The sequence below is a fragment of the Ruegeria sp. CDSB113 genome (assembly GCF_059611045.1).
The window spans coordinates 57672-115342 of sequence record NZ_JBXWOU010000003.1 but is presented as its reverse complement, the minus strand read 5'-3'; the positions used below and the strand labels follow the sequence as shown (position 1 = coordinate 115342).

Genomic DNA, 57671 nt, shown 5'->3' with positions numbered 1-57671 from the left:
GCCTTGGCAATATCGAAAGCATCCTGACCCTCGCGAACCGGGACGGGTTTCAAGCCAACATCACCTATATCCCCAAGGAATTTCAAAGAAAGCCGCAGGAACCCTTCGACCCCGAATACATGACCGAACTGTTTGCGATCGGTTATTGGGCCGGACAGCATAAGGAAGGGTGGATCTATGATGCGCAGCAGTGGCAGTGACGAGGACTTAAGGCCCAGCCAATTACTGAAGCAGACAATCAACAAGATGTTTGAACAAAGCGCAAATAACTGCAAGATAACGGGGCAATTCATGAGCAGACCGCATAGATGGTAACGCCACGCCGCCTTTTCCCCTCAATCTCATCACTCCGCGCCCTTGAAGCGCTGGACCGTTTAGGCTCGGCTTCTGCGGTCGCTGATGAGCTTGCCCTGACCCAAAGTGCCGTCAGCCGGCAATTACAAACACTGGAAGCCCAATTGGGTGTCGATCTGATCCGCCGGGATCGCAAACGCCTGCTGCTGACCCCGGTTGCGCAGGAATATGTAGCCGAGGTCCGGCAAGGTCTGAACCAGATCGCTCAGGCCTCGTTAAAGCTGCACGTGGCTCCTATTGGTGGCACCTTGAACCTTGCGATTTTGCCGACGTTCGGAATGCGGTGGCTGGTGCCCAGATTGCCGGAATTTGCCCGTATGCACCCGGAAATAACCATCAACATGTCGACCCGCCTGCGTCCGTTCAGTTTCACCTCTGAACCCTTCGACGCGGCGCTGCATTTTGGTGAACCCGATTGGCCCGCCACGGATCGGCTGCTGCTGCGTGTGGAAAGTGTATTGCCGGTTTGCGCGCCATCCCTGCTGCCCAAAGGCGCGCCGTCATCACCGCGAGATCTGCTGAAACTACCATTGCTGCACATCCAGACCCGGCCCCATGCCTGGCAAGAATGGTTCAATCATATGGGGACAAGCCATCCCGACGCGTTGCCCGGAACGATTTACGATCAATACACAACGATCAATCAAGCGGCGGTTCACGGTCTTGGCGTTGCGTTGTTGCCCAATTATTTGATCGAACAGGACCTCGCGACAGGCAAACTGATCGCAGCCTTCCCGGACGCGGTTGAGATGATGGGCGCCTACTATCTTGTTTGGCCTAATACCAAGTCGGACGACCCGTCGCTGCGCAGCTTTCGTCACTGGCTATCTACGCAGGCACAAACCGAAGAGGGTCTGCCCCGCTGACGGTGTCGAATGCGATCCGACCTGGCAATCACAAAGTTTTCGTCAGCAATGAAGCCGCCCGTTTCAATTCCATGCGCCAATTGGTCGGCGCATCAAGTGCGGCCAGTGAATCAAGGGACAGGAAGATCGTTGAAATGCCATGCGCCGCGGCCCTCACCCGTTCTGGCGTGGCGTCGGGCGACACGCGAGCAAGGAATTTCTCAAGAACCGCCACAAAACGTGCCAGAACTTCCAGCAACGGCTCCGCAAGCTCGGGATGGTCCCCGACTGATGCGGACAACCCCTGCCACGCAGCAGCAAGCCGTGGGTCGATCTCTTCATCTTCGGCAAATAGGGTTTCCAAGAGCTGATCGCCTGTTTCGATCTGCGTAAGATGACAGTCCAGCTCCAATGTCAGCTCGTTGAACGCGTCTGCGACATGCTGATTTAGCGCTGCAATCATCTGGTCACGATTGCCAAGGTAATGCCGCAACAATGGTCGCTTCACGCCAGCCTCGGCCGCGACACGCTCTTGGGTGGCGCCATCAAGCCCGTACCGGGCCACGCAGGTCATATAGGCATCAAGGATTTCTTCTGACCGTTGCGTTTTTAAGCTCGGGCGCGGCATGGCGTTTCCAGTCCCTTCATCAGGCTCACGACAAGAGCCCAAGAAATCTTGATGAACCGCTGTTTTTGCGGTCAATTTCTTCACATTCGTCGAAATTAGTGAACGATCACTTTGCATTGACATATGACGCATTTAAGGTTATCTGTCAACATTGACAATAATGAAAACTTAGCAGCCATTTGTGAGATCATTCATGCAACAGCCGAACCAAATGCCAGAGGTCGCCACCCAGGAATTGCCACCCGAAGCCTATACATCAGAAGAATGGCTGGCACAGGAAAACAAAAAGTTGTTTTCGCGCAGCTGGGTGTTCGCTGGCGTCGAGTCAAAGGTTGCTAATGCGGGCGATTACATGACGGCCAAGGCAGGGCACTTTACCCTGGTCGTAGTCCGCGGAAACGACGGCGAACTGCGTGCATTCCACAACATTTGCCGCCATCGCGGAACCGAACTGCTGGACCACGGCTGCGGAAATGCGGGCAAGACGATCGTGTGCCCCTATCACTCGTGGACTTTTGGCCTGGATGGCGCGCTGCGTGGTATCCCTGACCAGCAAGCCTGTTTCCCGGACATCAACAAAAAAGAAAACGGCCTGCACAGGGCTTCGGTTGCGGTGTTCAAGGGCATTGTCTTTGTCAATCCCGAATCCGATCAGGACTTGTCAGAATGGCTCAGCGGATTGGAAGATGTCGTCTGGCCGCACGACATCACCAGCCCTGAGCTGATATCTTACGGTGAACCTGTAACCTATGAAATGCAGTGCAACTGGAAAGTGTTCTTCGAGAACGCGATCGACGGATACCATCTGGCCTATCTGCACAAGAACACACTGGGCGGCCCAACTCAGGACAAGAACATCTGGGACCCTTATGGCGACAATCAGGTTTGGTACTCGACTGAGAACGAAACCGTGCGTTCGCGTGTTCCGAATTTCGTGTCAACGCGCATGGACAAATGGAACGCGAAGAAAATCCCGCATGCCGAGAAAGAAGGCTATGGCGGCGTCTACATGTTGTTCCCGACAACCCTGATCGTGGCAAGCCCGTGGTCCTTCTCGATATCCGTGATGGAGCCTGTAAGCGCCGGTGTGACACGGTTGCATGCTTATGTCTGGGCCGCAAAATCATGGATGTCGAGCCGCGGTTCCGTCAAGGATATTCCCGGCTATGACAAAGTATCCGGCATGATCAAAAGCTCGCACTGGAAAGTGCATCCGCTGGAAACGCAGGACTTCCAGACTGAAGATGTGTATGTCGTCGAGAAAATGCAGCGTGCGATGATGTCGCCCAAATACGTGGTTGGCAAAATGGCCGCTGGTCCGGGGGCTGAATCTCCGCTGACCTACTTTCAGAGATCGGTTCTGCGCCACATGGAGGCGTAGATACACAAGGCAAGCGACGGAGATTTTTCTAAGTCGCTTGCCCAACCAGATGGCCTGCTTCATTTGAGGTGGGCCATTGAAACGACGAGGCTTGACCGCATTTCAACGATCAAGCCTCACACTGTTTTTCGACCTTTCATTTCCTGACCAAGAGCATTCGGTCAGGAAGGGCGCTCAGGCCGCGCCGCTTTGATCGTCGCGACTGCAAATCTCGATGATTTCGCGTTTTTGAATTTTACCTGTCGGGCCTTTGGGCAATGCATCCCAAATCTCGATATCTTTCGGGATCTTGAAGTTGGCAATCTTACCCCGGCAGTACTCACGCAGTTCCGCGCCGCTGACAGCGGTGTCAGAGTTCAGAGTGACAACGGCATGAATCCGATCCCCCCATTTCGGATCGGGCAGACCAAACACACTGACTTCGTCGATTGCATCATGCTCAGCCAGACAGTTTTCGACCTCAACCGGGAACACGTTATATCCGCCGGACTTGATGCGGAACTTTGCCCGGTCCTTGAGATGTACGTAACCCTCGGCATCGATCACAGCAATATCCCCGGTATGCAGCCAACCATCACGGACGGTTTCCGAATACTCCACCGCTTGGTTCCAATAGCCCGGAATCACATAGGGCGAGTGTATCAGCAGCTCGCCCGCCTCACCGTTTGGAACGTCATTGCCCCGCTCATCCACCACACGCACGTCCACGTAATAAAGTGCTCGACCCGCGCTTTCCAGACAGTTGTGCCCGTCTTTCAAAGCGCGTTCATGATCCGTTGCGGTCAGCATCATGCCCATGCCCATCAGCTCGGTCGTGCCAAACATCTGCAAGAACTTGCACCCGAAAGCCTTGAGAGCATCGCGCACTGTCGCGGGTGGAATTGGCGCAGACCCATACCCCAATTGCCGGATCGACGAGCAATTGTATTGCGTAATCAGGCCGGAAGACAGCAGGTCGTTCAGCATTGTCGGCACCAGAACGCAGATCGTCGCCTGCTCACGGTCAATAAGCTTAAGCGCCGTTTCAGCATTCCACTCGCCGACAATAGCGCATTTGGTGCCGTGGAACATGTTACGCAACAGGTGAATGATCGGAACGCCCGATGCCGGCATCGCGTGCAACCAGACATCGTCCGGACCCGCTCCTTCCGTCAGAGCGATTACACCCATCGACTCGATCATCAACGCGTGAGGATAGATCGCACCTTTCGGCAAACCGGTTGAACCGGTTGTGTAGCAGATCATCAATTGCTCATGCGATGTATGGGTGAAGGCCCCGCGATCAGATGCTGCTGCGATAAAGGTTTCATAATCCTGCTCCAGCGCATGCTGGGCACCGACACCCACCAGCACCGGTTGACGCTTGCTGAAGGTCAACGCCTCTTGGGCAATTGCAACTTTCGTGTCCTGCACGATCAGAACATCCAAGCCCGCGTCGTCAATCAGCGCGCCGATTTCGCGCGGGGCGAGGCGATAGTTCAGACCCACGCGAATTGCACCCGCCTTGGCGCAAGCGCCGATGGTTTCTGCGACCTCGATGCAGTCGGGTAGGATCACGCCGACCCTGTCACCCTTGCGGACATCCAGCGACCGCAACGCATGCGCCAGCGCATCCGTTCGCTGACCCAACTCGCGCCAACTGCGACGGCGGTCCAGTTCCACATAAGCATCTTGATCCCCAAAGCGGTCTGCGTTTCGGTCGATCAGCTGTCCAAGCGTCGGCATTGGTGTCTCCTCCCGGGCATCATCACGGCAAATTTTTAGTTACGTGATGGTCGTTTTTAGTGGCGGTTTTTGGTGGTGTAAGGCGTGCGGATTCAGGTGAAAATTCACTTTAACCCTACATCAGCCTTCCAGCGGTGTGAGTTTGTGAAATCCCTTGCGCCCATAAATAAGCGCCGATTTTTCCGGGTTCAGGTGAACTTCTTTCACCATACCGAAGAACACCGCATGTGTCTTCGTGTTGGCCCAGTTGTCGACCACGCATTCAAAGGACACGACGGACTCTTTCAAAACAGGCAGACCCAGATCTCCTTTGATCCATGTCCCGGCTGCTTGGAACTGTTGTTCCTTGTCCATTTTCGACGAAAAGGCACCGACAACCTCGGTCATGTCATCAGGTATGAGGTTTACGGCAAACTTTCGGCTGTCCATCACGACCCCATATGTTCGCGCTGTTCGGTTGATGCATACCAGCAAAGCTGGCGGATCGGCAGTTAACGAACATACCGCCGTCGCGGCCATCCCGGCGCGCGAATCTTCGAATTCTGATGTGATTATGGTCGTTGAGGCCGCCAGCAACTGCATGCCGGTCTTGAACCTGTCTTCTGTGGTCAGGGTCATACTGCGCTCTTGCTAATTAGTGAACGATCACTTACCTTCCATAACGCCGGACAAATGTCAACGCAGACTTCGCAGCCCGGCGGGAAAGAAACGAAACCCGACCCTTGTGACCAAGGGACCAGAACGGGCACACAGACCAACAGGACGACGGTTGCACACCGAAAAACCAACCGCAGGAGACGCGTATTGAACCAGCATAGCCCCAACCCCGCCGAGAGCCTCGCGACGCTTTTGGAGACCCAAAAAGCCCACCAGGCAGAGCATGGCGCGCCAAACGCGGCTGAACGCAAGGATCGCATCGCGCGGCTAATCGACCTGGTATTGGATAATCGCGATGCCCTGATTGACGCAATCTCGGCTGATTTTGGCAACCGGTCACAACACGAGACGATCGCGGCCGACATCGCTGGCACGGTGAAACAGTTAAAATTCGCGCGGGACAACCTTGATCGCTGGATGCGCCCTGAGAAGGCAAAAGTCGAGTTTCCCCTGGGATTGCTGGGCGCGCGCGGTCGCATCCATTATCAACCCCTGGGTGTCATTGGGATTGTTAGCCCCTGGAACTTTCCGATCTATCTGGCTATTGGCCCAATGGCCGAAGCCTTTGCGGCAGGCAACTCGGTCATGCTGAAGCCGTCAGAGTTCACATCCCGCACATCCGACCTTTTGAAATCGCTGATAGAAGCAAACTTCGCCCCTCACGAAGCCGTGGTTGTAACCGGTGGCGTCGACGTCGCACAGGCGTTCACCGCCCTGCCTTTTGACCACCTGCTGTTTACCGGTGCCAGCACCATTGGCCCGCACGTCCTTCGTGCAGCAGCTGAACATATGGTGCCCACAACACTGGAACTTGGCGGCAAGAACCCAGCCATCATCGCCCCCAGCGCAGATATGAACCTTGCGGTCGCCCGGATCGCCGCGGGCAAAGGATTCAATGCGGGTCAGGTTTGCCTGGCACCGGACTATGTCTTGGTCCCACGCGCAAAGATGGAAGAATTCGCCACCCAGCTTGCGGCAAAACTTGCCGAGGCCTTCCCGACCCTGTCCGGCAACCCGGATGTCACCCATATCGTGACCGACCGCCAATTCGACCGGCTCAAGGGCCTTGTGGAGCAGGCACGCTCGGCAGGGGCGCGAGTCGTTCAGGTCAATCCCGCCAACGAAGATCTCTCAGCAACAAATGAGAAAATTCTGCCTCCGACATTGATCGTCGACGCCGATCCGGCGCTGGACGTCATGCAGGATGAAATCTTTGGGCCGATCCTGCCCATCCTGCCTTACGACTCGTTGGATCAGGCCATTAGCTTTGCCAACACCCGTCCGCGCCCTCTGGCGGCTTACGTATTTGCCAAGGACGCGGGCGAGCAGGAGCAGGTGATGGAAAGCACCATTTCCGGCGGAGCGTGCATCAACGAGACCATCATGCATTCGACCCAGAACACCCTACCCTTTGGCGGCGTCGGAAATAGTGGCATGGGCGCTTATCACGGCCTGCACGGCTTCAAACGATTCAGCCACGCAAAGGCTATTTTCAAGCAGATCAACATGGACGGCGTCTTCAAGGCTCTTCGCCCGCCCTATGGCGAGAAGTTCTTTAAGACAATGGCACCGTTCCTGAAAAAATAATCTGGTGCACCAACAAAAGAAGGGAACTCCGCATATACGGGGCTCCCTTCAATCTTTTTGCGGCATAGCTGACAACACGGCTAGCTATAGCGAAATGCCTGCAGCGATGCCTCAGACCTCCAGCCATTCCTTCCGGATTTCGTCATTTTCGCGCAATGCCTGCGGGGTGCCTTCGTAAACCATGTGCCCGTGACCCATGACGTAAACCCGGTTGGTCACACGCAAAGCGATGGTCAGCTTTTGCTCGACCAACAGGATCGAGACGCCACGTTCGGCAATTTGCAGCAGCATATCCCCCACTTGCTCAACAATCTTCGGGGCCAGACCTTCGGTCGGCTCGTCGATCATGATGAAATCGGGGTTGCCCATCAAGGCGCGGCAGATCGTCAGCATTTGCTTTTCGCCGCCCGACATAACCGAGGCCTCCACATCCGCACGATTGCGCAGGTTGGGAAACATCTCGAACATATCCTCGATACACCAGCGGCCATCGCCGTCCTTTTGGCCAGGTTTCAGCCCCAATATCAGGTTTTGGCGCGTTGTGAGACCGGGAAAGATATCCCGGTTTTCAGGCACGTAGCCAATCCCGGCCTTGGCAATCTCAAAGCTCTTGCGGCCAGCGATCTCCTGGCCGCGGAACTTGATCGACCCATGTGGCGCGACCTCGCCCATGATCGCCTTGCAGGTGGTTGATCGCCCAACCCCGTTGCGCCCCAGCAGCGAGACGATTTCGCCCTCGCCCACTTCAAGGTTCACCCCCTGAAGAATGTGACTTTTTCCGTAATATGCGTGCAAGTCTGTGACCTGAAGCATTACACCGCCTCCTCTTCCAAACTTGCGCCCAGATAGGCTTCTTTCACTTTCGCCGATGCGCGCACTACGTCCGGCGTGTCGGATTCGATCACTTCGCCATATACAAGGACCGAGATCTTGTCCGCCAAATCGAAAATCACGCCCATGTCGTGCTCGACAATCAATAGCGTCTTATCCTCGGTCACGTTACGAATCAGGTCGACGATCAGGTCGGTTTCCGAATGGCTCATCCCGGCGCAGGGTTCGTCCAGCAGAATGATATCGGCCCCACCTGCGATCGTGATCCCGATCTCAAGCGCGCGCTGCTCGGCGTAAGCCAGCGTGCCCGCCAGTTCATTCCGGCGCGAGGTCAGATTGATCTGCGCCAGAATTTCTTCGGCCTTTTCAGTCACGTCCTGCTGCCGACCAATCATGTGCCAAAACGAATAGCGATACCCCATTGTCCACAACAACCCGCAACGAATGTTTTCAAACACGGTCATGTTGGGAAATATGTTGGTGATCTGGAAAGATCGGCTGAGGCCACGGCGGTTGATCTCGAAGGGCTTCAATCCGGTAACATCTTCGCCGTGCAGAAACACCCCGCCCGAGGTCGGCGCGAACCGCCCGGTGATCAGGTTGAACAGGGTCGATTTCCCGGCCCCGTTTGGCCCAATGACCGCGTGGCGTTCACCCCTGGCGATCTGCAGGTTCACACCCTGAATGATCTTGGCCAGACCAAAGCTTTTCTCGAGGTTTCTTAGCTCGATAGCAGGAGCGCTCATGCCCGATCCTCCGCATGGTTGGCATTGTCCCAGGCTTCACGGATTTCTGGCAAAACGCGGGACACAAGGAATAGAGAGATCGCGGCGATGATTGTTGCAAACGCGACGGCCTGATAGCCACCACTGTCAAAGGCAATGCCATAGAGGTGCATCTCGTGATCGCCACCGTATCCGTGGCGCTTGTGGAAGAGAATTTCCAAAATGGCGGCCAGGGACAAGACACTTGTGATCGCGGGGATTGCCACTTTGAGATACGGCTTGATCAGCAATTTAAGTTTACCCAGGGCAAGTGGACGTCGATGCATCGCGATCAACCCGGCAAATCCCGACGGGAAGAACATCACACAGGCCACGAACAATATGCCCAGATACAGCGCCCACAATTCGGTATGCAGGCCAAGAACCGTTTGAAGCAGGGTGAACACGACCGCCCCGATGATCGGTCCGACAAAGAAGCCTGCACCACCAATGAAGGTGATCAGCAGGATTGAGCCTGACGTTGCAAGGTTCAAGTTTTCCTCAGTCAGAATTTCAAAGTTGATCGCGAACAATGACCCGGCGACGCCGGCAAAGAAGCCCGAGGCGCAGAAGGAAATCCAGCGAACGTTGCGCTGGGAATACCCCAGAAACTCGGCGCGTTCTTCGTTGTCGCGTACCGCGTTGGCGATCCTCCCGATCGGCGTACGCGAGAACAGATACATCAGCAGTGCTGCCACCAAAAGCCACACGACCGTAAGGTAATAGACCTCTTGCTGTGTAAGGAATTCATATCCGAACACTGGCGGTCCCATGGTCCGGTCGCCCGAGATGCCTTCTTCGCCGCCAAAGAACACGACGATGATGACGGAACAGGCGGCAATCAGCTCTCCAACACCAAGCGAGATCATAGCGAATACAGTGCCTGCCCGACGGGTCGAAAAACTACCGATCAGGAAGGCGAAGACCATGCCGAACAAGCCTCCGACAATCGGCAGAAACGGCAATGGCAACCATAGCCCGTCCTCAACCATGTTCATCACGTGCATGGCGAAGAACCCACCAAGACCCATATAGACCGCATGACCAAAGGACAGCATACCGCCCTGCCCCAGCAACATGTTGTAACTCAGCGCGAAGACGATGGTGATTGCCATCTGGTTCATGATCGTCAGCGCCGAACTGGATTGGAACACAAATGGCAGGCACAACAGGAACAAAGCGGCAAAAGCCCAGGGCATCACGTTTGATAGCGATATCAGCCGCGTAGTGCCCGCAGTTAAAGGCGTCTTACTAGCGATACTCATGATTCACGGTTCCCCATAAGACCTTGCGGGCGCAGAACAAGAACGATGATCATCAACAGGTAAGGCAAGATCGGGCCAAGCTGAGGCAGCGTCAGTGTCCAAAGGTCCTGCAGCGGATGATCCCAGATCATCTCTGGCTTGGTAAAGCCGATCGCGGTCAGCACCTGTTCAGCCGTTACGTCATAGGCGGTGGCAAAGGTCTGAAGCCAGCCGATAATCAGGGATGCAACCAAGGCGCCCCAAAGGGAACCCAGACCACCGATCACAATGGTCACAAAAACGATCGAACCCAGCTGCAAGGCCATACCAGGGAAAACGCCCAGAACCGGACCAGCGATGACGCCGGCCAGCCCGGCCATCGCGGTTCCTACGCCAAACACGCACATAAAGACCAACGGTACGTTATGACCCAGGTTCTGCACGGTTTCGGGATAGCTGAGCGCGGCCTGAATGGTCATGCCAATACGGGTTTTGGTCAGAATGTATAGCAGTGTCAGGAAGATCCCCATTGCAACGGCGATCATGAAAACCTTGTAGGCAGGGAAAGCATTTCCGGCGATGGCGAAAGCTGCAAAATCCAGCGCGGCAGGTTCCGAGAAGGGAAGCTGGCTTTTGCCCCAGAAGAACTGAATCGTTTCTTCAATCAGCAGCGCAAGCCCAAAGGTAAAGATCAGTTCCGGCACATGCCCGTATTTGTGAACTCGCCTTAACCCGTATCGCTCGATCAGAGCTCCGATCAAACCGACAATCAATGGCGCGACAAGCAAGCCGACCCAGAACCCGGTGACGAGGCTGATCTGATAGGCGAAATAAGCACCCAGCATGTAAAAACTGGCATGAGCAAAGTTCAGAACGCCCATCATGGAAAAGATCAGTGTCAGACCGCTGCATAGCATGAACAGCAACAAACCAGTCACAAATCCATCCAACACGTTCACGAGGAACAGCGCCATTACGTGTCTCCCTGCATTTTATTGAGTGGTAGCCTGGCGGCCCGCCCGGATTTCGGACGGACCACCAGAGTGGTTAGAGGGTTATGGGCGCTTCATCTCGCATGTGGTGGCCGAGTCATTGGACGCCAGTTCGACAACCGTTTCTGCAACCATACCACGGCCAGAATTGTCATAGTCGAATGCAGCCTCGGGTGTCTGCCCTTGCACCGTCACTGTTTGGATCGTCTGGTGATCGCTTTCGCGCATCAATGTCTTGCCTGTGACAATGCTGTCGTACTCCATGCCTTCCAGCGCGTAGGCGATCGCCTTGATATCCGTGGCATTGCCAACTTCGTTGATCGCGGCTGCAAGCATCGGTGCAACATTCGCCATCTGAGGCTGACCGAAGTCCAGATCCGGGAAGCTTACATAGAAAGCTTCGATGAACTCTTGCGCTTCGGGTGTCGGGGCGGGGTTTACCTGACCTGCGCCAACCAGCTTGACGATACCGTCGCCTTCTTCACCAAAGGCCGCGGTGATGCCCGAGGTCGCGCCATAGTAGGTGTAGATCGGCTTGTCGAAACCGGCACCCATGACCGCCTTGCCCAGACCGACCATATCGCCGCCCCAGTTACCGGTGATCACGGCATCTGCGCCCGAACCAACAATCTTGCGCGCGTAAGGCGTGAAGTCTTTGACTTTGCCGATCGGATGCAACTCGTTCCCGACAATCTCAATATCGGGGCGCTTTTCCTGAAGGAACCGCTGCGCTGCCGCAGCAACAGCCTTACCGAACGAATAGTCCTGACCGATCACATAGACTTTTTTGATATCCGGATTGGCCGCAATATCATCGGTCAGCGCGTCCATTTTGATGTCAGCATTTGCATCAAAGCGGAAATGCCAGAACTGGCACTTGTCATTGGTCAACGCCGGGTCAACGGCCGAGTGGTTGAGGAAGATAACCGGATCATCAGGATTGCGACGATTGTGCTTGGCAACGGCTTCGGTCAGCGCGTTCGCCACACCGGATGATGCGCCCTGAGCGATGATGCGAATGCCCTGATCCATGGCAACCTGCAACTGGATGAGCGATTCCTTTGCGCTGATCTTATTGTCGAAAGGCACCATCTCGAATTCGGCATTCCCATCCAACAGCGCGCCAGGTTCGTTCACCAGCTCTTTGACGCTGTGGCGATAGATCGCCAGGCCTTGTGTGCCCGTCGTCGCAAATGGCCCGGATAGCGGATCAATGAAAGCGATTCGTACTTTTTCCTGTGCCGCAGCGACCCCTGCAACAAGACCAGCAACAAGTGCGGTCGCCATCATCAAATTGAACTTGTTCATTTCTTCCTCCCTATTGACACCAGGCGGTAGGTTTCAGCCCGTTGTAAGATCCACACATGGGTGAGTGATCGATCACTATATTCATGGTTGTTTGTTAGTGTGTCAACGAATTACTGACGGAATTTGGAACTTCTGGACGTTCGGGAAACAAATTCGGCAATGCGTCGTCACATCGCCCAATTTTATCGCGACTAGAGTGGCTGCTCCTCAATTAGCTTTGAAAATAAGAGGAAAGATCAATCAACTGAATATCCGTGACCCAATCCTCCGCCGGCGCTCCAGATAAACAAGAACCAGCCCAAACAAATCGTTGACATTTTTTTTGTTCGCGTAATATCATTTGTGTACTAACGAGAAATTTCTCATCAGGATATACACTTTGCGGTATCTCTCTCCCAACACGCTCGATGATGCATTTGATTTGCTGACCAGCAATGATCTGACGGTTGTCGCTGGCGGCACTGACTTTTTCCCATCCCGACAGCGTCATGAGCTGCACACCGACATATTGGACGTCACCCGCATCAATGGTCTTTCGGGCATCAATCTTGTGGATGGCCGTTGGAAAATCGGGGCCGCAACAAGCTGGACAGACATTGCCCGGGCCGATCTGCCCGTCGCATTTAGCGGTCTGCAAATGGCTGCGCGGGAAGTCGGTAGCCTGCAGATCCAAAACAGCGGCACGATTGCCGGGAACCTGTGCAATGCCTCGCCTGCCGCTGACGGCGTGCCGCCGCTGCTGACGCTGGAGGCCAGCGTTGAGCTTGGCTCGGCCCGAGGCTTTCGCGAGGTTCCGCTGTCAGAGTTCATCACTGGCGTGCGCAAAACGGCGCTGTCCGACGATGAGATTGTGACCGCGATCTACCTGCCCGATCCGCCCAAAGGGACTGTTGGACATTTCGAAAAACTCGGCGCGCGGCGATACCTTGTGATCTCGATCACGATGACTTCTGTCATCATCGGCCTGGATGAAAACCGCCAGATCAACTATGCGCGCGTCGCTGTGGGGGCCGCATCCGCCGTGGCACAAAGGCTGGAAAAGCTCGAAGCCGATTTGATCGGACAATCCCTTGAAACGGTTGAAGTTTCATCCGAGCATTTAGCACCGCTCAGCCCCATTGATGACGTCCGTGGGGACGCCGCCTTCCGACTGGACGCGGTGGCAGAGCAATGTGTCCGGGCAATCGCAGAGGCGGGACAACACCATGGATAAACGCGCTGATGAATTCACGACCGAATTCACTCTGAATGGCCACCCCGTCAGTGCGGTTCCGCGCGTGGGTGAGCGCCTGTCGGAAATGCTGCGCGAGCGGTTGGCAGCACGCGACGTCAAGATCGGATGCAATGCCGGCGACTGCGGTGCTTGCACCGTTCTGGTCGATGGTGATCCGGTTTGCGCCTGTCTGGTTCCGGCGCAACAGGCTGCTGGGCGGTCCGTGGAAACGGTGTCCGGGCTGACGCAGGATGACCAGATTGCCAAACGTCTGGCAGACAGCTTTCAGAACCACGGTGCGGCGCAGTGCGGAATTTGCACACCCGGCATGATGACCGCCGCCGTCGCTTTGCTGCGCGAGACACCTGAGCCAAACAATGAGCAGGTCCAGGATGCCCTAGGCGGCGTTTTGTGCCGCTGCACCGGGTATCGCAAGATTATCGACGCGGTTGTTGCCGCTGGTGCGCCTGCTTTGCCCGAAGCAACACTGGGACACGCGGGCGACGCCATCTGGCGCGTGGATGGACACAACAAGGTCACAGGCGCAGAGCTGTTTGGCGATGATGTTGCCCCGGCAGGTACGTTGGAAATCCATGTCATCCGCTCCCCTTACCACCGTGCCGGATTTACACTTGGCGATATTGACGCCTGGGCCAATAAGACCCCTGGGATCGAAGCAGTCCTGACCGCGGCCGACATTTCCGGGCGCAACAACTTTGGCGTTATTCCCGACTTTGCCGACCAACCGGTCTTTGCGGAAACCGAGGCTCGGTTCCGTGGCGAGGCTGTCGCCGCCATCATTGGCCTGCCCGAGGTTCTGGCAACCTTCGACCCAGCAGATTTTCCGGTAACGTGGGAAGAAAGACCCGCCGCGCTGGACTCACTGGACGCCATGACGCCCCAAGCCGCGCAGCTGCACCCAGATCGTGACGGCAATGTTATGTGTGCCGGTTTCGTGAAATGCGGAACCCCAGAAACCGCGTTGGCCAACGCAGATGTTGTGGTCGAAGGCCATTTCCGCTCGGGCTTTGTCGAACACGGGTATATCGAGCCTGAGGCTGGGTTCGCCGAGATCGTGAACGGGCGGGTCGAAATCCATGCCTGCACGCAAGCTCCGGTGATGGACCTGGACGCGTTGGAGATCATTCTGGGGATGCCGCGCGATCAGATCCGTATTGCCCCGACCGGGGTTGGCGGCGGGTTCGGCTCAAAACTCGATATTTCGGTTCAGCCTTACCTGGCACTTGCCGCGCTCAAAACCGGTAAGCCGGTGCGTCTGACCTATTCCCGGACCGAGTCCATGCAGTCCACCACCAAACGCCACCCTTCCGACCTGCGGGTCAAGATCGGGGCAACCAAAGACGGTCGTATCAGTGGGATGACTTTTGACGGGCTGTTCAACACAGGCGCCTATGCCAGCTGGGGTCCGACCGTAGCCAACCGGGTGCCCGTGCATGCCTCAGGCCCCTACAAAATCACAGACTACCGCGCCGAAGCCAAAGGCATCCATACGCATTGCCCGCCATCGGGCGCATTCCGCGGCTTTGGCGTTCCGCAATCGGCCATCGCGCAGGAATGCCTGTTCGACGAGTTGGCGGACAAGCTGGGCATCGACGCTCTTGATTTCCGCATCAACAATGCGCTGGAAAACGGTGTACCCACCGTTTGCGGACAGATCTTCGATCAGGGCGTCGGCATTCGCGCCTGCCTCGAAGCGCTGCGTCCCGCGTGGGCCAAAGAAAATACAGCAGTTCAGGCATTCAACGCACAAAACAATACCTTGAAGCGCGGCGTTGGACTGGCGGCAGGCTGGTACGGGTGCGGCAACACTTCGTTGCCCAACCCGTCGACGATCAAATCGGGCATCCGGTCAGATGGCAGTTTGGTCCTGCACCAAGGGGCGATGGATATCGGCCAAGGGGCAAACACCGTGATCACGCAGATCTTTGCTACGGCGCTTGGAGTTCCGGTTGCGCAGATCGAAATCATCGGGGCCGATACGGATGTCACGCCGGATGCCGGCAAAACCTCGGCCTCGCGTCAGACCTATGTCTCTGGCAGCGCTTCTCGTCTGTCGGGTGAAGCGATGCGGGCGCAAATTCTGTCCCGCGTGAACGCCGGGCCTGACGCCGTGATCACCCTGAGCGCAGGTGTGATTGTGGTGGACGACAACGGGCAACAACACTTAATCGACCTGACCGTGCTGGAGCCTGACGCCGAAGGTTACGTCCTGCACGCCGAAGAAACCTATGACCCGCCCACAAAACCCTTGGACGAAAACGGTCAGGGGATACCTTATGCTCAGTTTGGTTATGCTGCGCATCTGGCGGTTGTCGAGGTAGACACAAAGCTCGGCACGGTGAAACCGATCAAATTCGTGGCCGCCCATGACGTCGGCAAAGCGATTAACCCAATGCTGGTCGAGGGTCAGGTACAGGGCGGTATTGCGCAGGGTCTGGGCATGGCGCTGATGGAAGAGTACCTGCCCGGACGCACCGAAAACCTGCATGACTATCTGGTCCCAACCATTGGTGACATCCCTCCGATTGAAACCCTGATCATCGAGGAAGAGGATGCCCACGGTCCCTATGGCGCCAAAGGGCTGGGAGAGCACGTGCTGATCCCGACGGCCCCGGCCCTATTCAACGCAATCAAACGCGCCTGCGGCGTTCGGCTGACTCAAGGTCCCGCCACACCAGCAAAAATGCGCGCAGCAATCAAGGAATTGACAGATGGCAACTGAGCGCACAACACCGGAAAAAATCCGCTGCGACGCCTGCCCGGTGATGTGCTATATCGCAGACGGTAAAATCGGGGCCTGCGACCGCTATGCCAACCATGGTGGCGATCTGGTCCGTCTGGATGCGCTGACCATCATCGAAAGCACAGAAGACGCACGTCTGGTCCCGTTCCTGAAGGATGGCAAGGACCCTGAAGATTGGGACGGCGATATAGTGCAGGGCAAGCGGCCCTTTGTGACCGCCGTTGGCGCGGGCACGACCTATCCCGACTACAAACCAGCGCCCTTCATCGTCAGTCAAGATGTGGCGGGCGTGGACATGGTCACCGTCGTGACCGAGGGGATATTCTCGTATTGCGGTGTCAAAGTGAAGATCGACACCGACCGTCACATCGGCCACGAACGCGATGTCGTCCGCGTAAATGGTGAGCCGGTCGGTCACGTCATGACCTCGGAATACGGATCCAAGATGTTGTCGCTGGGCGGTGTGGAACACCTGACCGGCGGCACCAAAAAAGAGGGCCGGATCACCTGCGATGCCCTGCTTCGGCTGTGCAATCGTGAAGCCGTCGAGATGGTGATCGGCGATGAAGGTCATGAGACTACAGTGGTTGTTCAGGCCGGCAAAGCGCCCATCATCAACGGGGTCGAGGAAAAACTGATGCGGGTGGGCTGCGGCTCGGCCACAATCGGAATGTTCGCCAAGCAATGGATTGAACACGTGGATGACGTGGTAGTGGTCGACGACCACATTACCGGCGTTCTGTCCGAGCATCAGGCCGGTAAATTGCTGGATGTCGAACCAACGGGCATCAAGATCAATGGTCGTCGTTCCACCCCGGGTCGATATTTTCAGGTTGCAGAGCCCGGCACCGGCTGGGGCGGTACGGATATCGAGGATCCACTGAAAATTCTGGGCGATTTCAATCCTAAATTCGCGCGTAAGGGTATGAGCCTGTTGATGGTATCTACCACGGGTGAGCAATATGGCTATTTTGAACTGGATGCCGAGCTGAAACCTCAGCCTGTCGAGATTCCCCCAGCGCTGAGGGCGTCTGCCGAGTTGATTGCCGAAAACTGCGAACCTTCGGTTTGCTCGGTCCTGTTCATGGGCGGCGCAGGCGGCAGCCTGCGGGCGGGCGTCACAGAAAACCCGGTTCGCCTCACGAAATCGGTCAAGGACTCGCTGACCTTTGTATCTTGCGGTGGGGCCGAGGCTTATGTCTGGCCCGGCGGCGGCATCACCGTGATGGTGGACATTCTGGACATGCCCACGGGATCGTTCGGATACGTTCCGACCCCGGCGCTGGTCGCCCCCATTGAGTTCACAATGCGTGTCAGCGACTATGGCACGCTGGGCGGGCACATGGATGAGATTAAGCCAGTTGCAGATGTCATCTCGGACGAAACCCGCAAGGTAGATCAGTTCGAAAACCAACCCGACCCCATGTCTTCCAAAAATTACCGCTGGGCGAAAGGAGCATAAGGTCAGATGCACCCCGTCTCTGCCATATTGCCATGTGGTCGCAGATTGCATCTGCAACACGGCCCAATCGACCTGATCGTCGAGGTAGATGGGGCGCGAGGTATTGCATTTGAGGCGGCCCAGTTACGGTTTCAATCCTTGCTGCAGGGCTTGGTGGATGAACTGGCTTTGTTGAAAACGCCCATGACCGCTGAATGCGCCCGCCCTCAAGGACGGGTAGCGCGCCGTATGGATGAGGCTGCGCGCCCTCATTCCAAGGTGTTTGTTACACGCATGGCCGCCGTTGCCGGAGCTGTCGCGGACGAAGTACTGGCAGCTATGCTTCAGGCCACACCTCTGGATCGCGCGTCTGTCAACAATGGCGGAGATATCGCTGTCCATCTGGGCACGGGTCAGGACTATCGCATCGCAATGAGCGGGCTTAACGGGTGCGATCTGGGCCGCATTGCTATCCGTGCAAGCGACAAGATTGGTGGCATTGCCACGTCGGGTCGCGGCGGACGCAGCTTGAGCCTTGGCATCGCCGACAGCGTTACAGTGCTGGCCAGCAACGCAGCGATGGCCGATGTGGCAGCGACGCTGATCGCCAATGCGGTTGATCTGCCCGGGCATCCGGCCATCCGGCGCCTTCCGGCCAATCAACTGCGCGATGACAGCGATTTGGGCGACCTGCCCGTTCCGGTTTCTGTCGGCCAACTATCTGCCCAAGATATTCAAGATGCCCTTTCAGACGGCCTGAACACTGCCGAGACCATGCTTGGACGCGGTTTGATCTCTGCCGCCCATCTGTCTCTTGGCTCCCACTCCCGCCAGACGGGCGCGTCTCGACTGGTGATCTCAACCACTCAAAAGGTTCCACAATATGCCTGACGTTCAACTGCGAAAGAAGCTGTTTTCGCTTGAAGAAATCTATCACGAAGGCGGACCGCTGTCCGACACCCCGCTTATGCGGGTGGCTGCCATGGCCGTGATCGCCAACCCATTCGCAGGCCGCTACGAACCCGAAATTCAGGGTTTTATGGAAGACCTCAAACCTTTGGGTTTGGAAATGGCGCAAACCCTGATCGACATGTTGGGCGGTCCGGAAAACGTCCAAGGGTACGGCAAAGGGTCCTTGGTTGGCGAAGGAGGCGAGCTGGAACACGGCGCGCTGTGGCACGCGCCGGGTGGCTATGCAATGCGCCAGTTGCTGGGCACCGCCAATGCGATTGTGCCCTCATCCAAAAAAGTCGGTGGCGTGGGTGCGCGGCTGGATGTGCCGATCACGCATATCAACGCCTCATATGTGCGCAGCCATTTCGACAGCATGGAGGTGGGTTGCAATGACGCCCCGCGCGCAGGCGAGCTGGCTTTCTCGCTGGTCATGACAACCGGGCCGCGGGTGCATTCGCGCTCGGGCGGGCTTGAGGCATGGGACATCAAAGGAGAGGACGGCCTAAGATGACAAAGATCCGCAAAATCGCAATCAACGTTGAAGAAACCCATATCGAGGCAGGGCGCCCGATCTCGCCCGCCACGCGCAAGGCGGTGGCGGTGGCCGTGATCGAAAACCCCTTTGCCGGGCAATATGTCGAGGATCTGACACCTCTGATGGAAACTGGGGCTGAGTTGGGCGCTTTGCTGGGCCGCCGCTGCGTCGAGGCCCTTAACATCACGCCGGAACAGGCTGAAAGCTATGGTAAATCGGCGATGGTCGGTGAGAATGGCGAGCTGGAACATGCCGCTGCCATCCTGCACCCCAAACTGGGCGCACCACTGCGCAAAGAGGTCGAAAAAGGTGCTGCCTTGGTGCCCTCGTCAAAGAAGATGGGCAGCCCTGGGCAGGTACTGGACGTACCGCTTGGTCACAAGGACGCGGCCTATGTGCGCAGCCATTTTGACGGCATCGAAGTGCAGTTGAACGACGCACCCCGCGCGAATGAGATCATGGTGGCAGTTGCGGTCACCGACAGCGGACGACCGCTGCCGCGTGTAGGCGGGCTGACGAATGAGGAGGCAGAAGGCAAAGACGGGCTGCGCTGAATGTAGCAGCTGCGCTCTTTAGGGCTGACAACACATTAAGAAGCCGGGATAACTGGCCGTGAACAATGATCATTGGGAGGAATTTGAAATGAATCTGATCAGACGCACGGTACTGGGCGCGCTTGCGGCGCTGCCCTTCACCGGTTTGACGGCTGGGGTCAGTCTGGCCCAGGACACAATCGTTTTGGGTGAAGTAAACAGCTATACCCGTCTGCCCGCCTTTACCGAGCCCTACAAGAAAGGTTGGCAACTGGCGGTCGAACAGATCAACGCCGCAGGCGGGATCGACGGCAAACAACTGGAAGTGATCAGCCGGGATGATACCGGTGATCCAGCCACCGCAATCCGGATCGCCGAGGAACTGGTCTCAAAAGACGGTGCAGTTCTGATCTTTGGCACCTTCCTGTCCAATATCGGTCTGGCCGTTTCCGATTTTGCCAAGCAGAAAGAAGTCCTGTTCATCGCGTCCGAGCCCCTGTCCGACGCGATTGTCTGGTCCAAAGGCAACAAATACACCTATCGTCTGCGCCCCTCGACCCACATGCAGGCCGCCATGCTGGCCGAACAGGCCGCCAAGCTCGACGCCGTGAAATGGGCGACTGTCGCGCCGAACTACGCCTATGGGCAGGATGCGGTGAAGGCCTTCAAATCCGAACTGACCAAATTGCGCCCCGATGTGGAATTTGTCGAAGAACAATGGCCACCGCTGTTCAAGATCGACGCGGGTTCCACCGTTCGCGCGCTTGAGGCCTCGAAACCGGATGCGATTTACAACGTGACCTTCGGCGGCGATCTGGCCAAATTTGTTCGCGAAGGTTCGCTGCGGTTCCTGTTCGAGGATCGCGACGTGGCATCATTGCTGACCGGAGAACCGGAATACCTCGACCCGCTGGGGGCTGAGGCTCCTGAGGGTTGGATCGTCACCGGATACCCCTCGACTGACATCACAACGGACGAGCATAAGGCGTTTGCTGAAGCCTATATCGAAAAGTTCGGCGAAGCGCCCAAAACCGGATCTATCGTTGGATATAACTCGATCCTCGCCATCGCCGCAGCACTAGAAAAGGCCGATTCCACAGACACTGACGCCTTGCTAGCCGCGATGGAGGGGCTGACCGTCGACAGCAGCCCAACCGGCCCCTTCACCTTCCGCGCGGCTGACCATCAGTCCACGATGGGCGCCTATGTCGGCAAGACTGGGACGGTCGACGGCAAACCATCGATGGTCGACTGGTCCTATGCCGACGGGGCTGATTACTTGCCCAGCGAAGACGACGCAGCAGCCTTGCGTCCAGCGGAATAAGCCGACTTTGGCGGGGCAATAGCTGCCCCGCCCCACAAAAAGAACACGAACAAGGGACGGTGGCCCGATGGGGTTCTATTTTGCACAGCTATTGACTGGATTGGCGAACGCTTCCTCGCTTTTCTTGATCGCATCCGGGCTTTCGATCATCTTCGGCGTCACGCGGATCGTGAACTTTGCGCATGGCTCGTTCTACATGGTCGGCGCCTATCTCGCTTACACACTGGTCACACTCTGGAGCGGCAGCATCCTTGGCTTTTGGGTCAGCGTCATTTTGGCCGCTATGATCGTCGGAGTGATCGGCCTGATCATCGAACTCACTATCCTGCGCCGCATTTACCACGCACCTGAGCTGTTCCAACTGGTCGCAACGTTTGGCGTCGTATTGATCTTTCAGGATGGCACGCTGGCGATCTGGGGCGCAGAGGACCTTCTGGGCCCGCGCGCGCCGGGATTGGATAGCGCGGTTCGCATCATGGGTGAACCAATTCCCGAATATGACCTCGCCTTGATTGCTATCGGGCCGGTCGTATTGTTGGCCATCTGGCTGCTGTTTCACAAAACGCGATGGGGTGTTCTGGTGCGTGCTGCAACCCAAGACCGCGAGATGGTCGGGGCGCTAGGCGTCAACCAAGCCTGGTTGTTTTCGGCAGCATTCGTATTGGGGTCATTCCTGGCTGGATTGGGCGGCGCGCTGCAAATCCCGCGCGAGGCGGTATCGCTGCAGATGGATCTGTCCATCATTGGTGAGGCCTTCGTTGTGGTTGTCATTGGCGGTATGGGCAGCGTGTCCGGCGCGTTTGTAGCGGCGGTTCTGATCTCGGTCCTTAACGCTTTTGCCATCCTGATCTTCCCGCAGATCTCAATCGTTTTGCCCTTCGTCATTATGGCGATTGTCCTGATCTTCCGGCCGCATGGCTTGTTCGGCAAACCCGGCAGCGAAAAGGGCGCGCCGGAAGAACCGGACCAACCACTGGCGCTGATGGATCAGAAATCAGCAATGGTGCTGATGGCCGCGCTGCTGGTGCTGGCGCTTAGCCCCTTGTTCACTGCCGATTTCACCTCGGTCCTGATGGTCGATGTGATGGTCGCAACCCTTTTTGCCGTATCTCTTCATTTCATGATGGGTGTTGGCGGCATGGTCAGTTTCGGACATGCCGCCTATTTCGGCGTTGGCGCCTATGGTGCCGCGATGGCGGTCAAATTCCTTGGGCTCGGCATGATCTCGGCAATGCTTTTCGGTCCGGTTTGCGCGGCCATTGCGGCGCTGTTCTTCGGTTGGTTCTGCGTTCGACTATCGGGCGTTTACCTTGCAATGTTGACCTTGGCGGCGGCCCAGATTCTATGGGGTGTCACGTTTCAGTGGCAGGAATTCACCGGCGGGGATGATGGCATCCTTGGCGTATGGCCTGCGAAATGGGCCAGCTCTGACAAGGTTTACTTCTACATTGCCTTCGTCCTTTGTATCGGCGGCATATGGGCTTTGCGTCGTGTGGCCTTCTCTCCATTCGGCTATATCCTGCGCGGCATACGCGACAGCCAGACCCGGGCTGAATCGATCGGCATCGATACCCGGTTTCATCAATGGATGGGCTTTATACTGGCGGGTGGCTTTGCCGGTTTGGCCGGGGTCGTCTTTGCATTCTCGAAGGGCAGCGTCTTTCCTGACAGCCTCGGCATCGCGCTGAGTATCGACGGTTTGATCATGGTTCTTCTGGGTGGCATTCACGCACTGGCGGGTCCCATACTGGGGGCCGGTGCCTTTGTCCTGATCGAGGATTGGGTCACGCGGTTGGACTATTGGCGCTTCATCTTCGGGGCCATCATTCTAATCGTTGTGCTAGTGGCACCGGACGGGATTGCGGGCGGTGTCCAGCGCCTGCTGCGCGGCCTGAAAGGAGGTCGGGCATGACCAACGTTCTGGAAGTCCGCAACCTGTCCAAATCCTTTGGCGGCGTGCAGGCCGTGAAGGATGTGAATTTCGACCTGAAGGAAGGGGAATTCCTTGCCTTGATCGGTCCCAATGGCGCAGGCAAAACCACATGTTTCAACATGTTGAACGGCTATCTTAAACCGAATACAGGCTCGGTATCTTTGCGCGGTCAGGCCCTGATCGGCCACCCACCGCGCAAGATCTGGCGCATGGGCGTCGGTCGAACGTTCCAGATCACGGCAACCTTCCTTTCGATGACCGTTGTGGAAAACGTCCAGATGGCGCTGATCTCACATCACCGCCGGGTGTTCGACCTGTTTTCACGCGCAACGCGGATGTATGTGGATGAGGCTATGGCCTTGCTGGAACTTGTCTCGATGCAGGATCAGGCTGGGCGGGCATGTTCAGAACTGGCTTATGGCGATCTAAAACGGCTGGAACTGGCGATTGCCCTGGCGCATGAGCCCGCCCTTCTATTGATGGACGAACCGACGGCGGGCATGGCACCATCCGAACGGCTAGCCCTGATGGCGCTGACTGCCGAAATCGTGGCCAAAGGCGGCGTAAGCGTGGTGTTCACCGAACATGACATGGATGTCGTTTTTGCCCATGCCCATCGTATTCTGGTCCTGAACCGGGGTGAGTTGATCGCCGAAGGCACAGGGTCTGAAATCCGCACCAACCCGTTGGTCCAAGAGGTGTATCTGGGCGGCGGCTCAGTCTTTGAAGCGGAGAGCGCCCATGCTTGATGTCAAAAACCTTGGCGCCTGGTACGGCCGTGCGCAAATCCTCAATGGTGTTTCGCTGAGGGTCGGCGAAAACGAGGTGGTTGCGCTGATGGGCCGGAATGGTGCCGGCAAATCAACCACCATGAAGTCCATCATGGGATTGGTGCGTCACATTGATGGCACCATCCGCTATGCCGAACGCGAGGTTCAGGGGAAAACCCCTCATGCGATCTGTCGCCTTGGCATGGGTTATGTCCCCGAAGACCGTCGGATTTTCGGAGATCTGACCATCGAAGAAAACCTCGAAGTCGGACGCCGTGAACCACGTCCAGATGCACCCGAATGGACACAGAAACACTTGTTCGAGCTGTTCCCAAATCTGGCTGAGCGTCGCAAGAACCTGGGCAAGCAACTTTCGGGCGGGGAACAACAGATGCTAACCATTGCCCGTACGTTGATGGGCAATCCCAAGCTGGTCCTGTTGGATGAGCCATCAGAAGGGATTGCCCCGGTCATTGTTGAACAAATGGCCCGCGTGATTGCGGAACTGAAGCGAGAAGGGCTGTCGGTGCTGATCAGTGAACAGAACCTGCACTTTGCGCGCATCGTGTCAGACCGGGCTTATATCATCGAAAAAGGCGAAATGCGGTTTGAAGGCAGCTTTACTGACCTCGACGAAAACCCAGAAATTTCAAATACCTATCTTGCCGTCTAATACCTTGGTCTTGTGGGAAGGACATGGCTTTGATTATTATAGTACGAACAATTGAATCAGGCAGGAGCCGTCATGACGGAATCGATTGAAAGCTATGCGCTTGACGAGCAGGTCGGCTATCTGTTGCGGCTGGCCAATCAGCGTCACGCGTCGATTTTCCAGTCACACACATTGGACGGTCTGACGCCCACCCAGTTTGCGGCCCTGATCCGCATTGCCGATTTGGGCAAGTGCTCTCAAAACCGATTGGGGCGGCTGGCGGCGATGGATGTTGCGACGATCAAAGGGGTCGTTGATCGCCTGCGGCAAAAAGGATTTGCGGTTGTCGAACCCGATCCGGACGACAAACGACGTACGCTGATTTCGCTATCCCCCGAAGGCGAGGCCATGGTCGCGCGCATGAAGGATGTTGGTCAGCAGATCACCAACGAAACGCTCAAGCCGCTGACGGCCGCCGAACAGCGCAACCTGATCCGGATTTTGCGCAAAATCTCATGATTTGACGGGCCGTTTGGCAGACGCCTTGTCCAACCGCAATTCAGACCGGGAAAACCGGATCGGAGTGCGCAAGCCGGGCACGCCTTCCGGGTTGATCTGCATCTCGCGATGTTGAATCTGCGGGTCGCTCAGCGCCTCGTGAACTGAATTGATCGGGCCACCGGGCACGCCGTGTTGTTCAAGGGCCGCCAACAGATCGGTCTTGGTCCATTCCAGACAGGAACTCGTCAGCAATTCAGTCAACGCAGCGCGATTTTCCACACGATCCGCGTTGGACATGAACCGTGTATCGTCGATCAACCCTGGCAAGCCCAGTATTTGGCACAGGTTTGCATATTGCCGGTCGTTTCCGCAGGCGATGATGATGTGTCCATCCGCTACCGGAAACACTTGATAAGGCACGATATTGGGATGGGCATTGCCCAATCGCGTCGGGCAATTGCCCGAGGCCAGATAATTCATCGCCTGATTGGCCAAAACGCCCGTCATGCAATCCAGCAGGCTCAGATCCACGTGCTGTCCCTGCCCCGAGCGCTCTCGTTCAGCAAGAGCAGCCTGAATGCCGATCACCCCGTAGAGGCCTGTGAAGATATCTGCAAAGGCGACACCGATCTTTTGGGGCTCTCCCTCGGGGTCGCCCGTCAGGTCCATGATCCCGCTCATCCCCTGGATAAGAAAATCGTACCCTGCCCGATGGGCATAGGGCCCATCCTGACCGAACCCAGTGACGGATGCGTAAACAAGTCCGGGGTTGATCTGTTTGACGCCATCATAATCCAGGCCGAATTTCTTCAGCCCGCCAACCTTGAAGTTTTCGATCAGCACATCCGCATCGCGGATCAGATCCAGCAACTTGGCCCGGTCACCCGCATCCCGGAAATCCAATGCGATACTGTCCTTGCCTCGATTGGCCGCGTGGAAATAAGCGGCTGTCTTGTCGCCATCGCGCTCGATAAACGGAGGGCCCCATTTGCGCGTATCGTCACCCTCGGGGCTTTCGATCTTGAGCACGTCTGCCCCCAGATCAGCCAAGGTCTGCCCGATCCAGGGCCCGGCAAGAATGCGGGCCAGCTCGATCACTTTCAATCCGTGCAAGGGTGTGCTCATGGGTTGAACCTTTCAAAACTCTGCTGCGATCGGCCAACATGTGTCCGGGATCGAATCCTGCATCTCCCCCAACAGCATAAGTCCGATGTTTCGACAACCAGCTTGTCAGTCATGCCACCCTGTCGAAGTGCCTTATTTTCGTTAGTACACTAACTTTTTTCACATTTGGGTCAAGAGTCCGACCCAGGAAAATTTCATTCGTACAGAAACGTATTGACAGGCGCGTATTTCTCACGAATATTCATTCGTATACTAACGAATAGGCACTCCATGACTTACGTCGTCACCGAAGACTGCATCAACTGCAAATTCACCGATTGTGTGGAGGTTTGCCCCGTGGATTGCTTCTACGAAGGGGAAAATACTCTGGTCATCCATCCGGACGAATGCATCGACTGCGGCGTGTGTGAACCAGAATGCCCCGCCGACGCAATCCGTCCGGACACCGAGGACGGGATGGAGACGTGGGTCGAACTGAACGGCAAATACGCAGAGGCGTGGCCCGTCATCACCGAAAAGAAAGACCCGATGCCTGACGCGAACGACTGGAACGGCAAAGAAGGCAAGCTGGCGCTCTTGTCTGAAGCCCCGGCAGAATAGGAGACAAATATGTCGTTGGATTCTACGACCAAAACTGAATTCCCCATTCCGGCGGGCGTGTTCGCCCAAACCGTGACCGAAGTGAAGCATTACACCGACCGGCTGTTCAAATTCCGCATCACCCGCCCGGCTTCCTTCCGGTTTCGGTCAGGTGAGTTTGTGATGATTGGCCTGCCGAACGCGGGAAAACCCGTGTACCGCGCCTATTCCATCGCATCACCCAGCTGGGATGAAGAGATCGAGTTCTATTCCATCAAAGTCCCCGATGGCCCGCTGACCGAACACCTGCAGAAAATTCGCGAAGGTGACACAGTTCTGATGCGCAAAAAACCCACAGGCACGCTGGTCAATGACGCGCTGTTGCCGGGTAAACGGCTTTGGATGTTTTCGACCGGCACCGGCATTGCGCCCTTTGCATCACTGATCCGCGACCCCGAAACCTATGAGAAGTTCGACGAAGTGATCCTGACCCATACCTGCCGGAAGCAGGGCGAGCTGGACTATGGAAAAGAACTGGTCGCGGCGCTCAAATCCGATCCGTTGGTGGGCGAGATGGCGCAGAATTTGCGGCACTACTGCACCCTCACGCGTGAGGATTATCCGTTCAAAGGTCGGATCACCGATCTTATGGCATCGGGCAAAGTGTTTGATGATTTGGAGCTGCTGCCAATCTCACCTGAAACAGATCGCGGAATGATTTGCGGCTCGATGGCGATGCTGCAGGATACCAAGGCCGCGCTGGAAGGGTTCGGTCTGGAAGAAGGTGCGAACAACAAACCTGCAACTTTTGTGGTCGAACGCGCCTTTGTCGCTTGACCAACCGGGGCTCTGCCCCGCCCTACACCGGGATCTGGTGAAACGCTCTCACACCAGATCCCGCGTGTCTCGGGACTTACTGATTGTCCCGCTTTCCTGTCTTGTTCAGAAACGCCTCCATCCCGGCCCGCGCTTCGGGTGAGGACTGGGCAATTGCTGCCGCCAGACTTTCGGTAAAGAAGCCATCACTGGCCGACATGTCGTTGATGCGCGTGATCGCCTGCATCATCATGTAGTTTGACAGCGGCGCATTCTCGGTCACGCGCTTGGCCAGTTCCATCGCCTTGTCGAACACTGTTCCGTCCGGCTCGACATAATGCGCCAGCCCTAGCTGCAACCCTTCGTCCGAGCCATAACGGCGACCGGTCAGCATCATCTCCATCATCCGGCTGGCCCCGATGATCCGGCCAACACGTACCGTTGCGCCGCCGCCGACAAAGATCGCGCGGCGTCCTTCGGGCAGTTCAAAAAACGTATCTTGCTGCGAGACCCGAATGTGGGCGGTCATGGCCAGCTCCATCCCGCCGCCCAAAACACCACCGTTCATTGCGGCGACGACCGGAACCCGTCCGTATTCGATCTTGTCGAAAATCCGGTGCCACAGGCGGCATTCATGCATCGCCCCTGCGGCGTCGCGCATCGAATGTTCCAACAGATCCAGCCCGGCACAGAAATGCTGACCGGAACTGCGGATCACAACGGCGCCGATCTCATCGGGAAGGGTGTCAAAATAGTGCTCGATCTCAAACAGCAGCCCGTGATTGATCGCATTGAACTTGGCAGGCCGGTCCAGCGTCAGGATACCGACCGGGCCGTCTGTTTCCGGGGTGATATGTGTATATTCCATTGCAAAGCCTTACTTGGGTTCCAGACGGATCGCGCCGTCCAGACGCACGCATTCACCGTTCAGCATGGTGTTTTCGATCATGTGCCCTGCCAGGCGCGCAAACTCAGCCGGCTGTCCAAGACGCGACGGGAAGGGAACCTTGGCGCCCAGACTGTCCTGAATCTCTTGCGGCAGCAAATCCATCATCGGGGTCGAGAAGATACCCGGTGCAATCGCCATGACCCGAACGCCCGAGCGCGCAAATTCCCGCGCCGCAGGCAAAGTCAGACTGGCCACCCCACCTTTCGAGGCAGAATAGGCCGCCTGCCCGATCTGTCCTTCAAAAGCCGCCGCCGACGCGGTGTTGATGATAATCCCCCGCTCGTTATCCTCAAGCGATTCATTTTGCATGATCCGCTCAGCCGCCAAGCGCATGACGTTGAAGGTGCCGATCAGGTTGATCTGAACCGTTCTGGCGAACCCGTCCAGCGCGGCCGGCCCGTTGCGCCCAACGATCCGCTCGCCATGTGTGACGCCGGCGCAATTGACGACAACACGGGGCAAACCATTGGCGGCAATCGCCGTGTCCAGCGCCGCAGTAACCTGGGCCTCATTGGTGACGTCGCAAGGCGCGGCTGTTGCCCCCAGTTGCTTTGCGGCCTCGTCCAGCTTGTCGCCGGGCAAGTCGAACAGGGCCACTTTCGCCCCGCATGATGCAAGATACTCGGCCGTCGCAAACCCCAACCCCGAAGCACCGCCAGTCACGATTGCGGATGCGTTTTCGATTCTCATTTCATGTCTCCCTGTGTGCCCCGAACGCCATGACGCAACGAAATCAGGCTTCGGTCTTGCGCGATTTCCTGATGCATCATACCCGTTGAATTCGAACTTAGTGAACGATCAATAATACATTTGCATACTAACAATTTTTTGGATAGCCTGATTTTCAGAATATGCATCATGTCGCGCCCACGGCGACCAGATGACAGGGAGAGGAAAGATGAGCATTTCAGCCCGGCATAGTGAAGACGGTATAGTGCCTATCCAAAAATTCGCGCCCTCAAAGGTGTTGCGTGAAGACCTGGGCGATGGCGCCTTTGTTTTGCGTAGCCCATACCCGCTGAATATGGATGTACAATGCGTTTCTGAATATCTGGAACGCTGGGCGGAAGAAGCACCTGATCGCCTGTTTCTGGCCGAACGTGGGCCAGACGGAGAATGGATCAGCGTCACCTATTCCGAGGCTTTGGCGCAAACCCGCTCACTGGCTGCGTTTCTTCTGAACAAGGGACTGGGTCAAGACCGCCCGCTTTTGATTCTGTCGGGCAATTCGGTCCGGCACGGTCTGCTGATGCTGGCTGCTATGCATGTGGGCATTCCGGTGGTGCCGGTTTCAGTCCCTTACTCTCTGTTCGACGAGTCCCTAGCCAAACTGCGCCATATCGTCCGGACCACAAATCCCGGCATGGCCTATGCCGATGATGCCAAGAGCTTTGCCCATGCTTTTGAATTTCTCGCCTCGGAAGGCATCGAACGGCTGTCGGACAATGGCGCACTGACCTTTGAGCACGCCCTAGAAGCCACAGCTGGCGAACCGGTTGCCCAAGCGCGGGCCACGATTGACCATGACACGCTGGCCAAGATCCTGTTCACCTCTGGCTCAACCGGGTTGCCCAAGGGCGTCATCGTAACGCAGCGCATGATGTTGGCCACTCAAGAAGCCGTGGTGCAGATTTGGCCGTTTCTGGAAAGCGCCCCACCTGTCGTGGTTGATTGGCTGCCCTGGAACCATACGTTCGGCGGCAATTTCAACTTCAACATGATGCTGCGCAACGGCGGCAGCTTCTATGTCGATGATGGCAAACCCGTGCCGGGTGAAATCGAAAAGACAATTCGCAACGTGCGCGACGTATCACCCACTCTGTTCTTCAACGTCCCGCGCGGCTTTGACATGCTTTTGCCAGTCCTGCGCGAGGACGAAGCTTTTCGCAGCGCTTTTTTCAAGCGACTTGATCTGATCTTTTTCTCTGGTGCGGGGCTACCCGACCATCTTTGGGAAGGTCTAGAACAATTGGGCGTGCAGGAACGGGGCGAGAAAATCCCGTTTGTAAGCGCCTGGGGCCTGACCGAGGCGATGATGGCCACCTGTGTGCACTTCCCCATCGACAAGGCAGGCGTCATCGGGGTGCCGGGTCCGGGATCCGAGCTGAAGTTTCTGCCCAATGGTGGCAAGCTGGAAATGCGGGTCCGCGGACCGCATGTGACAACAGGTTATCTGAACAACGTCGAAAAAACCGCCGAGGCGTTTGACGAGGAAGGGTACTTTCTGACCGGCGACGCGGGTCGCTTGCAAGATCCAGATGACCCATCAAAGGGCATCTTATTCGATGGCCGCATCTCTGAGAACTTCAAACTGATGACCGGCACTTGGGTCGCCGTCGGCAACTTACGTGTTGCGTTACTGCAGGCGCTTAGCCCGATTGCCTCGGATGCCGTCATTACCGGCCATGACCGGACCGAAATTGGTGCCTTGCTGTTCCTGAATGCAGAAGAATGCAGGGCCCTGACTGGGCAGGACGACACTTTGGTCGGCTATGCCGATGATCCGACTGTGCGCGCCTTCATCACCGAACGTTTGGCTGCATACAATGCCGGGCAAACCGGAAGCGCCACACGCGTGAAGCGCGTTCGCATCGAACACGACGCCCCGTCGGTTGAAAAGAATGAGATCACCGACAAAGGCTATATCAATCAACGCCTTGCGCTAGAGCTTCGGGCTGACGCGGTCACCGGATTGTATGAAGGGTCCGAGGATGTGATCCTATCAGGAAAGGCCACCACATGATCGACTACACCGCCTCTGAAGCCGAGATTGCATTCGTCCTCAAGCATATCGGCCGACCCGAGCGGCTGCCAGATTGGAGCGACGATCTGGCCGAAGCTGTAATCCCTGCCTTAGGCCGCTTCATCAATACCGAGATTGCCCCTTTGGACATGATCGGCGAGGAACAAGGCGCGCGTCTGGAAAATGGCCGTGTGCGGATGCCACCGGGCATGGTTGCCGCCTATAAACGCTATGCTGATGCCGGTTGGCCGGGCCTTTGTGCGCCTGAAGAATATGGCGGGCAAGAACTGCCACACATTCTGGGCGCGGTTCTGGCGGATATGCTGGCTGGCGCGTGTATTTCCTATGAGATGGTGCTGAGTCTTGCGCAGGGCTGCATTCGAACCCTGAATGCCTCAGGCAATGACGACCAAAAGGCGCGGCTGTTGCCGCCGCTGGTGTCCGGCGAATGGATGGCATCGATGTGCCTGACCGAACCGGATGCGGGGTCAGATCTGGGTCGGATCAAAACAACGGCTACACCCGATGGCGAAGGTTATGTGCTCAACGGCACTAAAATCTTCATTTCGGGCGGTGACCACGACTATACCGACAACGTCTTGCATCTGGTGCTCGCGCGCACCCCAGACGCAGCGACGGGTGTGCGCGGGCTGAGCCTGTTTGCCTGCCCCGCCGTTTTGCCCGACGGTAAGCGCAATCAGGTGCAAACCGTCCGTATCGAAGAAAAGATGGGGATGCATGCCTCGCCCACCTGTCAGATGGCGTTCGACGGCGCAAAAGCCGAATTGTTGGGCCAGGAAGGCCAGGGGCTGGCCGCCATGTTCACCATGATGAATGCCGAGCGTCTGGATGTGGCCCTGCAGGCTGTGGGCCAAATGGACGTGGCCTTTCAGCGTTCGCGTTTGCATGCCGCAGGTCGGCGCCAGGGCACGACATCAGAAGGCACGGCGTTGATCACCAAACACGGTGACGTTCAGCGAATGTTGCTGGATATCTATGCCTACACCCTGGGATGCCGGGCGATGGTTTATCGCACCTTTGTGGATATGGATTTGGGCGCCGATCAGGGGTTGCTGGATATCCTTACTCCGACCTGCAAGGCCTTCGCGACCGACGCAGTCAACGCGGCCTCAAGCCAGGCGGTGCAAATCCACGGCGGCTATGGATTCTGCAAGGAATACCGCGTTGAACAGATCATGCGCGACAGCCGCATCATGGCAATTTACGAGGGCACCAACGGCGTTCTGGCGACCGGAGTGGCCCGCCGCACGATCCGCGCTAATGACGGTGCGGCAGCGCAGGCTTTTGTCGAATTGGCCTCGACGGGCCCCAGCTCGGTCGAGCTGGCCGATGCGATCGACGCCTGGAAAACCGCAACCCAAGCCATGCAAAGCTATACGGATATCGGTCCGTCGGTCTCGGACTATATCCGGCTGACCGGGTTGGTATATTTTGGTCGAGTTTGGGCGGATCTCGAGGCCGCCGCGGACAACGCCCCGGAACCCGAATTGTTGCGCGCCACTGCGGCCCATGTCCGGGCGCGCATCCTGCCCGAAGCCGGTTTGCTGCGGCACCGCATCCTTAATCCAGAACCCACGCATTCTGCGGCGATCTTTGCCGCGTGAACATCAAGGACGACACATGACTGACTTTACTCTTCCCGAAGCCAGCCCTCAGGCCGACGCGGCATTCCGTTCCGGCCTGGCCGCTGGAATATTTCTGATCCAGCGCTCAAAAACCACGGGTGAATACAATTTCTATCCACGCGCTCTGTCCCCCACCACCGGAGCAGACGATCTGGAATGGGTCGAAGCCTCGGGCCGCGGCACTGTTTTTGCCTCGACCATCATCCGGCGTCCGGCAAAATACGGTGGTGACATCAACAACGTGCTGATTGATCTGGACGAAGGCCCGCGCATGTTCAGCCGCATTGTGGACGTGGACAACGAAGCGATCACCATCGGTATGAAAGTACAAGCCGTTGTCATGACCCCCGACTTCGGACCCAACGCAAAATCCGGCGAGGCCGCCGTGTTCTTCAAGCCCGCGGAATAAGGAATTCAATCATGGCACATGCACTTCGCGGCAAATCCGCAATCGTTGGCAAAGGCTATTGGGGTCTGGGCAAAACGCCCAACACCTCACCAATGGAACTGATCGCCAAAGCCACGCAGAACGCGCTGACCGATGCAGGCATGGACCTGTCCGAGATCGACGGCGTCTGTGGCGGCACTTTCTACCACTTCTTCCCCACTCTCTCGATCGCCGAGTATCTGGGCATCAAGCCAACCTGGGCGAACTCGGACATGGTGGGCGGATCGTCTTTCATGTCCTATCTGGTCGAGGCGACCATGGCGATTCAGGCCGGTCTGTGCAAAAACGTTCTGATCTGCTACGGCTCGAACGCGAAATCCGCGCGCGATCTCAACGGATTGATCGAAACCCCGCAATGGGAACGCGCCTATGAACCGATGGTGCCGGTGCCGGGATACGCCTTTACCGCGCAACGCTATATGCACGAGTTCAACGTACCCAAAGAGCATTTCGGCCATGTCGCCATCTCGGCCCGAAAATGGGCTCAGCTGAACCCCGATGCGACAATGCAGGATGACCTGACGATGGAGGAGTATCTGAACTCGCCCATGGTTGCCGATCCACTGTCGGTTCTGGATTGCTGCCTGATGTCGGATGGCGGGGCTGCGATCATCGTCACCTCTGCCGACCGCGCCAAGGATTATCAAGAAAAGCCCGCCTATTTCCTGGGCGGCGGCAACGCCATTTCCCACCGCGAGATCAGTCAGGCCGCCACGCTGACCACCACCTGTGCCACCGAAAGTTCGAAACGCGCGTTCGAGATGGCCGGCGTCACCACCAAAGACGTTGATGTGGTCGAGCTGTATGACGCCTTCACGATTAACACGCTGCTGTTCCTCGAGGACATGGGCTTTGTGAAGAAAGGTGAGGCCGGGGCCTTTGTCGCCGATGGCAACATCGCACCGGGTGGCTCGCTGCCGGTAAACACAAATGGCGGCGGGCTAGGTTGTGTGCACCCCGGCATGTACGGCCTGTTCTGTCTAATCGAGGCTGCGACCCAAATCCGGGGCGACGGCGGCGATCGTCAGATCGACGATGTGAATATCGCGATTGCCCATGGCAACGGCGGCACGTTCTCGAACGAGTTCACGACCGTTCTGGGCAGCGAAGCTGCGCTTTAAGCGATCAAAATGGGGCGCAAATGCGCGCCCCAAAGCTTGTGATTTTGCCAAAACGATAGAACGCAACCTGCCGAAAACGTACCCTCGGCAAGGGTCATTTAGCGCCTGAAGCAGACAATCCAATTTCGTAATTTTTGGAAAAGCCCTAAGCCCGACCGCCTATCTGGCAGTCGGGCTTAGGCTTCAAACCTACGTTTCCCGTGTCTTTAAACTACAGGTACGCGCGCAGCAGGAGGGGTCGAGCGCGACCGTCCGGTACGCATCTTTCCATCAATCATAACAGCCCCAACTCCGGGGATGTTGCCGACCGCCATGCCTTCCAAAACGTTCTTACCGTCAGATCCTTCGGGGCGGTCCATGAACACCAGATCGGCCGGGCGGCCTGGTGCCACGATCCCTTGTACAAGATCCCGTCTCTTTGCCACGTTTCCGGTGCCACAGCACCACGCTTGTTCAGCAGGCAATCCGCCAATACTGGCCAGCAGAGTTGCCATCCGCAGCATTCCGTTCGGTTGTACGCCGGAACCTGCCGGGGCATCTGTTCCAATCAGGAAATCGGCAAGGCGGCCTTCGGCCAACGCGCCTTCCAATGTGACAATTACCGACTTCTCGTTGCCATTATGTACCGCTTCAAGCGCCCCTTTCGCGTGGCGGCAAAGCTCTCGGATTTCGTCTTGCGAAATTGAGGTTGGCCCACCGTTGATATGGCTGACAACGTCCGGTTGCGCCTCAAGCACGTCCGCTGCACGCACATCATGAGAGCCCGCAATCGAAGGGCCGCCAGTATGCATAATAGTTTCAATTCCCAATTCCCGACACCAGCCGGTGACGCGTGCCGCGTCCGGGCCTTTGGCTACTGTCCCAAGGCCGATCTCACCAATATGCCGGATACCGGCCGCTTTGACGGCGACATAAAAATCGCGATCGAAATCAAGTTCCGGCACCGGCGCGCCCGCCAAAACCTTGGCACCGGACGGGCGGAAATTTGAATAGCAACGTTGTGCCACCATCGCCAACGCCTTGACGCCTTCGGCATCCTTGGGGCGACCAGGCAGATGGACTTCGCCCGCGGATATGAAGCTTGTGACGCCGCCGTTAACATTCATTTCGATCCAGCCGATCTGGCTTTGGCGCGGGGTCCAATCGCCGAAAACCGGGTGGCAATGGCCATCAATCAGGCCCGGTGCGACTGCACAACCAGAGGCATCGATGATGCGATCTGCGTCGCCGGTTTCAAGGCCCACAATCACCCCGTCTTCGATGAGCAGGCAATCACTGTCCGCAATAGGCGAGTCCAGATCACCGGTCAGAAGCAAACCGATGTTACGGATTAGTGTGCGACCCTGTTCCGGTGTGTCTTTTGGTGCGTCAGCCATCTGATCCCCCATTTAGCGTGTGATTTCTGGTTCCTTTTCGGATCAAAAAAAGCCCGCCAAGAAACCGTTCAGCCTTCGCGCTTCATTCATCCATTTTCATTAGTATACAAGCGATATTAGAAGGCCTGTGTCAAGACCTTCTAATTGGTGCGGCGCCGGGAATTGCTGACCCTTGTGCGGTTGAATGACCAGAGCCGACCAATCCTCGCCTGCTGGTAAGAAACCTGCAGTCGTCAAGCCGCCGTTTAGTACCGCGGCTTGGGCGCTGTTGCTTCTATTGCCTCGGCTCAGGAAAACGCCTTGATGACCTTGGCGTAGTTGTCCAGCATCTCAAGCTCTTCATCTTGCGTGAAGTATCCGACGTGATGCCAGACGACGAATTCTTCCGTCCCATATTTCTCTTTCAACGCACCAACCTGATCAATCACCTGGTTTACGGTGCCTTTCCAGACGCGCCCCATCGGCACATGATATGGCGGGGCGTTATAGGCGAAATTGAACAACTCCTCAAAATCGCGATAGTGCTGCTCGGCCTGCGCTTCGGTCGATCCGATGGTCAGATGCCCGCCCAAAACCAGGGTGTTTCCGACCGTCAGATCGGTATGGCCATGGTGGTGCGCTTCTTCCAGATAGATCGGCATCGTCATGTCCATGAATTCATCCTTGGACACAAAAGACACTAGCTTGGCACCTTCCTTGGCCCAGAACTTTGCCGTCTCCATCGACCACGAGAACGGCACGTAAAGCGGCAGAAAATCTCGGCCATCGGTCCGCTTGCGCGGGCGCGGAACAATGCCCATTTTGCGCAACTTACCGTTGTCGTCGACTGCACCTTCGCCGCCATACTTTGCGGTCGGGGGGAAGGGCCATGTGATGTTGTCGGCAGGGATGTTCCAAAATTCGCCATGATGATTGAAGGTTTCGTTGGTCCAGGCCTTTTTGACCACGGCCCAGCTTTCCTCCATCAATCGACGGTTCCGGGCATCTTCCTTGGATCGATCAGATTGGGTTGTCGTGATATCCAGATGCTGCGCCAGTGTATTCAGCCAGCGCGGTGTGTTGCCTCGAACAAAACCACAGAACAATCGGCCACCGGACATGTGATCGATCATTGCCAGATCCTCGGCCAGACGCATCGGGTGATGCGCCGTCAGCGCCATACCCACCTGCCCCACCATCAGGTTCTTGGTGTTTGCAGCGATGTGCATGTTCCACAAAAGTGGGTTGGTCGTGGTTTCGATCCCTTCCACCTGAAAGTGATGCTCGGTCATGCAAAACCCGGCATACCCGTTTTCGTCGGCAAACTTCATCTGCTCGGTTGTCCGCTCCAACAGCGTTTCATACCGATCCGGGTCCGAGCCGGGCAACACGACATCTTCGCCCTTTGAACGCATATAAGGTTGCACAAGGATATGTGTTTTCATGGTATTACCTGAATTTTGTGATCGTTCACTAAATTCTATTCCCTGACGTCTCAACAAAACTTGATTTGGGTCAAGAAACGCAAAAAGGGCGCCCTGTTTCCAGAACGCCCTTTAGCACCGCTGTCTGTAAAGAAGGAGGAGTTACAGACAGCGGTCAGCCCGACATACAACGCCGGGTTCACCGGCCTGCATGATTAATTCGTGGCTGACAGCACGGGGCAATGCCCGCGCCATAAAGGCGCGTGCTGCATCCACCCGATCCGAATAGTATTCTGGCGATTGAGCGCCCGCTGCGGCGGTGGCCACCCGTGCAATCCGGGCGGACATCCAGGCCGATACGCTCAACGCCACGATTTCCAGATAGTCGCACGCTCCGGACAGCACGTCACCTTGCGCCGTGCCCAGCACCCAATCGGTGGAACGTCCAAGCCGGGATGCCGCATCGCGTAAGTTTTTCTCTAAGTCAGAGAGGTCGTTGCCCAGTTTGCCCGCCTCGTCCAGCATGTCGGCCACCAGGCCCTTGATGACGGCACCATTGTCGCCGCGCACCTTACGCATAACCAGATCGCGGGCCTGAACGGCATTGGTGCCTTCGTAGATTTCAGTGATCCGCACATCACGCACCAGCTGTTCGACGCCGTAATCCTTTATGAACCCATGTCCACCATGCATCTGCACAGTCTCATTCGCCATTCGCGATCCCATGTCCGAAAGGTAGGACTTGATGACCGGCGTCAGTAGCGAAAGGCGCGCGTCTGCCACTATGCGCTGCTCGGGCGTTCCTGCCCGATGAGCTTCATCCAGCAGGCCCGCTCCGTAATAGGCCAGCGCACGGGCAGCGTCCATTTCGCCTTGGGCGGTCAGTAGGCGGCGGCGTACGTCCGCATGGGCAATCAGCGGATCGGCAGGACCATTCGGATTCAAAGGTTCCCCGTCCGCGCGACCCTGAAGGCGTTCATGGGCATATGCCGACGCAGTTTGCACAGCGGCCTCAGCTACGCCCAACCCTTGCAGGCCGACCGACAGGCGCGCGGCGTTCATCATCACGAACATCGCGGCCAAACCCTTACCCTCGTCGCCGACGATCCAGGCCTTGGTGTCTTCAAACGAAATCGCGCAGGTGGGTGATCCGTGGATACCCATCTTGTTCTCGATCCCGGCAATGGTGATCGTGTTTTGCTCGCCCGTCGTGTTGTTGTCCGCATTCAGCATGTATTTCGGCGCCAAAAACAGGGACAGTCCACGCGGTCCGGGCTGAGCGCCCTCGACCCGTGCGAGGATCAGATGGGCGACATTTTCCGACATGTCATGGTCGCCCCAGGTGATGAAAATCTTGTTACCAGTGATGGCGTAAGATCCGTCATCATTGCGAACCGCCTTGGTGCGGATCAGGCCCAAATCGGTGCCGCAATGCGGCTCGGTTAGGTTCATGGTTCCGGCCCAGTTGCCGGACGTCAGCTGAGGGCAATAGACCGCCTTCTGTTCGTCCGAGCCATAGGCCATCAGCGCTTCGACAACGCCAAAGTTCAGTTCGTGGATCAGGGCGAAAGCCAGATTGGTTCCGGCCATACCTTCACGCAGGGCGGCGTGCAGGACGAAGGGCAGTTGTTGGCCGCCATATTCTTCTTCCAGCGCCAGCGCGTTCCAGCCGTCTTCGCAGAATACCTTGTAGGCGTCGCCAAAACCGGGTGCGGCATAGACCTGACCATCTTCAAGCCGTGCGCCCGGGCTGTCGCCCGCCTCATTGCAGGTTGCCAGATTTTCGCGCACAAACCCGTTGATCGCGTCAATGACCGCAAAGAACGTATCTTTGTCGCAATGCTCATACCCTGGCAGCGCCAGCGTCTTGTCGAGGTCAAGAACCTCGTCCAACAGAAAAGTAATGTCCCGCTGCGGGAGTTGATAGTCCATACCTATGATCCCTCAGTTTTTAAGCGGCTTGCCGGTCGTCATGGTGTGACGCATCCGTTCAATTGTTTTATCCTGACGGATCAGGCGCATCATGCCTTCGGCTTCCAGCCTGTGCAGCGCCTCTTCGTCCAGAACGCCGCCGTCACCGCCAGCCAGAACGCGCGCTGTTTCAAGGGCAATCTCGACTGTGTAGGGTGCGTCGGGCACTGCCTCTGCCAGCGCGGCCAGCTTCGGCTCCAACGCGGCATTGATTGCAGCGGCATCCAGCGTGATCTCGGCCTTAGGTGCTGGATTGTACGCTTCAGCCAGTGTCAGAGCCGCCGTCTTTGCTTCGGCCAAAAGGCGGTCGCGGTTCATCACCACGCCATCGGTTTGCCGCAAGTAACCCGCGTGCTGCGCCATAGGGGCAGAGCCTGCCATCATAGCGACTGAAATCACGTCGAACGCAGCCTCGGCCCCTTTGACAGCATCACCCAGTTCCGCCGCCTTGAGCAGCAACAGGGCGGTTGTTCCGCCCCATGCAGGCAGCAGGCCGACATTAGCCTCGACCAATCCGACATTGCTTTCCAGAGCCGCCATGACCCGATCCGAATGCATCAGGATTTCGCAGCCTCCACCAAGGGCAAGCCCACAGGCGGCCGAGACAACCGGGAACGGCGCGTACTTGATCTTGCGCATCGTGGCCTGACCGATGGCCAGTTGCCCTTCGACCAGATCCAGTTCCCCCGCATCAGCACGATCCAGCGCTTTTTTCAGGTTTGCGCCCACCGAAAAGTGGTTGCCGTCCGACCCGATGACCATCGCATTGAAATCTCGGCCCACGACGTCCAGTGCTTCGCTCACACCTGTCATCACCTGATCGTCCAAAGCCGCATTAGGTGCGGTGATCGTCAGCAGAGCGACACCCTCACCCATATCGTGCAGCACAACAGCCTCGGTCTGGAACACCGGAGCATCCGTCAGGTCAGATGCAAAGATCACCCCGGGCCCACGCGGCACGTCTGCCTGTTCGCCCGAAGGCAACAGCACCTTACGGTCACGGCCCTGACCTGAATAAATCCCGCCGCGTTCAGCGGCCAGCGCCAGCAAGGGCGGCACATCCTGACCCTCGGCCTTCAAGCGAGCCACAATCTTGTCCGCACCAATCTTGTCGATCAGCTTGAATGGGCCCATGCGCCAATTATACCCCAGCTCCATCGCTGCATCGATATCTGCCGGGTTGGCGGTAATCTCGGGCACGCAATGGGCCGCATAAGACAAAGTCGGCCCCATTACGGCCCAGGCATAATCAGCCAACCGATCACCGGCCTGATCAATGAAGTCGACACCAAAGCTTTTGGCCAACTCCGGACCCTTGGCCTGCGCACGATACTCCAGCATTGCCAGATCGACGGCTTCGGCGACTGGCTTGCCATTATCGGCCTTGGATCTGCGATAGAAACCCGCACCGACCTTGCGACCGGCCAAACCCTTGGCGGCCATCTGATCGAACAGCTCCAAGCCTTCGGTGTGGAATTGCTGCGGATCATCAGCGTCGAGCAGATTGCGCATGGACAGGCGCGATTTGCCCATCAGGTCGATGCCGATCAGGTCCATCAACGCGAATACACCCGTTCCGGGCACGCCGAAGGGACGGGCCAGCACCGTATCAGCCTCTTCGACCGTGATGCCACGTGCCACGGCCTCGCGGGCAGCGGCGTTCATCCACAGCCCGCCCAGACGGTTGGCGATGAACCCGGGGCGGTCGTTGCAGGGCACGACGGTTTTGCCGAGGCATTCATCGCTGAACGCACGCGCACGTTCCGCAGCAGCCGGATCCGTGTCCGGTCCGATCACAAGCTCAATCAGGCGCATATAGCGCGGCGGGTTGAAGAAATGCACGATGATGAAGCGCTTGCGCAGGCTGTTATCCATCTGGCTGACCAAATCGGCCAACGGAATGGTCGAGGTGTTCGAGCTCAGCAGTGCATCGTCGCGCAGATAAGGCGCAATTTTCGCATAGAGCGCGTGTTTGATGGCGAGGTCTTCCAGAACGACCTCGACCACCCAATCACAGGTCGAAAGCTGATCCAGATCATCGTCCAGATTGCCCGCTGTCAGCCGGGCGGCATAGGCCGGGTCGGCCAGTTGCGGCGCGCGGCCCTTGGTCATGCGTGCAATGGCACCTTTGGCCAACATCGAGCGGTCTTCGGCATCCTTTGGTACGATGTCCAGCAAAACGACTTCGGCACCGGCATTGGCGAAATGGGCGGCAATGCCTGCCCCCATCACGCCCGAGCCGATGACAGCAACTTTGTTGATCGCAGTCATTTACAGAACCTCGAACAGACCAGCAGCACCCATGCCGCCGCCGATGCACATGGTGGCAACGATGTACTTCGCGCTGCGTTTCTTACCCTCGATCAGCGCGTGACCGACCATACGCGTGCCCGACATGCCATAGGGGTGGCCCACGGAAATCGCGCCACCATCGACATTCAGGATCTCATTCGGGATGCCCAGCTTGTCACGGCAATACAGAGCTTGCGATGCAAAGGCCTCATTCAATTCCCACAGGCCGATATCGTCCATCTTGAGGCCATTGCGTTCCAACAATTTCGGCACTGCAAACACCGGGCCGATACCCATCTCATCGGGTTCGCAGCCCGCGACGACATAGCCCATATAGCGACCCAGCGGCTCGAGCCCGCGCTTTTCAGCCAGTTTCTCTTCCATCACGACCTGCGCCGAGCCACCGTCGGACAATTGCGAGGCGTTACCAGCCGTGATCCACTTGTCTTCGCCCATGACTGGAGTGAGACCCTGCAGGCTTTCCAGCGTGGTCGAAGGACGGTTGCACTCGTCCTGCGACAGCGTGACCTCTTCATAGGTGATCTCGCCAGTTTCCTTGTTCTTGTTTGCCTTGGTGACCGTGATTGGCACGATCTCGTCATCGAACTTGCCCGCTGCCTGTGCGGCAGCCGTGAGCTGCTGAGATTGCAGGGCAAACGCATCCTGCGCCTCGCGGGTGATGCCATAGCGTTCGGCTACAGTATCGGCGGTCGCGATCATCGGATCGTAGAACCCACGAATGTTCTGCGCGATCCAGTCCTCTTTCAGGCGATAGGTGTTGTCGCGCCCCATAACCAGCGAAATACTTTCGGCACCGCCCCCGACAACCACGTCACAGCCATCCACCATGACCCGAGAACAGGCGCGCGTCAGAGCCTCAAGACCGGACGAGCAGAACCGGTTGATGGTTTGGCCCGATGCGGTCACGGGCAGACCGGCGCGCATGGCGACCTGACGACCAAGATTGCCGCCGTTTGCACCTTCGGGGACGGCATTGCCGATGATCACGTCCTCAATTTCAGACGGGTCAACACCGGCGCGTTTGACCGCCTCGGCGACAGCATGGCCACCATAAACGGCGGGGTGAGTGTCATTGAAAGCACCACGAAAGGCTTTGCCAATTGCAGTGCGGGCGGTCGAGACGATTACAGCAGAACGCATTAGATTGATCCTTGAAGGAAGTATTAGATGTCAGTGGGCAGCTTGTAGTCGGCGTATTGCTCACGCAGATGCAGCTTTGAAACTTTGCCGGTCGCGGTGTGCGGAAGCTCGGCCTGGAACACCACGTCGTCGGGCGTCCACCATTTGGCGATCTGGCCGTCATACAGCGCCAGAATGTCCTCGCGGCTGACATCCGAGCCCTCACGCCTGACAGCAACGATCAACGGGCGTTCATCCCATTTGCAGTGCTTGGCGGCGATACAGGCGGCCTCTAGAATGTCCGGGTGGCTCATGGCGATGTTCTCCAGATCGATCGAGGAAATCCACTCGCCGCCCGATTTGACCACGTCCTTGGTTCGGTCGGTCAGGCGCAGGTAGCCTTTCGGGTCGATGGCCGCGACATCACCGGTGATGAACCAACCGTCGTCGGTAAAGGCATCAGCGCCGGCCCCACCCCAATAGCTTTCGGCAACCCAGTGGCCGCGCACCTGCAACATGCCGGAGGCCACGCCGTCATGCGGCAGCAACTCGCCTTCATCATTAACGATACGCATCTCGACGCCGTAAAGCGCGCGGCCCTGTTTGGTCTTCAGCGCAAGACGGTCGTCGATTGGCAGTTTATCCTCGCCCCATTTGGGCACCGAAAGCGTGCCGACCGGGCTCAGCTCGGTCATGCCCCAGCCATGCACCACGTCGATCCCGTGACCTTTTTCGATCTGCTCGATCAGAGACAGAGGTGCCGCAGAACCTCCCATCATCGCGCGTTTGACCCTTTTTAGCGTGGCGCCCTGCTGATCCAGATATTCGAACAAACCTAGCCAGACAGTCGGCACACCCGAGATCATCGTGACCTCTTCGTCGTCCATAAGTTCGCGCAGCGGGGCCGGATCCATGCCCGGTCCGGGCATAACCAGTTTGGTGCCGTTCATCAGGGCCGCATAGGGAATACCCCAGGCACAGGCGTGGAACATCGGCACCACCGGCAAAGTGGCATCACGCGAGGTGAGCGCCAGCCAGTCGCCGCCGGACACGCCCATGGCGTGCAGCACGGTCCCACGATGGGAATACAAAACGCCTTTTGGATTGCCGGTTGTGCCAGAGGTGTAGCACAGCGCCATGGCCGCGTTCTCATCCAGTTCGGGCCAGTCATAAACCTCGGGCTTGCCCGCGATCAGAGATTCGTAGTCACTGACCGGGGTCTTCATCTGCGGCACCTGATCTGGGCCAGTCAGGCTGAACCAGCCCTGAACGCTGGGGCAACGGGCCGAGACAGCATCGATCAGCGGCGCAAAAGTCGTGTCGAAGAACATATGCGTGTCTTCGGCATCATTGATAATAAACGCGATCTGGTCGGGATGCAGGCGAGGATTGATCGTGTGGCAAATCGCACCGATGCAAGCCAATGCATAATAGAGTTCCAGATGCCGATTGTTGTTCCAGGCCAGCGTCGCGACGCGGTCACCCGGCCCCACGCCCAGTTCGGTCAGAGCGTGCGCCAGTTGCTGGGTCCGTCGCCCCATATCCGCAAAGCTGTAGCGATCAATCGTCATATCCGAGTTGCGCCAGACAATCTCCGCCTCGGAGTGCGCGCGCATGCCATGACGGAAAATGCTGGTCACCGTCAGTGGCATCGTCATGATCTGACCGGGAATCGTCGTTTTTTCTGCGCTCATTTTTTGCCTCTCAATGTGTTTTTCTGCATCTGCGTCCGTCACAGAGGCGCAGGCGGCATTTCCCCGATGTCCTGTTCGATCCGCCACGACAATTGCAAAACGCCCAGATCGTCAAAGCGATGTCCGACCAGTTGAATACCGATCGGCAACCCGTTGCGGTCTAGTCCGACCGGAATGCTGGATGCCGGTTGCTCAGTGAGGTTGAACAGGAAGGTATTGGCCCAGCTTTCGAACGGCTTATCGGGGTCAGACCCCGGCAGGTCGGCAGCAAAGGCGGTGTTCGGTGTCGATGGCAGCAAGACAAAATCATGGCCGTCAATCAGCGCCAACGCACGTTCGCGCAACACCTGCGTGTGGTCGAAATTCCGCTGATGCTCAACAGCGGACAATGCGCGTGCATTGTTGGTCCAGTCGCGGATATAGGGCGTTTTCGCCTGTTCGGCCACGGGTTGGCGCATCAGTTCGGACAGGGTACGTATTTTGTAGAACGCCTCGGCGGGTCCCCAGTCCGTTCGACTGAACGGTGCGGTTTCAAGATAGGTGACCTGAACGCCCATATCCCGCAAAACCTGTGCCGTCCGTTCCAGCGATGCCTGAACATCTTCCGCCACCGGTTCGCCCAAGCCCAGCTGCGGGATAACCAGAACCGACATGCCTTTGCGGTCGCCGCGCGTCAGGCGCGAGACATAGTTCACACCGTCCCGTGCCAAAGCCGCGAAATCGCGCGTATCCTCTCCGGTCAGAACGTTCATATGCAGCGCGACGTCGCCAAAATTGCGGGCCAACGGCCCCGCCGTGATCGCCGGGCTGTTGCAGACGTAGTAGGGCACACGCCCCTGGCTGGGCTTCAGCCCGGCCAGGCCGCAATATGAGGCCGGCAGGCGAATGGATCCCACGATGTCGGTGCCGATCGAAACCGGCTCGATCCCGGCGGCAACACTAGCCGACGCGCCCGAAGATGATGCGCCCGTCGTGCGCGATACATCCCATGGATTGCGGGTTACCCCGTGCTTTGAGCTCACTCCGCCTGCAAGAATGCCATAATCGCACATGGTATTTTTGCCCAGGATCACGGAACCGGCCTCACGCATGCGTGCGACCGTGGGATGATCGGTTGTGCTGACCGATGCCTCACCCGCCGCCGAGCCGCGATAGGCGGGCATACCGATGCAATCCATTGCGTCTTTGACTGTTGTCGGCACGCCATCCAGGGGACCCATTGGTATGTTGTCGTGCCAACGTTTTTCGGACGCCCGGGCCGCTTCAAGCGCGCCCTCGGCATCCACGTGGTAAATCGCGTTGATCCTAGGATTTACCGACTCAATACGGGCCAGCGCTGCCTGCATGACCTCGACCGGAGACAGCTCCAGCCGGGCAAAGGCCTGCACCATGGCACGTGCCGAAAGTTGGGAATATGGGGCGGTCATTCGGGGACTCGATCAGAAAAAGGGGATCAGTCTTCGGTGCGCTGGACGTAATAGACCTTGGCCGCAATCTTCCAGCCCTCGCCGGTGCGGACCAGCGACAGGTAGTCGATGAAGTATCGCGGCTGCACGGCGCAGTCGATCTTGACAAAGGCCGTGTTTGGCCCCGACTGGTCGATCGATATGGTGTGACCATAGACCGGATAGCCTTTGGATTTAGGGCTTTCGCGGCCGCCGATGACCTCTTTGTACTTCTCAAGCGTCATGTGGATATAGCTGCCATCCTCGTTGGCGCAGCAAAGATCACATTCCGGCAGAAACATCTGGTCGGTCTTGCTGATGTCTCCATCATGCAGGTTTTCGATATACGCCTGCATCAGGGTTTCGATCTCGGCAAATGCGGTCATAGGATATCCTCGGTCATGAGTGTCTTGAAACGCAGGTGGGGTTGGATGTCAGGCGGCCTTGTCGGCAAGCTGGTCCTGGCGATACCGTTTGAGGTCTTCGATCGTGCCGACCTTAAGGCCGTGCCGGGCCCCAAATTCCAACAGATCCGGCAGGCGCGCCATTTCACCGTCATCATTCATGATTTCGCAGATCACACCGGAATCCCCCTGCCCGGACAGGCGGGCCAAATCAACTGCGGCTTCGGTGTGGCCTTCGCGTTCCAGCACACCGTGCGGTTTTGCTACCAATGGAAACAGATGCCCGGGCGAAACCAGATCTGCCGAAGAGCCGTTGTCGGAAGCCAAAAGTGCGATGGTCCGCGCCCGGTCGCTGGCGGAAATGCCGGTGGTCGTGCCTTCTTTCGCGTCCACCGAAATGGTGAACGCCGTATGATGAGGATCCGTGTTCAACGCTGTCATGGGGCCAAGGCTGAACTGCTCGGCCCGCTCGGGCAGAATGGCCATGCAGATCAAACCCCGACCAAAGCGTGCCATGAAATTCACCGCGGCCGCATCCGCGCAGGCGGCGGGGATCACCAGATCGCCCTCGTTCTCGCGGTTTTCATCGTCGACAAGAATTACCATACGGCCTTGTTCGCAATCCGTAATGATTTCTTCGATGGGCGACAGCTGGTAAACTTCATGCAGGTCGAACACGGTCTTCCCCTTATCCGTTCAGAGGCTTGATGACGCCTTCGGCAAATTCGATCAGAGCTTCCTGCTCAATCTCGTCGCCAAAGTAGTTCACGTGGTGCCAGACAAAGAATTCGTCGATCTGATACCGCTCGGCCAGTTCACCAACCTGGTCCAGAACCTGTTGGCGCGAACCGTCCCAGACGCGGCCCAGCGGAACGTGATAGGGCGGCGCGTCGTAGGCCGAGAACCACAGGTTGTCGAACATTTCACGGTACTGTTTGGTCTTGGCCGGAGTCTTGCCCATCATCAGATGCGCACCCAGAGCCAGAACGTCGTTGTTGGTGGTTTGAGGCAGCCCGTTTTCATGCGCGGCCTTTAGGCAGTTCTCAAGGATCACCGGCATGAATTCTTCTTTGTCGGCGGTCACGAAGGACACCATTTTGGCCCCTTCCGAAGCCCAGAACTTGGCAGTTTCCATCGAATACGAGAACGGCGCATATACTTTTGGGTGCGGCTTTTGCAGCGGACGAGGCACGATGCCCGATTTGCGCAGGATCTTGTTGCTATCAACAGGGCTGTCACCGCCCCAGAGTTTAGTCGGATTGAACTCCCACTCGACATTCGACGGGAAGTTCCAGAATTCGCCCTGATGTTCGGTCAGATCGTCGGTCCACAGCGATTTGATCAGACGCCAGTTTTCATACAGCGCGCGGCGGTTGCGCTGGTCGGCCTCGGACTTGTCGGATTCAGCCGAGGTGATGTCCAGGTGCTGCCCCATGGTCGCAGTCCAGCGCGGCGTGTTCCCGCGCGAGAAGCCTGCGAAGACGCGGCCGCCGGTCATGTGGTCCAGCATGGCGATGTCTTCGGCCGTCTTGATCGGGTTCATAGCGGTCAGGTTCATCCCCAACTGACCGACTTTGAAGTTCTTGGTGTGCTGGGCGATGTACATGTTCCAGAACAGCGGGTTCGTGGTGCATTCAACGCCTTCGACCTGCATGTGGTGCTCAGTCAGGCAGAAGCCGTCATAGCCAAGCTCCTCAGCAAGGACCATCTGATCACGCATCGTGTGCATCATCTTGTTGAACCGCGCAGGGTCACGTCCAGCAAGCTGAGTGTCCTCGCCATGCTGGCGTGCGAATGGAATGGCGAGAATCTTGAACTTCATGCAGGCGTCCCCCGGGAGCGTGATTGAACGTTCACTAACATTCCCACACGGTCGGCAATTTCGTCAAGCCCCGAATTGTTTTTCCCTACGTCGCAACGACACTGCGACGATTTCCAACTGGACAACACATAGGGATTTCAACATGTTGCCCTCAGGTAGGGTCCTATGGAGGCAAGCCACGTGTTTTTGTATTCCGCTGCGCAAGTTGATGAATTTATTAATAAATCGCAGCTAGATGGCGTGTGCGTTGCGCTGGCGATTGATGCTGCGCGCGAGGAACTCAAACGCCTCGGCGACACATTGCATCCAACGCTGGTCAACACCTCGGCCACGAATCTGGCAACCCCGGGACAGGGGCAAATCGAGGCCCAGGCCATGCGCATGTCGCCTGAAGATTCGCTGCTGACCTCATACCGTGTCTCGATCGTTCAGGCCGGGCACAATCCCGGTGAAGCCGCCACGCTGATGGAAGTGACCTGCACGTTCTCAGTCGAAGCGCAACTGGCGGAAACGCCAAAATCCACTCAGGCAGAAAAGCCGCCCCGCGCCCTGTCCGACACCGCCGAGGAACGGCGGCGACAGATCTTTGAAGGCGCGTGCAAGGTGATTGCCAAGCATGGGTTCGGCAATGCTTCGATGCGCGAGATTGCCAAAACATCCGGGCTGTCGGTTCCGCTGATGTACAAATACATCAAGGACAAGGATGATATACTGCACCTGATCACCACGATGTGCATGCAGGACATCATCGACTTTTTCGATACCGGAGAGCTGTTCACCGGCCCCGCCGATCAAAACCTTGAAAAAGCGGTTGACCGGTACATCGACTACATTGGTGAAAACCGCCGCTACATCAATCTGGTCTATTCGGAAACACGGTCCATGTCTGCCGAGAACCGCGCGCGTGTATTTGATATGGAGCGTGAATTCATGGGCCGCTGGAAAGGCATTCTCGACAAAGGGGTCGAGCAGAAAGTGTTCCGCCCCATGAACACAGAGCTGATGGCCAATTATCTGTATTTCCTTTGTAATGTCTGGTCTCTCCGGCATTGGAGCATCGGGAAGTTCCCGGAAAGCGAGATCCGGACCAGCCTGAAGGCGCTTATCATGGATGGCGTTTTGGTCAGGGCTGCTCTCTCCAAGAAATCCTGAGCGAACCATCAACCGCTCAGGATTGTTGATGCACAAACGCTTAGGCAATCAAGTCGCACATCTCTGTCGCTTCCGGGCGATTTGGTCGCAAACCAACTTGCGACACGTCTTGGGCGTGTCAAACTGCGTATATGACAACGCTCTCTAGTCCAAACCCTCTGGATCGCCGCGCAACCGGTTGTGACCTCGTCGTGAGTGGATGATGGCTGGCGCTCTGCGCCCATTGCCATCTGCCCAGACAACGGACAATTCGGACACCCTCATGACATCTCAGACCTTACGCCTGGCCATTGATATCGGCGGCACCTTTACCGATACGGTACTCGTCTCAGACGATGAGACCATATTGGCTTCGACCAAGACGCTCACGACGCACCAAAATCCTGCAGATGGCGCGATGGAAGGCGCAAAACGTGTCATGTCGGAATCGAGCCGGTCGTTGAATGAAGTGACAGGTTTCATCCACGGAACGACGCTGGCGACCAATGCATTGATCGAACGTCAAGGCGCTGTTGTGGCAACTGTGACGACCGAAGGGTTTCGCGACATTCTGGAAATCGCGTATGAGCGGCGATACGCGCAATATGACATCAACCTGGAAAAGCCGGACCTTCTGGTACCACGCGAACGGGCGCTGACCATTCGCGAAAGAATGGCTGCCGATGGGAATGTGCTGATCCCGCTGGACGCCAGTTCGATTGACGCGCTGTTGGCCGAACTGGATGCCACCGGTGCGGAAGCGGTCGCTATCTGTTTGATGCATGCCTATGCCAACCCGTCGCACGAACGCAGGCTGCGCGACATACTGGCCAAACGGCGCCCAGGCCTGACTATTTCAATTTCCTCTGATGTCAGCCCCGAGGCGCGCGAGTTCGACCGGCTTTGTACCACGGTCGCCAATGCCTACATCCAGCCCCTGATGGAAAGCTATTTGGCGCGCTTTGCCTCACGATTTCAGACAGAAGGCGTGACCTGCCCAATCCTGATGATGACGGCAGGTGGCGGCATGTGCACCGTTCAAACCGCCTCACGCTTTCCGATCCGGCTGGTCGAAAGCGGCCCGGCGGGCGGAGCAATTTTGGCCGCACGGATCGCAGCGCGGGCTGGGATTGACGAGGTTCTATCTTTCGACATGGGCGGGACGACTGCGAAGCTCTGCCTGATTGACAATGCAAAGCCTCAAACCTCGCGCCAATTCGAAATCGCGCGGGCCGCGCGGTTCATCAAGGGATCGGGCATGCCTGTACGTATCCCTGTGGTCGAAATGATCGAGATCGGCGCAGGCGGCGGCTCAATCGCCGGGGTTGACCGTCTGGGGCGGTTGACTGTGGGCCCAAAATCGGCCGGATCAGAACCCGGTCCGGCGGCCTTTGGGCGGGGCGGCACCGAGCCAACCGTGACTGACAGCGACATCACCCTGGGCTATATCGTGCCGGACACATTTGCCGAAGTGTTTATCAAGATCGACCCCGCAGCGTCCGAAGCCGCGCTGAGCCGGGTCATAGGCACGCGTTTGGACACTAACGCCACAGGGGCGGCCGACGGCGTCAGTCGCATCGTCGATGAAAGCATGGCCAGTGCGGGTCGGATGCATGCGGTGGAATCGGGCAAGGACCTTGGTTCGCGCACAATGATCGCTTTCGGCGGCAACGGCCCCCTGCACGCAAGTCGTGTGGCCCGATCCGCCGGGGTCCGTCGCATCGTGATCCCGCCCAATCCGGGCGTCGGATCCGCGGTCGGCTTTCTGTTTGCTCCGGTCAGTTTTGAGATCGTCAGATCAAGTTATTCTCTACTTGAATCCCTGGATCTGGAGCGGGTCAACGCTCTGTTTTCCGACATGATCAACGGGGCAAGCCGTGTGGTTGCCCAAGGCGCAGGTGATGCACCCACCGAAACGCAACGCACGGCCTTCATGCGCTACAACGGTCAGGGCCACGAGATCGAGATTACCCTGCCCGATCGCAATTTAACTTTCGAAGACATAGAGCCGCTGACTGATGCGTTCGAGGCGGAATACGGTAAACAATTCTCGCGTCCCGTGCCGGGAATGCAAATCGAGATCCTGAACTGGGCTGTCCGCGTCGCAACCCCAGATAGAGACGTTCCAGATTTGCCGGAAACACCGTCTCTGACAACGATCACACCAGCCCAGACCCGCCCCATCTCCTGCGATGTAGATGGTCAGATAAAGCAGGCTGGTTTTGTGTCACGCGACAGCCTGAACCCGGGCGACCGGGTTTGCGGCCCGGCGCTGATCACGGAACCGCAGACGACGACCTTGGTCTCTGCTGATTTTTCGGCGCATGTGGACGCCATTGGAAACCTCATCCTTATCCAAGATCAGAAAGGAGGTGTATGATGACTGCCGATCAGTCCCCAGCCCGCCTGCAAGTCATGTGGAACCGCCTGCTTGCGGTGGTTGAAGAACAAGGCCAAACCCTGATCCGCGCCGCATTCTCACCCATTGTGCGCGAATGCGGCGACATCTCTGCCGGGATTTTTGACGCCGGGGGGCGGATGCTGGCGCAGGCGGTCACCGGAACGCCGGGGCACATCAACACGATGGCCGAAGCCGTGATGCACCTCCGTGGCCATTTCCCGGTTCAGAACATGAAGCCCGGCGATATCTACATGACCAATGATCCTTGGCTGGCTTCGGGACACCTCAACGACTTTCTGCTGATGATGCCTGCCTTCAAAAACGGCAAAGTCGTCGGCTTTACTTCATGCACATCGCATCTTGTGGATCTGGGCGGCCTTGGCATGGGCCCGGAAGGGTCGGATATCTATGATGAAGGTCTGCTGATCCCACCCTGCACACTGGTCGAGCAAGGTGTCCCGAACGCCTTACTGCTGGACATTGTCCGCGCCAACAGCCGCGAGCCCATTGCGAATGAGGGCGACATATATGCACTGATCGCTTGCTGCGAAGCGGGCGTGAACCGTCTGCTCGATATGATGGATGAATTCGGAATCGACGATCTGGATCAACTGGGCGGCTACATCATTGACACCTCGCGCCGAGGCACGCTTGAAGCCATCGCTGAAGTGCCCGCAGGCACCTATAGAAACGTTCTGAGGATGGACGGTTATGAAAAAGAACTGGAACTGCACGCCACCCTAACGGTCAGCAAAACGGGCATGCATGTGGATTTCACGGGAACGTCGGGCTGTTCGGGCAAGGGTATCAATGTGCCGCTGAACTATGCGACCGCCTATACCGTCTTCGCCCTGCGCTGCATCGTCGGGTCTGACATCCCCAACAACGCCGGATCGCTAGAGCCGTTTACAGTGGACGGGCCAAAAGGCTGCATCCTCAATGCACAACGCCCCGCCCCGGTAGCAATGCGACACACGCTAGGACAGGTAACACCGGATCTGGTGCTTGGATGCCTGCATCAAGCACTGCCGGATCAGGTCCCCGCCGAGGGCGCATCCTGCATGTTCGATCTGCCGATGCGGCACGCACCCGAAGTGGCGCGTGATGGAGGTCGGGAATTTGCGGTCGAGCCTGTGCACAATGGCGGCACCGGCGCACGGCCACACGCGGATGGCTTGTCTGCCACAGCTTACCCTTCGGGCGTGTTTGGATCACAGGTCGAAATCACGGAAAGCGTGGCCCCGGTTACAATCTGGAAACGCGAACTACGCCAGGATTCAGGAGGTGCAGGCAAGTATCGCGGCGGTCTCGGCCAACGGATCGAGATGACCTCGGCCAATGGTGCACCCTTTCTCGTTTTCCTGTCGGTTGAGCGTCTCAAATTCCCCGCCCTGGGACGCATGGGTGGAAAACCCGGCGCGCCCGGGCGCATTCGTTTCTTAGGTGGCGAAAATGATATCCCGGGCAAGGGTGAGCTGCGCGTTGAAGCGGACGATTACCTGATCTTTGAAACCCCTGGGGGCGGTGGTTTTGGTGACCCGGCCGAGCGAGACCCGCAGGCAATCTCCCTAGACCTCACGCGCGGTCTGATCAGCGCAGAAGGCGCAGAATCCTATGGGAGCAAATCATGATCCGCCCGGTTCCCCACATAAGTGCAATGGCGGCCTATGCGCTGGCCGACCTTGGCGGTGAAAACACCATCTCGTTGGCCCAAAACGAAAGCGCCTTTCCCGCAAGTTCCGAAGCCATCAAGGCGGGGCGGGGCGCAATGGCCGATCTGCAATTGTATCCTGATCCGGAATGGTCGGGACTGCGCACAGCAATCGCAGATGTGCATGGGCTCGATCCGGCACGGGTGCTGTGCGGAGCGGGCTCGATGGAGCTGATCGGCTGTTTGATCCGCGCCTATGCCGGGCGCGGTGATCGGGTCCTCGGCACGGATTACGGATATGCGTTTGTCGCCTCAGCCGTCGCTCAGGTTCAGGCCGATTACGTCAAGGCGCGTGAAGTGGATCTGACCGTATCTGTCGACGATATCATCGCCGTGGTGACACCTGAAACGCGGATCGTCTTTGTCTGCAACCCTGGCAACCCGACCGGCACCCTGATTTCGAATTCTGAAATCATTCGTCTTCGCGGGGAACTGCCCGCCGATGTTCTACTGGTCGTCGATCAGGCTTATGCAGAATTTTCCGATCACATACATGATCCGGCCGACATCTTCGCGCTGACCCATCGAGGGGACACCGTGATCATGCGCACCTTTTCCAAGGCCTATGGCTTGGCGGGAGCGCGCGCAGGATGGGGGTACTTCCCGCCCGAGATTGCGGCTGAACTGCGCAAATTGCTTAATCCAAACAATATTTCTATCGCTTCACAGGCGGCGGCAGTTGCAGCGATCCGCGATCAGGCGCATATGCAAAATGTGGTTACCCGAACTACTGAAATCCGTGAACGATTTGCCGTGGAATGTCGTGCGTTGGGCCTGATCGTTCCTCAAAGCCACACAAACTTTGTGCTACTGCGCTTTGAATCAACGCAGGATGCACAACGGGCTGATGCGGCGCTTCGATCTGACAACCTTCTGATGCGCGGAATGGGGGGATACGGCTTACCTGACTGCCTGCGCGCTACTATCTGCGAGGCACCGGTCATGGATCGGTGCCTGACCGCCCTGAAGGGAGCACTGAAGTGACCGAAACACGAACCGCAGCCAAAATCGGTGTTCTGGTACCCTTCACCAACACCAACCTCGAACCGGATATGGAGTTGTTGAGACCGCCCAACACCACAGTCCATTTTCAACGCATGGGCGGGTATGACGTGGATGAAATCCCCGGCTCGGATCAGATGGCGGGGTTGGGCGCATCGGATATCAGCAACGACCTGCGGATGATCTCGGGCGTACGTCCCGATATGGTGCTGTATGGGTGCACTTCGGCGACGCTTACCCACGGACCGTCCTTTGATGCAGAGCTGGCCCAACAGATCAAGGCGGGTTCGGGCGCGATTTCGCTGACCGCTGCAGGGGCGTTGATCGCTGGGATCAAAGCAGTCGGCGCAACGAAGGTCGGCTTTTCATCGCCCTATTTGGGCGAGATCAATGCCCAGGCGATGGATTTCATGGCCCTCAACGGCATTGAAACCGTCAAATGTGCCGATGTCGGCCGCGAGCTTGGCAATTATGGGCAAGGTGAACTGACCCCGGGCGAGGTGTTCGATCTGGCGTGCACGGCCGATCACCCAGATGCGCAGGCAATTGCCCTAAGCTGCACAGACATGCGCTCGGTCGAGGCGATTGAACGGATTGAGGCCGCGCTGAACAAACCCGTCATTACCTCCAATCAAGCGATGGTCTTTGGACTGCTGAAAGCGCTGAACCTACCGCGTCACGAAACGTTACCTGGGCGTCTGTTCGACACTCTTTGATCAACAACAGAGGCAAGTGGCACTTCTACGCCCCTCTTACATAAGCTGCAGTATTTAGGCGACTGTCAGGAGTTGGTATGACGCTGCCAACCAAGCAGGCTGAGACAGGCAAACAAAATGGCGGCGACACAGACAATCGAGGGCCCGGCCGGCGTGTCGAAGACATAAGCTGCCCGCAACCCTGCCACAGCAGACGTCGCCCCAATCGCTGCAGCAATCAGGGCCATCGTTTCCGGTGACCGCGCCAGATTGCGCGCCGCAGCGGCTGGTATGATGAGCATCGCCGCTATCAACAGAACACCCACAACTTTGATGGCGACTGCCACCGTGATTGCCAGTGCAAGCGTCAATATCAGTTGTTCACGCTTGGGGTCGAACCCGCTGGCATAGGCCAGTTCCTCGTTCAACGTCGCCGTCAACAGCTGGGACCAACGCCAGGCAATCAAAATTACAACCAGTGCAGCACCACCCCAGATGACGGCCAGATCCGAACGGGATACGGCCAGAATGTCGCCAAACAGATAGGCCATCAAATCAATCCGGACACCGGAGAGGAATGAAACCGCCACAAGACCAAATGCCAGGGCGGAATGTGCCATGACACCCAGCAACGTATCCATTGCGTACCCACGACCTGCCAACAGCGTCACGGTCAGCGCCATCAACAAGGCGACGGCCAGCGCACCTGTAAAAACCGACATCTGAAACGTCAGCGACAAGGCCACGCCAAGAATGGCTGCGTGCGCTGTGGCATCGCCGAAATAGGCCATACGGCGCCACACCACAAAACACCCCAACGGCGCCGCAGCAAAGGCCACGCCTACACCGGCCAGCGTGGCTCGGGTCATGAAATCATCAAGCATTATTCTGCGGCTTCCTGAGAATCTGTTCCATGGTCATGATGATGATCGTGGTTGTGATCATGATCATGGCGATAAAGGGCAAGCGCACCACCTGTTCCGGTTCCGAACAGCGCGCGGTATTCGGGGGCCGAGGCCACAACCGCAGGTGAGCCTTCGCAACAAACATGGCCGTTCAGGCAGATCACCCGGTCCGAGGCGCTCATCACCACGTGGAGCTCGTGGCTTATCATGATGATAGCGCACCCTGTTTCCTGACGCACGTCTTCGATCTGGCGATAGAACGCAGCCGACCCGGGCTGGTCCAACCCTTGCGTGGCCTCATCCAGCAACAGGATTTCGGGCCGGTTGATCAAAGCCCGCGCAAGCAGCACGCGCTGGAATTGTCCGCCCGAAAGCTGTGACATCTGGCGCTTGAGCAGATCGGGTACACCGGCTGTTTCCAGCGCAGTCGCGCAATCCTTCTTTGACGCGCGATGGGTCAGCCGCATGAACCGTTCGACGGTGATCGGCAGAGTTGGGTCGATATGCAGCTTTTGCGGGACGTAGCCAATTCTCAGCCCCAGCTTTCGCTTTACCTGCCCGGCAGACGGTTTGATTGCACCGATTATGGCGCGCAGCAGGCTTGTCTTACCCGAACCGTTAGGGCCGACGATGGTCACAATTTCACCAGGTTCGACCCCCATGTTGATGTGCCGTAACACGGTATTGGCCCCATAGCTAACGCTGAGGTCTTCTACGGTAATCAGGTTCATTTCTACGCCTTTTCGGTGCAGTCGGGGCAAACGCCTTCGGCTTCTACAACGGTCCGCTCGATCTCGAAACCCACTGCCCGCGCGGCTGCGCCCAGCTCTCCCTTCGCGGGTGTTGAATGTGTTTCGGCCACAGCATCACATTTCCTGCAAATCATGAAGGCCGGGGAATGCGTTGCCCCTGGATGTGCGCAGGCGACAAATGCGTTCAACCGTTCGATTTTGTGGACAAACCCGTTCTCGACAAGAAAATCGAGGGCGCGGTAAGCCACTGGTGGCTGCGATCCGAAGCCTTCGTCGCGCAATCGATCAAGAATTGTATAGGCACCCAAGGCCCGATGTTCCTGCAGCAGCATCTCCAAAACCTTGCGCCGCACAGGCGTCAGCCGCAGACCTTCTTCTTTGCACCGGGTCTCGGCAACGGTCAGGCTACTTTCGACGCAGTGCGCGTGGTCGTGCTTTTGGAATCCGACAAGGGCGGAGTCTTCAGCAGGTGCAGGTCTCATCTCACTTGTCATGTTATTCCATATCATATATGCCACTCGCAACGTTATAAAATCACATAGAGGGTTTGATGTCCAGAAAGCTTCTTCCTGTTTCGATCACGGCTGCGTTGATGGGGGGCACAGCGATGGCCGATGTCCCAAATGTTGCAGTTGATATTGCACCGGTGCACTCATTGGTGGCGCGCGTGATGGAAGGTGTTGGCGCACCGAACCTGATCGTACAAGCCGGCGCGTCCCCGCATGAATACAACCTCCGCCCTTCCGAGGCGGCTGCCCTGCAGAATGCGAATTTGGTATTCTGGATGGGCGAGGACCTGACCCCATGGATGGAAGGCGCCGTCGAGAACTTGGCCAACGGAGCGACAGTCACCCCCCTGCTCGAAGCGGATGGCACCGTCCTACTGGATTTCCGCGAGGACGCGCTGTTTGAAGCGCATGATCATGGCGATGAAGATCACGCTGAAGAGGAGGGCCATGACGATCATGGGCACGAGGATCATGCCGACGACAAAGACCATGACGATCATGACCACGAAGAGCATGACGAGGGCGAAGACCACGATCACGATGATCATGCAGAACACGACGACCACCATGACCATGCGCATGGCAATCATGATCCGCATGCCTGGCTTTCGCCCAAAAACGCCGACACCTGGCTGAACGTTATTGCCGCGCAGCT

General features: G+C 57.5%; 50 protein-coding genes and 1 pseudogene (2 of these 51 cut by a window edge). 27 read left to right on the top strand and 24 right to left on the bottom strand.

Annotated elements, in window-relative coordinates:
- Together AC2FIS_RS07370 and AC2FIS_RS07365 are read left to right on the top strand one after the other, a co-directional pair.
- On the top strand, window positions 1-200 hold the final stretch of the coding sequence (locus AC2FIS_RS07370) for a patatin-like phospholipase family protein (protein ID WP_496772912.1). It extends 937 nt beyond the left edge of the window; only the last 200 of its 1137 coding nucleotides appear in the window; its start codon lies off the left edge, out of view; it ends in the stop codon at window positions 198-200.
- 108 nt (window positions 201-308) lie between these two features.
- On the top strand, window positions 309-1220 hold the full coding sequence (locus tag AC2FIS_RS07365; protein ID WP_496772631.1) for a LysR family transcriptional regulator: 912 nt from the start codon (window positions 309-311) through the stop codon (window positions 1218-1220).
- A gap of 28 nt (window positions 1221-1248) precedes the next feature.
- Here the strand turns inward: AC2FIS_RS07365 and AC2FIS_RS07360 are convergent, their stop codons facing one another.
- Window positions 1249-1827 (bottom strand): TetR/AcrR family transcriptional regulator, encoded by a 579-nt coding sequence (locus tag AC2FIS_RS07360; protein WP_496772629.1) that lies wholly within the window; start codon window positions 1825-1827, stop codon window positions 1249-1251.
- Between the two features lie 193 nt (window positions 1828-2020).
- On the opposite strand from AC2FIS_RS07360, the gene AC2FIS_RS07355 reads away from it, so the two are divergent.
- The gene (locus tag AC2FIS_RS07355) at window positions 2021-3208 is read left to right on the top strand and encodes an aromatic ring-hydroxylating oxygenase subunit alpha (RefSeq protein ID WP_496772628.1); all 1188 of its coding nucleotides are present in this window, start codon (window positions 2021-2023) and stop codon (window positions 3206-3208) included.
- Window positions 3209-3382: 174 nt separating this feature from the next.
- Here the strand turns inward: AC2FIS_RS07355 and AC2FIS_RS07350 are convergent, their stop codons facing one another.
- Window positions 3383-4933, bottom strand: coding sequence for a class I adenylate-forming enzyme family protein (locus AC2FIS_RS07350; protein WP_496721473.1), 1551 nt, complete (start codon window positions 4931-4933; stop codon window positions 3383-3385).
- 120 nt (window positions 4934-5053) lie between these two features.
- A complete protein-coding gene (locus AC2FIS_RS07345) occupies window positions 5054-5551 on the bottom strand; it encodes a flavin reductase family protein (RefSeq protein WP_109311127.1) in 498 nt (165 codons plus the stop codon).
- A gap of 186 nt (window positions 5552-5737) precedes the next feature.
- Between AC2FIS_RS07345 and AC2FIS_RS07340 the strand changes: the two genes are divergently transcribed.
- Complete coding sequence (locus AC2FIS_RS07340) at window positions 5738-7177, top strand: coniferyl aldehyde dehydrogenase (RefSeq protein ID WP_496772627.1); 1440 nt, start codon at window positions 5738-5740, stop codon at window positions 7175-7177.
- A gap of 111 nt (window positions 7178-7288) precedes the next feature.
- On the opposite strand, the gene AC2FIS_RS07335 is transcribed toward AC2FIS_RS07340, so the two are convergent.
- The 5 genes from AC2FIS_RS07335 to AC2FIS_RS07315 form a co-directional block, all read right to left on the bottom strand.
- Window positions 7289-7990 carry an ABC transporter ATP-binding protein gene (locus tag AC2FIS_RS07335; RefSeq protein ID WP_496772626.1) on the bottom strand — a complete coding sequence of 234 codons (702 nt, stop codon included), beginning with the start codon at window positions 7988-7990 and terminating at the stop codon, window positions 7289-7291.
- Entirely contained in the window at window positions 7990-8754 is a 765-nt protein-coding gene (locus tag AC2FIS_RS07330; RefSeq protein WP_496772624.1) for an ABC transporter ATP-binding protein, read from the bottom strand. The genes AC2FIS_RS07335 and AC2FIS_RS07330 overlap by 1 nt, the downstream gene beginning before the upstream one ends.
- A complete protein-coding gene (locus AC2FIS_RS07325) occupies window positions 8751-10037 on the bottom strand; it encodes a branched-chain amino acid ABC transporter permease (RefSeq protein WP_496772622.1) in 1287 nt (428 codons plus the stop codon). The genes AC2FIS_RS07330 and AC2FIS_RS07325 overlap by 4 nt, the downstream gene beginning before the upstream one ends.
- On the bottom strand, window positions 10034-10990 hold the full coding sequence (locus AC2FIS_RS07320) for a branched-chain amino acid ABC transporter permease (protein WP_109311132.1): 957 nt from the start codon (window positions 10988-10990) through the stop codon (window positions 10034-10036). Before AC2FIS_RS07320 ends, AC2FIS_RS07325 begins: the two co-directional genes overlap by 4 nt.
- 81 nt (window positions 10991-11071) lie before the next feature.
- Window positions 11072-12316, bottom strand: a complete 1245-nt coding sequence (locus tag AC2FIS_RS07315; protein WP_496772621.1) for a branched-chain amino acid ABC transporter substrate-binding protein — start codon at window positions 12314-12316, stop codon at window positions 11072-11074.
- A 379-nt stretch (window positions 12317-12695) separates the two neighbouring features.
- Here AC2FIS_RS07315 and AC2FIS_RS07310 point away from each other — a divergent pair, with 379 nt between their 5' ends.
- The 11 genes from AC2FIS_RS07310 to AC2FIS_RS07260 all read left to right on the top strand — a co-directional run bounded on the left by AC2FIS_RS07310 (window position 12696) and on the right by AC2FIS_RS07260 (window position 24954).
- A complete protein-coding gene (locus tag AC2FIS_RS07310) occupies window positions 12696-13529 on the top strand; it encodes an FAD binding domain-containing protein (protein ID WP_496772620.1) in 834 nt (277 codons plus the stop codon).
- Complete coding sequence (locus tag AC2FIS_RS07305; RefSeq protein WP_496772618.1) at window positions 13522-16272, top strand: molybdopterin-dependent oxidoreductase; 2751 nt, start codon at window positions 13522-13524, stop codon at window positions 16270-16272. The genes AC2FIS_RS07310 and AC2FIS_RS07305 overlap by 8 nt, the downstream gene beginning before the upstream one ends.
- Window positions 16262-17755 carry a 6-hydroxynicotinate reductase gene (locus AC2FIS_RS07300; protein WP_496772616.1) on the top strand — a complete coding sequence of 498 codons (1494 nt, stop codon included), beginning with the start codon at window positions 16262-16264 and terminating at the stop codon, window positions 17753-17755. The genes AC2FIS_RS07305 and AC2FIS_RS07300 overlap by 11 nt, the downstream gene beginning before the upstream one ends.
- Before the next feature lie 6 nt (window positions 17756-17761).
- Window positions 17762-18625, top strand: a complete 864-nt coding sequence (locus tag AC2FIS_RS07295; RefSeq protein ID WP_496772615.1) for a UPF0280 family protein — start codon at window positions 17762-17764, stop codon at window positions 18623-18625.
- Window positions 18618-19199 carry an amino acid synthesis family protein gene (locus tag AC2FIS_RS07290; protein ID WP_496721463.1) on the top strand — a complete coding sequence of 194 codons (582 nt, stop codon included), beginning with the start codon at window positions 18618-18620 and terminating at the stop codon, window positions 19197-19199. Before AC2FIS_RS07295 ends, AC2FIS_RS07290 begins: the two co-directional genes overlap by 8 nt.
- Entirely contained in the window at window positions 19196-19777 is a 582-nt protein-coding gene (locus AC2FIS_RS07285) for an amino acid synthesis family protein (RefSeq protein WP_496772614.1), read from the top strand. Before AC2FIS_RS07290 ends, AC2FIS_RS07285 begins: the two co-directional genes overlap by 4 nt.
- A gap of 88 nt (window positions 19778-19865) precedes the next feature.
- The gene (locus AC2FIS_RS07280) at window positions 19866-21080 is read left to right on the top strand and encodes an ABC transporter substrate-binding protein (protein WP_496772613.1); all 1215 of its coding nucleotides are present in this window, start codon (window positions 19866-19868) and stop codon (window positions 21078-21080) included.
- Window positions 21081-21147: 67 nt separating this feature from the next.
- The gene (locus AC2FIS_RS07275) at window positions 21148-22992 is read left to right on the top strand and encodes an ABC transporter permease (RefSeq protein WP_496772611.1); all 1845 of its coding nucleotides are present in this window, start codon (window positions 21148-21150) and stop codon (window positions 22990-22992) included.
- Window positions 22989-23762 (top strand): ABC transporter ATP-binding protein, encoded by a 774-nt coding sequence (locus AC2FIS_RS07270; RefSeq protein WP_496721459.1) that lies wholly within the window; start codon window positions 22989-22991, stop codon window positions 23760-23762. Before AC2FIS_RS07275 ends, AC2FIS_RS07270 begins: the two co-directional genes overlap by 4 nt.
- Window positions 23755-24456, top strand: coding sequence for an ABC transporter ATP-binding protein (locus AC2FIS_RS07265; RefSeq protein ID WP_496772610.1), 702 nt, complete (start codon window positions 23755-23757; stop codon window positions 24454-24456). Before AC2FIS_RS07270 ends, AC2FIS_RS07265 begins: the two co-directional genes overlap by 8 nt.
- Window positions 24457-24528: 72 nt before the next feature.
- Complete coding sequence (locus AC2FIS_RS07260) at window positions 24529-24954, top strand: MarR family winged helix-turn-helix transcriptional regulator (protein ID WP_108859585.1); 426 nt, start codon at window positions 24529-24531, stop codon at window positions 24952-24954.
- Here the strand turns inward: AC2FIS_RS07260 and AC2FIS_RS07255 are convergent.
- Complete coding sequence (locus AC2FIS_RS07255; RefSeq protein ID WP_496772609.1) at window positions 24949-26061, bottom strand: CaiB/BaiF CoA transferase family protein; 1113 nt, start codon at window positions 26059-26061, stop codon at window positions 24949-24951. The two genes, AC2FIS_RS07260 and AC2FIS_RS07255, sit on opposite strands and share 6 nt — an antisense overlap.
- A gap of 270 nt (window positions 26062-26331) precedes the next feature.
- Here AC2FIS_RS07255 and fdxA point away from each other — a divergent pair, with 270 nt between their 5' ends.
- The gene (fdxA, locus tag AC2FIS_RS07250; RefSeq protein WP_496772608.1) at window positions 26332-26661 is read left to right on the top strand and encodes a ferredoxin FdxA; all 330 of its coding nucleotides are present in this window, start codon (window positions 26332-26334) and stop codon (window positions 26659-26661) included.
- A gap of 9 nt (window positions 26662-26670) precedes the next feature.
- Window positions 26671-27477: a ferredoxin--NADP reductase gene (locus AC2FIS_RS07245; RefSeq protein WP_496772606.1), complete on the top strand. Its 807-nt coding sequence runs from the start codon at window positions 26671-26673 to the stop codon at window positions 27475-27477.
- Between the two features lie 76 nt (window positions 27478-27553).
- Here the strand turns inward: AC2FIS_RS07245 and AC2FIS_RS07240 are convergent, their stop codons facing one another.
- Both AC2FIS_RS07240 and AC2FIS_RS07235 read right to left on the bottom strand, forming a co-directional pair.
- Window positions 27554-28324 (bottom strand): crotonase/enoyl-CoA hydratase family protein, encoded by a 771-nt coding sequence (locus AC2FIS_RS07240; RefSeq protein ID WP_496772604.1) that lies wholly within the window; start codon window positions 28322-28324, stop codon window positions 27554-27556.
- A gap of 9 nt (window positions 28325-28333) precedes the next feature.
- Window positions 28334-29095 carry an SDR family NAD(P)-dependent oxidoreductase gene (locus AC2FIS_RS07235; RefSeq protein WP_496772602.1) on the bottom strand — a complete coding sequence of 254 codons (762 nt, stop codon included), beginning with the start codon at window positions 29093-29095 and terminating at the stop codon, window positions 28334-28336.
- Window positions 29096-29303: 208 nt separating this feature from the next.
- On the opposite strand from AC2FIS_RS07235, the gene AC2FIS_RS07230 reads away from it, so the two are divergent.
- Genes AC2FIS_RS07230 through AC2FIS_RS07215 form a run of 4 tightly spaced genes read left to right on the top strand, consistent with a single transcriptional unit; the run spans window position 29304 to window position 34363 of the window.
- On the top strand, window positions 29304-31148 hold the full coding sequence (locus tag AC2FIS_RS07230) for a feruloyl-CoA synthase (protein WP_496772601.1): 1845 nt from the start codon (window positions 29304-29306) through the stop codon (window positions 31146-31148).
- Window positions 31145-32773: an acyl-CoA dehydrogenase family protein gene (locus tag AC2FIS_RS07225; protein WP_496772599.1), complete on the top strand. Its 1629-nt coding sequence runs from the start codon at window positions 31145-31147 to the stop codon at window positions 32771-32773. The genes AC2FIS_RS07230 and AC2FIS_RS07225 overlap by 4 nt, the downstream gene beginning before the upstream one ends.
- A 16-nt stretch (window positions 32774-32789) precedes the next feature.
- On the top strand, window positions 32790-33203 hold the full coding sequence (locus tag AC2FIS_RS07220; RefSeq protein WP_496772598.1) for a Zn-ribbon domain-containing OB-fold protein: 414 nt from the start codon (window positions 32790-32792) through the stop codon (window positions 33201-33203).
- A gap of 11 nt (window positions 33204-33214) precedes the next feature.
- The gene (locus AC2FIS_RS07215) at window positions 33215-34363 is read left to right on the top strand and encodes an acetyl-CoA acetyltransferase (RefSeq protein ID WP_496772597.1); all 1149 of its coding nucleotides are present in this window, start codon (window positions 33215-33217) and stop codon (window positions 34361-34363) included.
- A 206-nt stretch (window positions 34364-34569) separates the two neighbouring features.
- Here AC2FIS_RS07215 and AC2FIS_RS07210 read toward each other — a convergent pair whose 3' ends face one another.
- The 10 genes and pseudogenes from AC2FIS_RS07210 to AC2FIS_RS07165 form a co-directional block, all read right to left on the bottom strand.
- The gene (locus AC2FIS_RS07210) at window positions 34570-35739 is read right to left on the bottom strand and encodes an amidohydrolase family protein (RefSeq protein ID WP_496772596.1); all 1170 of its coding nucleotides are present in this window, start codon (window positions 35737-35739) and stop codon (window positions 34570-34572) included.
- A gap of 287 nt (window positions 35740-36026) precedes the next feature.
- Entirely contained in the window at window positions 36027-37163 is a 1137-nt protein-coding gene (locus AC2FIS_RS07205; protein WP_496772594.1) for an LLM class flavin-dependent oxidoreductase, read from the bottom strand.
- Between the two features lie 141 nt (window positions 37164-37304).
- A complete protein-coding gene (locus AC2FIS_RS07200) occupies window positions 37305-39074 on the bottom strand; it encodes an acyl-CoA dehydrogenase family protein (protein WP_496772592.1) in 1770 nt (589 codons plus the stop codon).
- 12 nt (window positions 39075-39086) lie between these two features.
- Window positions 39087-41384, bottom strand: a complete 2298-nt coding sequence (locus AC2FIS_RS07195) for a 3-hydroxyacyl-CoA dehydrogenase/enoyl-CoA hydratase family protein (protein WP_496772591.1) — start codon at window positions 41382-41384, stop codon at window positions 39087-39089.
- Window positions 41385-42566, bottom strand: a complete 1182-nt coding sequence (locus AC2FIS_RS07190; RefSeq protein WP_496772590.1) for an acetyl-CoA C-acyltransferase — start codon at window positions 42564-42566, stop codon at window positions 41385-41387.
- 23 nt (window positions 42567-42589) lie between these two features.
- On the bottom strand, window positions 42590-44239 hold the full coding sequence (locus tag AC2FIS_RS07185; protein ID WP_496772589.1) for a long-chain-fatty-acid--CoA ligase: 1650 nt from the start codon (window positions 44237-44239) through the stop codon (window positions 42590-42592).
- A gap of 38 nt (window positions 44240-44277) precedes the next feature.
- Window positions 44278-45666 carry an amidase family protein gene (locus AC2FIS_RS07180; protein ID WP_496772587.1) on the bottom strand — a complete coding sequence of 463 codons (1389 nt, stop codon included), beginning with the start codon at window positions 45664-45666 and terminating at the stop codon, window positions 44278-44280.
- Between the two features lie 26 nt (window positions 45667-45692).
- Window positions 45693-46070: a nuclear transport factor 2 family protein gene (locus tag AC2FIS_RS07175; protein WP_496724773.1), complete on the bottom strand. Its 378-nt coding sequence runs from the start codon at window positions 46068-46070 to the stop codon at window positions 45693-45695.
- A gap of 75 nt (window positions 46071-46145) precedes the next feature.
- Window positions 46146-46766: pseudogene (gene ribB / locus AC2FIS_RS07170) on the bottom strand (3,4-dihydroxy-2-butanone-4-phosphate synthase); the annotation flags it as partial.
- Between the two features lie 10 nt (window positions 46767-46776).
- Entirely contained in the window at window positions 46777-47910 is a 1134-nt protein-coding gene (locus AC2FIS_RS07165) for an LLM class flavin-dependent oxidoreductase (protein WP_496724771.1), read from the bottom strand.
- A 180-nt stretch (window positions 47911-48090) separates the two neighbouring features.
- Between AC2FIS_RS07165 and AC2FIS_RS07160 the strand changes: the two genes are divergently transcribed.
- The 5 genes from AC2FIS_RS07160 to AC2FIS_RS07140 all read left to right on the top strand — a co-directional run bounded on the left by AC2FIS_RS07160 (window position 48091) and on the right by AC2FIS_RS07140 (window position 54871).
- Entirely contained in the window at window positions 48091-49062 is a 972-nt protein-coding gene (locus AC2FIS_RS07160) for a TetR/AcrR family transcriptional regulator (RefSeq protein WP_496772585.1), read from the top strand.
- 262 nt (window positions 49063-49324) lie between these two features.
- A complete protein-coding gene (locus AC2FIS_RS07155; protein WP_496772584.1) occupies window positions 49325-51421 on the top strand; it encodes a hydantoinase/oxoprolinase family protein in 2097 nt (698 codons plus the stop codon).
- Entirely contained in the window at window positions 51421-53073 is a 1653-nt protein-coding gene (locus AC2FIS_RS07150; protein WP_496772583.1) for a hydantoinase B/oxoprolinase family protein, read from the top strand. The genes AC2FIS_RS07155 and AC2FIS_RS07150 overlap by 1 nt, the downstream gene beginning before the upstream one ends.
- Window positions 53070-54137, top strand: coding sequence for a pyridoxal phosphate-dependent aminotransferase (locus tag AC2FIS_RS07145; protein WP_496772582.1), 1068 nt, complete (start codon window positions 53070-53072; stop codon window positions 54135-54137). The genes AC2FIS_RS07150 and AC2FIS_RS07145 overlap by 4 nt, the downstream gene beginning before the upstream one ends.
- The gene (locus tag AC2FIS_RS07140; RefSeq protein WP_496772581.1) at window positions 54134-54871 is read left to right on the top strand and encodes a maleate cis-trans isomerase family protein; all 738 of its coding nucleotides are present in this window, start codon (window positions 54134-54136) and stop codon (window positions 54869-54871) included. Before AC2FIS_RS07145 ends, AC2FIS_RS07140 begins: the two co-directional genes overlap by 4 nt.
- Before the next feature lie 65 nt (window positions 54872-54936).
- On the opposite strand, the gene AC2FIS_RS07135 is transcribed toward AC2FIS_RS07140, so the two are convergent.
- From AC2FIS_RS07135 to AC2FIS_RS07125, 3 genes are read right to left on the bottom strand one after another with little or no spacing between them, the layout of a single operon-like run.
- Window positions 54937-55734: an iron chelate uptake ABC transporter family permease subunit gene (locus AC2FIS_RS07135; RefSeq protein ID WP_496772580.1), complete on the bottom strand. Its 798-nt coding sequence runs from the start codon at window positions 55732-55734 to the stop codon at window positions 54937-54939.
- The gene (locus AC2FIS_RS07130) at window positions 55734-56486 is read right to left on the bottom strand and encodes a metal ABC transporter ATP-binding protein (protein WP_282169639.1); all 753 of its coding nucleotides are present in this window, start codon (window positions 56484-56486) and stop codon (window positions 55734-55736) included. The genes AC2FIS_RS07135 and AC2FIS_RS07130 overlap by 1 nt, the downstream gene beginning before the upstream one ends.
- Before the next feature lie 2 nt (window positions 56487-56488).
- Window positions 56489-57001, bottom strand: a complete 513-nt coding sequence (locus tag AC2FIS_RS07125; RefSeq protein ID WP_108859557.1) for a Fur family transcriptional regulator — start codon at window positions 56999-57001, stop codon at window positions 56489-56491.
- Window positions 57002-57057: 56 nt separating this feature from the next.
- Between AC2FIS_RS07125 and AC2FIS_RS07120 the strand changes: the two genes are divergently transcribed.
- A protein-coding gene (locus tag AC2FIS_RS07120; protein ID WP_496772579.1) for a zinc ABC transporter substrate-binding protein crosses the window boundary here: on the top strand, window positions 57058-57671 show its 5' portion. It continues 439 nt past the right edge of the window; only the first 614 of its 1053 coding nucleotides appear in the window; it begins with the start codon at window positions 57058-57060; its stop codon lies off the right edge, out of view.

Excerpts from the sequence above, each read along its gene's own strand:
- AC2FIS_RS07365 (WP_496772631.1), top strand. The coding sequence starts at position 309 with ATGGTAACGCCACGCCGCCTTTTCCCCTCAATCTCATCACTCCGCGCC.
- AC2FIS_RS07360 (WP_496772629.1), bottom strand. The coding sequence starts at position 1,827 with ATGCCGCGCCCGAGCTTAAAAACGCAACGGTCAGAAGAAATCCTTGAT.
- AC2FIS_RS07355 (WP_496772628.1), top strand. The coding sequence starts at position 2,021 with ATGCAACAGCCGAACCAAATGCCAGAGGTCGCCACCCAGGAATTGCCA.
- AC2FIS_RS07350 (WP_496721473.1), bottom strand. The coding sequence starts at position 4,933 with ATGCCGACGCTTGGACAGCTGATCGACCGAAACGCAGACCGCTTTGGG.
- AC2FIS_RS07345 (WP_109311127.1), bottom strand. The coding sequence starts at position 5,551 with ATGACCCTGACCACAGAAGACAGGTTCAAGACCGGCATGCAGTTGCTG.
- AC2FIS_RS07335 (WP_496772626.1), bottom strand. The coding sequence starts at position 7,990 with ATGCTTCAGGTCACAGACTTGCACGCATATTACGGAAAAAGTCACATT.
- AC2FIS_RS07330 (WP_496772624.1), bottom strand. The coding sequence starts at position 8,754 with ATGAGCGCTCCTGCTATCGAGCTAAGAAACCTCGAGAAAAGCTTTGGT.
- AC2FIS_RS07325 (WP_496772622.1), bottom strand. The coding sequence starts at position 10,037 with ATGAGTATCGCTAGTAAGACGCCTTTAACTGCGGGCACTACGCGGCTG.
- AC2FIS_RS07320 (WP_109311132.1), bottom strand. The coding sequence starts at position 10,990 with ATGGCGCTGTTCCTCGTGAACGTGTTGGATGGATTTGTGACTGGTTTG.
- AC2FIS_RS07315 (WP_496772621.1), bottom strand. The coding sequence starts at position 12,316 with ATGAACAAGTTCAATTTGATGATGGCGACCGCACTTGTTGCTGGTCTT.
- AC2FIS_RS07305 (WP_496772618.1), top strand. The coding sequence starts at position 13,522 with ATGGATAAACGCGCTGATGAATTCACGACCGAATTCACTCTGAATGGC.
- AC2FIS_RS07300 (WP_496772616.1), top strand. The coding sequence starts at position 16,262 with ATGGCAACTGAGCGCACAACACCGGAAAAAATCCGCTGCGACGCCTGC.
- AC2FIS_RS07295 (WP_496772615.1), top strand. The coding sequence starts at position 17,762 with ATGCACCCCGTCTCTGCCATATTGCCATGTGGTCGCAGATTGCATCTG.
- AC2FIS_RS07290 (WP_496721463.1), top strand. The coding sequence starts at position 18,618 with ATGCCTGACGTTCAACTGCGAAAGAAGCTGTTTTCGCTTGAAGAAATC.
- AC2FIS_RS07285 (WP_496772614.1), top strand. The coding sequence starts at position 19,196 with ATGACAAAGATCCGCAAAATCGCAATCAACGTTGAAGAAACCCATATC.
- AC2FIS_RS07280 (WP_496772613.1), top strand. The coding sequence starts at position 19,866 with ATGAATCTGATCAGACGCACGGTACTGGGCGCGCTTGCGGCGCTGCCC.
- AC2FIS_RS07275 (WP_496772611.1), top strand. The coding sequence starts at position 21,148 with ATGGGGTTCTATTTTGCACAGCTATTGACTGGATTGGCGAACGCTTCC.
- AC2FIS_RS07270 (WP_496721459.1), top strand. The coding sequence starts at position 22,989 with ATGACCAACGTTCTGGAAGTCCGCAACCTGTCCAAATCCTTTGGCGGC.
- AC2FIS_RS07265 (WP_496772610.1), top strand. The coding sequence starts at position 23,755 with ATGCTTGATGTCAAAAACCTTGGCGCCTGGTACGGCCGTGCGCAAATC.
- AC2FIS_RS07260 (WP_108859585.1), top strand. The coding sequence starts at position 24,529 with ATGACGGAATCGATTGAAAGCTATGCGCTTGACGAGCAGGTCGGCTAT.
- AC2FIS_RS07255 (WP_496772609.1), bottom strand. The coding sequence starts at position 26,061 with ATGAGCACACCCTTGCACGGATTGAAAGTGATCGAGCTGGCCCGCATT.
- fdxA (WP_496772608.1), top strand. The coding sequence starts at position 26,332 with ATGACTTACGTCGTCACCGAAGACTGCATCAACTGCAAATTCACCGAT.
- AC2FIS_RS07245 (WP_496772606.1), top strand. The coding sequence starts at position 26,671 with ATGTCGTTGGATTCTACGACCAAAACTGAATTCCCCATTCCGGCGGGC.
- AC2FIS_RS07240 (WP_496772604.1), bottom strand. The coding sequence starts at position 28,324 with ATGGAATATACACATATCACCCCGGAAACAGACGGCCCGGTCGGTATC.
- AC2FIS_RS07235 (WP_496772602.1), bottom strand. The coding sequence starts at position 29,095 with ATGAGAATCGAAAACGCATCCGCAATCGTGACTGGCGGTGCTTCGGGG.
- AC2FIS_RS07230 (WP_496772601.1), top strand. The coding sequence starts at position 29,304 with ATGAGCATTTCAGCCCGGCATAGTGAAGACGGTATAGTGCCTATCCAA.
- AC2FIS_RS07225 (WP_496772599.1), top strand. The coding sequence starts at position 31,145 with ATGATCGACTACACCGCCTCTGAAGCCGAGATTGCATTCGTCCTCAAG.
- AC2FIS_RS07220 (WP_496772598.1), top strand. The coding sequence starts at position 32,790 with ATGACTGACTTTACTCTTCCCGAAGCCAGCCCTCAGGCCGACGCGGCA.
- AC2FIS_RS07215 (WP_496772597.1), top strand. The coding sequence starts at position 33,215 with ATGGCACATGCACTTCGCGGCAAATCCGCAATCGTTGGCAAAGGCTAT.
- AC2FIS_RS07210 (WP_496772596.1), bottom strand. The coding sequence starts at position 35,739 with ATGGCTGACGCACCAAAAGACACACCGGAACAGGGTCGCACACTAATC.
- AC2FIS_RS07205 (WP_496772594.1), bottom strand. The coding sequence starts at position 37,163 with ATGAAAACACATATCCTTGTGCAACCTTATATGCGTTCAAAGGGCGAA.
- AC2FIS_RS07200 (WP_496772592.1), bottom strand. The coding sequence starts at position 39,074 with ATGGACTATCAACTCCCGCAGCGGGACATTACTTTTCTGTTGGACGAG.
- AC2FIS_RS07195 (WP_496772591.1), bottom strand. The coding sequence starts at position 41,384 with ATGACTGCGATCAACAAAGTTGCTGTCATCGGCTCGGGCGTGATGGGG.
- AC2FIS_RS07190 (WP_496772590.1), bottom strand. The coding sequence starts at position 42,566 with ATGCGTTCTGCTGTAATCGTCTCGACCGCCCGCACTGCAATTGGCAAA.
- AC2FIS_RS07185 (WP_496772589.1), bottom strand. The coding sequence starts at position 44,239 with ATGAGCGCAGAAAAAACGACGATTCCCGGTCAGATCATGACGATGCCA.
- AC2FIS_RS07180 (WP_496772587.1), bottom strand. The coding sequence starts at position 45,666 with ATGACCGCCCCATATTCCCAACTTTCGGCACGTGCCATGGTGCAGGCC.
- AC2FIS_RS07175 (WP_496724773.1), bottom strand. The coding sequence starts at position 46,070 with ATGACCGCATTTGCCGAGATCGAAACCCTGATGCAGGCGTATATCGAA.
- AC2FIS_RS07165 (WP_496724771.1), bottom strand. The coding sequence starts at position 47,910 with ATGAAGTTCAAGATTCTCGCCATTCCATTCGCACGCCAGCATGGCGAG.
- AC2FIS_RS07155 (WP_496772584.1), top strand. The coding sequence starts at position 49,325 with ATGACATCTCAGACCTTACGCCTGGCCATTGATATCGGCGGCACCTTT.
- AC2FIS_RS07150 (WP_496772583.1), top strand. The coding sequence starts at position 51,421 with ATGACTGCCGATCAGTCCCCAGCCCGCCTGCAAGTCATGTGGAACCGC.
- AC2FIS_RS07145 (WP_496772582.1), top strand. The coding sequence starts at position 53,070 with ATGATCCGCCCGGTTCCCCACATAAGTGCAATGGCGGCCTATGCGCTG.
- AC2FIS_RS07135 (WP_496772580.1), bottom strand. The coding sequence starts at position 55,734 with ATGCTTGATGATTTCATGACCCGAGCCACGCTGGCCGGTGTAGGCGTG.
- AC2FIS_RS07130 (WP_282169639.1), bottom strand. The coding sequence starts at position 56,486 with ATGAACCTGATTACCGTAGAAGACCTCAGCGTTAGCTATGGGGCCAAT.
- AC2FIS_RS07125 (WP_108859557.1), bottom strand. The coding sequence starts at position 57,001 with ATGACAAGTGAGATGAGACCTGCACCTGCTGAAGACTCCGCCCTTGTC.